The organism is Embleya australiensis (assembly GCF_051903075.1).
In the GTDB taxonomy this organism is placed as follows: Bacteria; Actinomycetota; Actinomycetes; order Streptomycetales; family Streptomycetaceae; genus Embleya.
This window is the reverse complement of record NZ_CP182423.1, coordinates 1,890,922-1,947,355: the sequence shown is the minus strand read 5'-3', so window position 1 is coordinate 1,947,355 and position 56,434 is coordinate 1,890,922. Positions and strand designations below refer to the sequence as shown.

The window sequence follows — 56,434 nt, the reverse complement described above, 5'->3', positions numbered from 1 at the left end:
CAGCCCGAGCAACGTGAGCACCCGCTCCGTGGTCCCCAACTCGCCACCGCTCGCCACATCCATGCAGTCCACGGTGCCAGAGAACAGCGGACCGATCCTGTCCGCAATGCATGCCAGGATCGCCGACGTGGGAGGAGCAGCAAGCGCCCACCGGAAGACACACGCCCCCAAACCTTCACGAAGCCACACCCCCGAACCCCCACGAACGGATCACCCATGAGCCGCCGGATCCAGATCACCTTCGACGCCCACGACCCCAAGGCCCTGTCCACCTTCTGGCGTGATGCCCTCGGCTACGTGCACCCCGCCCCGCCCGGAGTCGACCTGCCCGAGGGCGCCGATCCCCTCGCCGCCTGGGACGACTTCCTCGCCCGGATCGGTGTCCCCGAGGACCGGCGCAACTCGCGATCGGCCATCGAGGACCCGGACGGCCGGGGCCCACGCGTCTTCTTCCAGCAGGTACCGGAGGGCAAGACCGCCAAGAACCGCGTCCACCTCGACGTCCGCGCGGCCCCCGGCCTCCGGGGCGAAGAACGTATGGCAGCCCTCGAAGCCGAATGCACCCGCCTCGAAGCCCTCGGTGCCAAACGCGTCCACCGCCAGGACCCCACCCCACCCCTCGAAGCCGGCCACATCACCATGACCGACCCGGAAAACAACGAATTCTGCCTCGACTGACCCTTGACCCGGGACCGCCTCGACACCGGCCGGCCCGTGCCCCCCGGCCGGCCCTCAGACCAGGTTTGCCTCGTAGGCGGTGATGACCAGGTGGATGCGGTCTCGGGCGGTGAGTTTGGACAGGAGGCGGGCCACGTGGCTTTTTGTGGTGGCCATCGTGATGTACAGCTCGGCGGCTATTTCGGCGTTGGAGAGGCCGCGGGCGATCAGGATCAGGACCTCGCGCTCGCGGTCGGTGATGCCCTCGATCCGGCGTCGGGGGCGGGTGGGTGTGGGGGCTCGGTCGGCGAAGTCGCGGATCAGGCGGCGGGTGACCGCCGGGGCGATCAGCGCGTCGCCGGCGGAGACCACCCGGATCGCGGCGATGATGTCCTCCAGCACCATGTCCTTGACCAGGAACCCGGCGGCGCCCGCGCGCAGCGCCCCGTAGACGTTTTCGTCCTCGTCGAACGTGGTGAGCACGATCACCCGCGAGGCCGGGGACTTCGCGGTGATGATCCGGGTGGCCTCGATCCCGTCCATCACCGGCATCCGGATGTCCATCACCACCACGTCCGGACCGAGTTCGTCGACCAGCCGGACCGCGTCGGCTCCGGTGCCCGCCTCGCCGACCACGTCGATGTCCGCGATGTCGGTGATCAGCATCCGCAGCCCGGCGCGCACCACCGGCTGGTCGTCGACCAAGACGACCCGGATCGTCATATCGGCAACCCCGCGGCCACCCGGAAGCTGCCCTCGGGCCTCGGGCCGGAACTGAACCACCCGTGCAGCAGGGCGACCCGCTCACGCATCCCGGCGATCCCGTAGCCGCTGCCCGCGAGCCCCGCCGCCCGACCTCCGGCTCCGCCACCACCCCCGTCGTCCACGATCTCCAGCGCCAACTCCGCCACCCCGTAGTCCACCGAAACCCGGCAGCGGTCGGCCCCCGCGTGCCGCACCACGTTGGTGACCGATTCCTGGATGATCCGGAACGCCGACAACTCGATCTCGGCCGCCAGCGGCCGAGGTTGCCCCAGCCGGCGGATCTCCACCCGGACCCCCGCCTCCGCCGTGCCCGCCACCAGTCGATCGAGGTCCGCGAGGCCCGCCACCGGCGCGCCCGGCGCCGAGCCCACCGCGCCGGCATCCGCCGCGCCGTCGTCCGCCTCGCGCAGCGCGCCGAGCAGGTGCCGCAGCCCCGTCAGCGTCTCCCGGCTGGTCGCCTCGATCACCCCGAGCGCGTCGCGCGCCCCGGTCGGCTGGGTCTCGATCACCCGCCGCGCCGCGCCCGCCTGGATCGCGATGGCGCCGATGTGGTGCGCGACCAGGTCGTGCAACTCCCGGGCGATCCGCAGCCGTTCGGCCTGCACCGCCTGTACCGCGACCTGCGCCCGCAACTGTTCGGCGTGGTCCTGCCGGAGGCGGATCCAACTGCCCAGGATCCACGCCGCGACGGCGATCACCGCCAGCCCCGAGGTCGGCCCGGTGAGCACGGCGAAGATGCGGTCCGCCGGTACGAAGGCCGAGGCGACCACGGCCCAGCCGGTGAGCACGCCCACCAGACCCACCACCGAGGCCCGGCGTGTACAGGTCGCCGCGAGATGGAAGACGAGTACATCCGCCGCCAGGAACAGCGGCCAGCACCGCGTCCCGAACACCCGGGCCGCGACCGCTTCGACCAGCAGCAGCCCGAGCACCGGCAGCGGCCGGCGCACCGCCCACCCGATCGGCAGCGCCGACACCACGGCCACCGCCACCACCACACCCGGCGACGGAGACAGGAAACGATCCCGAGCCAGGAACACCGGATGCATCGGCTGCGGCAGCGTCCCGTACAGCAGCAGCGCGAACGCGGGGACCGCGCACCAGCCGAGCGTCGTCAACGCGCCCGGCGACAACCGGGTCGGCGGGGCGGAGGTCTTCGAGGGTCGTGGCACGTGCCGACCCTAGCCGGCAGCTGCCCCACCTGAATCAGCCCGTGGACTGCATCCCACGGACGGAGCCGAGCACACCCAAGGACGGAGCCGCCCGCCCCCGTAGACCGAGCCGCCCGCCCCCGAGGCCGGGCCACAGGCCGATGCGACCCGCCCCCGCCCCCCGGCAACCTCGACGGCATGATCGAGATCGAACACCTCACCAAACGCTTCGGCCGCGTCCTGGCCGTCGACGGCCTGACCTTCACCGTGCGACCGGGCCGGGTGACCGGATTCCTCGGCCCGAACGGCGCGGGCAAGACCAGCACCCTGCGCATGCTGCTCGGCCTGAACACGCCCACCAGCGGCCGGGCGACCATCGACGGGCGCTCGTTCCGCGAGTTCGGCACCGGACTGCGCCACGTCGGCGCGCTCCTCGACGCGAACGACGTACACAACGGCCGCACCGCGAACGCCCACCTGGGCGCGCTGGCCCGCAGCAACGGACTCCCGCGCGGCCGGGTGCGCGAGGTCTTGGCCACCGTCGGCCTGGGCGACGCGGGCCGGCGCCGGATCGGCGGCTTCTCGCTCGCCATGCGCCAGCGCCTCGGCATCGCCGCCGCCCTGCTCGGCGACCCGCCCGTACTGCTCTTCGACGAGCCGGTCAACGGCCTCGATCCGGAGGGCATCCGGTGGGCGCGCGGGTTGTTCCGCGAACTGGCGGCGGAGGGCCGCACCGTGCTGGTCTCCAGTCACCTGATGGGCGAGATGGAACACACCGCCGACCACCTGGTCGTGATCGGCGCCGGGCGGTTGATCGCGGACGAATCGCTCGCCGCCTTCGCGGCCCGCGCGAGCACCGGCGGCGTCACCGTGCGAACGCCCGACCCGACCGCGCTGGCCGCCGTGCTGGCCGAGGCCGGCGCCACGGTCAGGGCGCACGGCCCCGACACGCTCGCGGTGACCGGCCCGACCGCCGCCGAGGTGAACGAACTGGCCTTCACCCACCGGGTGATGGTCCACGAGGTCACCGCACACGGCGGCACCCTGGAGGACGCCTTCATGCAGCTGACGGCGGACAGCGTGCGGTATCGCGCGGCGGCGACGGCGACCCGCGCCGAGGGAAGGGCGGGCCGGTGAGCACCACGTGGAGCACCCCGGACGCCCGCCCCCGATGGCGCGACACCTGATCGCCGCCGAGTGGATCAAACTGACCTCGCTGCGCTCCACCCCGATCGTGCTCGGCCTGCTCGTCCCGCTCTACCTCTACTTCGCCCACGACGGCGCCGCGACTACCTACGCCCACTGGCCGGCCCTGGCCGCCGAGCTCAAGCGGCACCCGGATCCGGCGCACGACGCCTTCCCCTTCCCGCAGTTCCTGCTGCTGATGGCCACCGCCGGCACGCTCGGTGCGATGACCGTGGCGGGGGAGCAGGCGAGCGGCCTGATCCGGACCACGTTCATCGCGGTACCGGCGCGCACCCGGATCCTGGCGGCCAAGGCGGCGGTGCTCACCGGCACCCTCGCCGTCGTCGGCCTGGTCATCGGCGTCGGCGTCTGGGGCGTCACGCTCGCCACCTACGGCGACCGGATCCCGGGCTTCTCGTACGGCACCCCCGGCGTGGGCCGCGCCATCGCCGGCACCGCCGTGCTGCTTCCGGTCTGCGGACTGATCGGGATGGCCCTGGCGGCGATCATCCGCAACACCGCCGGAACGGTGTTCGCCGTGCTGGTCTTCTTCCTCGCCGGACCGGTGGCCGGAAAGGGACGCATCCCGCCGCTGGACGCGGACCGGAGCGCGCAAGTCACCAACGCGCTGCCGGGCTACGCGTGGGGACGGCTGACCGTGATGGACCCGGGCCGCACCGTCGAACGGCTCCCGTCCGTGCCGACGGCCTGGATCACGCTCGCCGCCTGGGCGTTCGCCGCACTCGCGGTGCTGCTGCCGCTGCTGCGCCGGCGCGATGTCCGACCCACGCCGTGACCCGCCGCCGGCCCCCACCGCGACAAGGACCCAGGATGCCCACGCCCACCCCCACCACCTCGATCCCCTCCCACCCAGCCCGTTTCCCCGACCTCCTCGCCGCCGAGTGGCTGAAACTCTCCTCCCAACGGCTGCTCCTGCTCCCCCTCCTCCTCGCCCCGCCCTGCACCGCCGCCCTGTCCTGGTTCCTGTGCTCCGGCGTGGACCTCATCGGCACGCGCGGTCGCACCGACTTCGATCGACTCGCCGCCTCCTTCAACCACGGCGTCTGGGGCTTCCTGATGATCGGCGCCGCGGTGATCGGCGCACTGTCCTTCACCGGCGAGTACGCGGGCGGCCTGATCCGCACCACCTTCATCGCCGTTCCGGACCGGCGCCGCGTACTCCTCGCCAAGGCCGTCGTGTCGACCGCCGTCGCGGCCGCGGTCGGCGTGCCCACGGCGATCGCCTCGTTCGGGACGTCCCAGGCGGTGTTGTCCGGCAAGAACCTCGGCCTCGCGCTCGGCGACCCCGGCGTGGCGCGCGGATTCCTGGCGGCGTGCGTACTGCTTCCGGTGGCCGCGCTGATCGGACTGGCCGTCGGCGTGCTGGTCCGGCACCAGGCGGGCGCGGTGTTCGCGGTCTTCGTCACGCTCGGTGTGGTGCCCGAACTGATCCCCGAGGGCGGCCGATTCCTCGCCGAAGCGGCCAACCTCATGCCGCGCAACGCCTGGTCCGCACTGGCGAGTCTGGGCACCGCCGACGAACTCGGCCCGTACCCTCCGTCGGCGACCCACTCCTGGCTCGTCCTGGCCGGTTGGCCGCTCGCCCTCCTGGCCGCAGCCGCGCTCGTCCTGCGCCGTCGCGATCTCTGAGCGGCGCGCAACGTGGGCCGCAACGAGGGCAATCCGCCCACTGCGGAGCGTAATCGAACGGCGACGCCCAGGTAAACGGCGTCGGATCACCGGGAAAACCTTGACACGCTCTATTGGTCTGGACCACTTTGGCCTAGACCAATAAGCGCGCAGGGCGGGCTGTCGCGCACGCAAGTCCCATCGCTACCACCCACATCGCTTCTCCACGCACGGAGGCAGTAGTGGCACGCGTTTCGCACGTTCCGCGAGCGAAGTCCCCTCGCCGCGGGCATCCCACCCTCGCCGCCCTCGCGGCGATCACCCTGGCCGGCGCCGGTCTCACCCTCGTGGGCGCCGGCAGTGCCCGGGCCGCCGACAACCTCGTGAGCAACCCCGGCTTCGAGGACGGACTTTCCGGCTGGACCTGTTCGGCCGGCTCCGGCGCGGCGGCGAGCACCCCGGTGCATGCCGGCACCGGGGCCCTCAAGGCCACCCCGGCGGGCGCGGACAACGCCCGCTGCAGCCAGACCGTCACGGTCCTTCCCAACTCCGACTACACGCTGAGCGCCTGGGTCCAGGGCAGCTACGTCTACCTGGGCGCGACCGGCACCGGCACCACCGACCCGTCCACGTGGACCCCGGGCGCCGGCACCTACCAGCAGCTCAAAACCACGTTCCGGACCGGTCCGTCCACCACGTCCGTCACGGTCTACACCCACGGCTGGTACGGCCAACCCGCCTACTACGCCGACGACATCACCCTGTCCGGACCCGGCGGCGGCACCCAGGTCCCGGCCGCCCCCACCGGTCTGGCCGCCGGTGCCCCCACCGACACGAGCGTCCCCCTCTCGTGGAACGCGGTGCCCGGCGCGACCGGCTACAACGTGTACCGCGACGGCACCAAGGTCCAGTCCGTGAGCGGCACTTCCGCCACCGTCACCGGCCTGACGCCGTCCACCGCGTACAGCTTCCAGGTCACCGCGACCAACTCCGCCGGCGAGTCCCCCAGGTCGGCGACGGTGAGCGCGAGCACCACCGGCGGCGGCACCCAGGTCCCCGCCACCCCGACCGGTCTCGTGGCGGGCGCGCCGACGTCCACGAGCGTTCCCCTCTCGTGGAACGCGGTCCCGGGCGCGACCGGCTACAACCTGTACCAGAACGGCGCCAAGGTGCAGTCCGTGACCGGAACTTCCGCCACCGCCGGCGGCCTGACCCCGGCCACCGCGTACAGCTTCCAGGTCAGCGCCACCAACGCGGCCGGTGAATCGGCCAAGTCCGGCGCGGTGACCGCGACCACCACCAACGGCGGAGGCGGCGGCACGCTGCCCAAGCACGTACTCACCGGCTACTGGCAGAACTTCAACAACGGCGCCACGATCCAGACCATCGCCCAGGTGCCCGCCGAATACGACATCATCGCGGTCTCGTTCGCCGACGCGACCGGCCAACCGGGCGGCGTCTCGTTCACCCTCGACCCGGCGCTGAACTACTCCGAGGCGCAGTTCAAGGCCGACATCGCGGCCAAGAAGGCGGCCGGCAAGAAGGTGATCATCTCGGTCGGCGGGGAGAAGGGCAGCGTCTCGATCAACAGCGCGTCCGCCGCGAGCAACTTCTCCAACACGCTGTACACCCTGTTCCAGAACTACGGGTTCGACGGCGTCGACATCGACCTCGAAAACGGCATCAACTCCACCTACATGTCACAGGCGTTGCGCTCGCTCTCCGGCAAGGTCGGCCCGAGCCTGGTGATCACCATGGCGCCGCAGACCCTCGACATGCAGTCGACCGGCACCGAGTACTTCAAGACCGCGCTGGCGATCAAGGACATCCTCACCGTCGTCAACACCCAGTACTACAACAGCGGTGCGATGCTCGGCTGCGACGGCAAGGTCTACAGCCAGGGCACGGTGGACTTCATGACCGGCCTGGCCTGCATCCAACTCGAAGGCGGCCTGGCGCCCTCGCAGGTCGGCCTCGGCCTGCCCGCCTCGCCGCGCGGCGCCGGTTCGGGCTACGTCTCGCCGACCGTCGTCAACAACGCCCTGGACTGCCTGGCCAAGGGCACGGGTTGCGGCACGTTCAAGCCGAGCAAGACCTACCCGGGTCTGCGTGGCGCGATGACGTGGTCGACCAACTGGGACGCCCTGAACGGCAACCAGTTCTCCAACACCGTCGGCCCGCACCTCGACACGCTGCCGTAGCGCCACCGGGGCCTGTCCGGAACCGCCGAGATCCCGCCGCGATCCTGCCGGGATCCGCCGGACAGGCCCCGCCCGGGCCGGACCACGCGACCGGCCCGGGCTCCCCGCACCGTCCCGTCCCGACCACGCGAGGAATCCCATGTCCGGATCCACCAGCGTCCGTCCCCCCACGCGACCACGCGCCCAGCGGCTGCGCCCCCTCGTCGCCGCGACGAGCACCGCGTTCCTGACCGCCGCCATGCTCACCGTCGCCGGCGGCGGTGCGGCCGACGCCGCGGACACCACCGCCGCCGGTGCCGCCGAACTGGTCCAGAACGGCGGCTTCGAGTCCGCCCTGACCGGCTGGACCTGCAGCGCCGGCAGCGGCGTCGCGGTCACCACCCCGGTACACGCGGGCACCGGAGCCCTCAAGGCCACCCCCGCCGGCAGCGACAACGCGCGCTGTTCGCAGACCGTCACCGTCCAGCCCTCCTCGGACTACGTCATCTCCGGCTGGCTGCGCGGCAGTTACGTCTACCTCGGGGCGACCGGCACCGGCACCACCGACCCGTCCACGTGGACCGGCTCCGCGCCGGACTGGACCCGCCTGACCACGAACTTCCGCACGGGGCCGAGCACCACCTCGGTCACCCTGTACACGCACGGCTGGTACGGCACCGGCGCCTACTACGCCGACGACCTCTCCCTGGTCGGCCCCGGCGGCACCACCCAAATCCCGGCCACCCCCACCGGATTGGCCGCCGGCGCGCCGACCGCGACCAGCGTGCCGCTGTCCTGGACCGCGGTTCCCGGCGCGACGAGCTACAAGGTCTACCGCGACGGGGTGTTGGCGCAGACCGTCACCGGCACGAGCACCACGGTGACCGGCCTGACCCAGGCCACGGCGTACAGCTTCCAGGTCAGCGCGGCGAACTCGGCGGGGGAGTCGGCCAAGTCGGCCCCCGTCAGCGTGACCACCACCGGAGGAGGCACCCAGATTCCCGCCACCCCGACCGGCCTCGCCGCCGGCACACCGACCACGACCTCCGTGCCGCTGTCGTGGACCGCGGTGTCCGGCGCGAGCGGCTACAACGTCTACCGCGACGGGGTGTTGGCGCAGTCCTTGACCGGCACCAGCGCCACGGTGACCGGACTGACCGCCGCCACCGCGTACGGCTTCCAGGTGAGCGCGACCAACGCGGCCGGCGAATCGGCCAAGTCGGCGGTGCTCACCGTCACCACCGCGACCGACGGCGGTGGCGGCCAACTGCCTCCGCACGCCCTGATCGGCTACCTGCACGCGAGCTTCGCCAACGGCTCGGGCTACACCAAGATGGCGGACGTACCCGCGAGTTGGGACGTGATCAACCTGGCCTTCGGCGAGCCGACGTCGGTCACCTCCGGCGACATCCGGTTCAACCGCTGCCCGGTGACCGAATGCCCCGGCGTGGAGAGCGACGCCGACTTCAAGGCCGCCATCCGGGCCAAGCAGGCGGCCGGCAAGAAGGTACTGATCTCGATCGGCGGCCAGAACGGCCAGGTGCAACTGTCCACGACGGCCGCGCGGGACAAGTTCGTCCAGTCCGTCGGTGCGATCATCGACGAATACGGACTCGACGGCCTGGACATCGACTTCGAGGGCCACTCGTTGTCCCTGAACACCGGCGACACCGACTTCAAGAACCCGACCACCCCGGTGATCGTCAACCTGATCTCGGCGGTCAAGACGCTCAAGGCCAAGTACGGCAGCCGGTTCGTGCTCACCATGGCGCCGGAGACGTTCTTCGTGCAACTGGGCTACCAGTACTACGGAGCCGGACAGTGGGGCGGGCAGGACCCGCGCTGCGGCGCCTACTTGCCGGTCATCTACGCCCTGCGTGACGATCTGACCCTGCTGCACGTGCAGGACTACAACTCCGGTTCGATCATGGGCCTGGACAACCAGTACCACAGCATGGGCGGCGCCGACTTCCACATCGCGATGACGGACATGCTGCTCACCGGCTTCCCGGTCGCGGGCAAGACCGAGAACATGTTCCCCGCGCTGCGCCCGGAGCAGGTCGCCATCGGCATGCCGGCCTCGACCCAGGCGGGCAACGGCTGGGTGTCCACCACCGAGGTCAACAAGGCCCTGGACTGCCTGACCAAGGGCACCAATTGCGGGAGTTACCAGACCCACGGTGTCCGTCCGAACCTGCGGGGCCTGATGACCTGGTCGATCAACTGGGACCGGTTCAACAACCTCGAGTTCTCGCGCAACTTCGACACGTACTTCCGCAGGTAGGCCCCACGCGGGAAGCACCCCGAGAAGCACCCCGAGAAGCACCTCGGGAAGCATCCCGGGCAGCCCTCCCCGATACGACCCCCGCCGCCGGCACCCACGCGAGACCGGCGGCGGGCAGGTCCATGTTCGGCGACCCGCCGCCGAATCCCGCTACGCGTGCAGCCAGTTGCCGTCCCGCAGGAGGGTGCGGCCCTTCAGCTCATCGGCCTCGCGCCAGGCCTGGAGGAGCCGTGGACGCAGGTGGAAGTAGTGGTACGGAGCGCCGGTCACACGCGGGTCGAAGCCGCAGGCGGCGGCGAACGCGTCCGCCGTCTCGGCCGCCATGTCGGCGACCGCCACGGGCTCGGCGTCGGCCTCGATCATGATCACGTCACGGGTCGGCCCGATGCCGAGCCGGGCCGTACCGCCCGCCAGCAGGTTGCGCGCGGTCGGGCTCGTGGAGACGGTCGCGATCAGGATCGTCTCCCCGTCCCAGCGAAACGACAGGGGTACCAGATACGGCGTTCCGGTCTTCGCGTCGGCGGTGGCCACCCACGCGTCCACGTCGTGTTCGAGGCGGTGCAGGGTGTCCAGGCGGCGCTGTTCGGCGCTGCGGGCGGGCGGTCGCGGCGTGCTCATGGTGCGGGTGCCTCCGAATTCCGTGCTTGCGTCGTCGACCTAGTCTCGCGGACGTGCCGGCCGCCAGAAACGGGGGCCGATCTCCAGCGCGAGCGCCGGCAGGAGCAGACTGCGCACCAGGAGGGTGTCCAGGAGCACACCCACCGCGACCAGCACGCCCTGTTGCAGCGAGTTGACCGTGGGGATCACGGTGAGCGCGGCGAAGGTGGCCGCGAGCACCAGGCCGGCCGAGGTGATCACGCCGCCGGTGACGGCCAGTCCGGTCAGGATGCCCTCGCGGTGCCCACGTTCGCGGACCTCCTCCTTGGCGCGGGTCATCAGGAAGATCGTGTAGTCCACGCCGAGCGCCACCAGGAACAGGAAGCCGAACAGCAGCAACCCCCGGTCGATCCGCGGATATCCCAGCGCGTGGTACAGCAGCGCCGCCGCGCCCACCGCGGACCCGAACGACAACACCACCGACAGCAGCAGCACGATCGGCGCGACCACCGAGCGCAGCAGCACGATCAGCATCCCCAGGACGACCACCAGGATCAGCGGGATCAGCAGCCTCTCCTCCTCGCCCTGCGCGTCGGAGGTGTCGAGCGTGACCGCGGTCTGACCGGCGACCAGCGCGGACCGGGTCTCGGCCGATTCGTGGCGCAGCGTGTGCCGGATGCGCTCGATGGTCTGCCGGGCGGCGTGCGTGTCGGGACTGTCCCGCAACACCGCGGCGATGTGCGTCCAGCCGCCCGAACTCGCCACCTGGGTCGCGGAGTCGACGCCCGGCACGCCGGGCAACTCGCGCAACGCCACGGCGGCGCCGGCGTCGCGCACGTACACGTCGGCGGGCGCCGAGGAGCCGGCCGCGAAGTGTTCGGCGAGTCGCTCCTGCCCGATCACCGAGTCGACCTTCTTGGTGAACTGCTCGCCCTGGGTCTGCCCGCTGCTCAGGGTGAACGAGCCGCACGCGAGCGCCACGAGGACCACGACGCTGCCGATCCAGATCGGCCGGGGCCGCCGGCCGACGCCGCGCGCGATCCGGTTCCACGTACCATGCTCGCGCTCCGCGCTCGCGCGCGCGTCGTTGCCCGCGTTGTCGCCCGCGTTGTCGATCGTGTGGCGCGGGATCAGCGGCCAGAACACCCACCGGCCGAGGATGACCAGGAACGCGGGCAGCAGCGAGGTCATCGCGCAGAACACGATCAGCACGCCGATCGCCACCACCGGCCCCAGGCCGCGGGTGGAGTTCATGCTGCCGAACACCAGGCACAACGTGGCGATGCCGACGGTGGCGGCGGACGCGGCGATCGCCGGCATCGAGCGCGTCACCGCGAGCGCCATCGCCTCGTGCCGATCCTCGTGTCGATGCAACTCCTCGCGATAGCGCGCGATCAGCAGCAGGGCGTAGTCGGTGCCGACGCCCAGGGCCAGGACCACCAGGACGTACGAACTCTGCCCGTTGACGGTCAGATCGGCGTACTCGGCCAGCAGATAGACCACGCCGGACGCGACCTGACCGGCCAGTGCCACCGAGATCAGCGGGATCAGCCACAACACCGGGCTGCGGTACGTGATCAGCAGCAACAGCGCCACGATCGCCAGCGTGGTGGCCAGAAGCGCGGCGTCCATGCCGGAGTAGACGTCGATGAAGTCGGCGATGTTGCCCGCCTGACCGGCGATGCGCACGTCGAGTCCGGCGACGGCGTGGTCCTCGGTGAGCTTGCGGACACTCTTCACGGCGTCGCCGAGCACCGAGTTATCGCTCTTGTCGCTCTTCAGCGGCACGGTCAGGTACGCGGCGCGGTGGTCGTCCGACACGACGGCCGGGGCGATGTCGGCGGCGGCGATCCGCCGATCGAGCAACTGCCGCCGGTCCTCGCCGACCCGGGCCAGGTCGGTGCCGCTCAGGCCGTCGTCGCGGGTGTAGACGACGACCGCCGTCATGATGTCCTTGGCGGTGAAGTACTTGTTCGCGATGTCGATCGCGTGGGTGGACTGGGAGTCCGCCGGCAGCCAGGTCTGCTGCTCGTTGTTCTGGACCGAACCGAGCTTGGCTGCCAGCGAGCCGCCGAGGCCGATCAGCAGCAGCCAGAACACGAGCACCACCCACTTCGACCGCCGTCCGGCGACGAACGAGGCGTAGCGCCGGAAGAGGGACGGTGGCCGCGGCGGCGTGCCGGCGCCGGCCGGTTCGGTCACGGATGTCTGCGTGGTCATGGGTGCTCACCAAGGGTCGAGTGGGCCGCGCCTGCGTCGGTCGAACTGCTGACCCGACGGGGGCGGCGAATGTGACACTCGACCGGGGGGAAGCGGTGGGCGCGGCCGGCTCGACGCGCGGGGGCGGGTCCGGCCCGGTCCGGTTCGCGGGGCTCGTGGACGCTAGCTGACGCGGTGGCCGAACTCGGCGGCGAGTGTGTCGAGTTCGGGGGTGCCGAACTCGGCCGTCAGGGCCTCGAACGTGACCACCTTGTCGTCGCCGAAGCGGCGGATCTTGGCGGCGAACGTGTCCGGGCACAGGAAGCGGGGCGGGTTCGACTTGCTGTGGAACTTGTCCGCGTACATCACCAGGCGCTCCTCGACCGACTCCGCGACGTAGTCGTCGACCGGGATCGGCAACTGCTGGTTCACCACGTCGGCCCGGGTCACGCCGACGCCGGTGTGACAGGAGCAGAACCGGTGCAGCACCTCGGGCAGGCCCTCCTTGCGAAGGATCTCCGCGCCGAGCAGGCCGTGCCGTACGTAGTTGGCGCCGTCGAGCCGACCGGTCTCGTCGTAGAGGCGGTACACGCCGATGTCGTGCAACAGGCACCCGGCCCGCACCAGGTCGTGGTCCACGCCCGCGCCGGCGGGGCCGGCCAGGAGCTGCTCCGCGATGCGCCAGACGATGGTGCAGTGGGTGTGCACCTTCTCGAAGATCGCTGGGGTGGGTGCGTACGCCTGGTGCAACGCGGTGATCTCGGCGACCGTCGGAAGTTGTGCCATCCGGGGAGCCTAGCCGAGGCGGCGTCGGGTTTGTCCGCACGGGTGACGGCCCCGCGTGGCGGCGACGCGGGGTTCGCTCAGGTTCGGCAGGGGACTCGGCCAAGGGACCGGATCGGGGTCGGGAAGGTCCGGGATCGGGTGGTGTGCGGGGGTGAACGGGCCTGTGTCGTCCGTGAGTTCGATCTCCGGCCGCCCCGACGGGTATCCTCGTGGTCGCCTGATGTTCGCCCGGTCGATCCTGCGGGGGCATCCCGGGATCGGGCACCGTGGAGGGGCGACGGCCGGCGACGTGCGCGCGCACGCTCGGGCGAGTCCGTCCGCGACCGACGGCCATCCCAGCGAACCAGGACACGCGATGACCCCGACCACGCTCGCAGGGCCCGCTCCCGCCGGGCGCACCGAACACCACGCGTTCATCGCGATCGAGGGCCCACCCGGCGCGGGTGCCGCCGCGCTCGCGGACACGCTCGGCGCGGCACTGGGCTGCACCCCGATCGCCGGACGCGCCGAATCGATCCGTCTGGACACCCGTCCCGGCCACGGCCTGGGCCTGGCCGGCCTGCTGCGGGCCGACGCGCTGGTCAAGCGCCACCGGCCGAGCGGGCCGGTGATCGTACACACGTGGGCGGCCGGCGTCGCCGCCGACGGGGCGGCGATCTACCGGGCCGACGGAACGCGGCTCAGCGCCCAGGTCGCGGAGTACCGGGCGGTACTGGAGGAGCCCACCGTCACGGTGCACCTGACGGCGTCCGCCCGCACCCTGCGCGACCGCCTCTCCGGCCAGCGCGTCCTGTCCGCCGACGACCGCGGCTGGCTCACCCGCCGAGGCGCCCTCGAACGCGTAGCCGAGGCCCACCTGACCCTGGCCCACGAGGCCGACCCCCGACACGCGATCGTGATCGACATCGACGGCCATGACGCGGGCGCGGTAGCCGACGTGGTCATCACCACCCTCCAATCCCGCAAATTCACAACCCCTAGCGCGGCATAGCCAGGAGGCCCCAGGGCCGCCGCCCCCGGGCCGCCTTGGTAGCGGTGAAGCGCAGTGGAACGGGGCCCGGATGCCGCGCAGCGGCTGCGCGCCTGGGCCTCACCCCGGGGGCTCCAGTGAACCCGGCCCCAGCCCCGGTCCCGGGCCGCCTTGGTAGCGGTGAAGCGCAGTGGAACCGGACCCAGGCGCCGCGTAGCGGCGGCGCGTCCAGGTCCTCGCTCCGGGGCTCTCACGAGCCTGGCGCCGCTCCGGCCCCGGGCCGCCTCGGTAGCGGTGGAGCGCAGTGGAATCGGATCCAGGCGCCGCGCAGCGGCAGCGCGTCCGGGCCTCACTCCGGGGCCTCTCACGAGCCTGGCCCCGGGCCGCCTCGGTAGCGGTGGAGCGCAGTGGAAACCGGACCCAGGTGGCGCGCGGCGGCAGCGCCCCCGGATCCCACCCGGAGGTTCCCACGAACCTGGCTCCGCTCCGGCCTCCGGGCCGCCCCGGCGGCGGTGGGGCGAAGCGGGCCGCGACCCGCTGTGTCTGGTGAAGCGCGGTGGAACCGGATCCAGGCACCGTGTAGCGGCAGCGCGCCCGAGCCCGCTCCGGGGGCGGTCACGAACCTGGCCCCGCTCTCGGGCTCGGGGCCTCCCCTACGGGGGTGGAGCGAGGCGGGGCCGCAGCCCGCTGTGCCTGGTGAAGTGCGCTGGAACCGGATCCCGGTGCCGCGCAGCGGTAGCGCGTCCGGCGCTCGCTCCGGGGGCAGCCACGAACCGGCCCACTCCTGGGCTTGGGGCCTCCCCGACGGGGTGGAGCGAGGCGGGCCGCAAACCTGCTGTGCTTGGTGAAGTGCGGTGAAACCGGATCCCGGCATCGCGCAGCGGCAGCAGGCCCGCCCCCCACTCCGGGGGCTCTCACGAACCTGGCCCCATCCTCGGCTCCTGGGCCGCCCCGGCGGCGGTGTAGCGCAGCGGAGCCGCAACCCACTGCGTCACCGGTGGAGCGCAGCGGAGCCGGAACCCCTCGGTGCCGCGCAGCGGCAACGCCCCCCGCGCCTCCGCCCCCGACGGAGCGAAGCGGAGGAGAATCACTTCGCCTCCTCCCCGATGGGGGCTTTGCGCGGGCGCGGGTTCTGCCCGGACGCGGGTTCTGCCCCGATGGGGGCTTTGCCCGGGCGCGGGTTCTGCCCCGACGGGGGCTTTGCCCGGGCGCGGGTTCTGCCCGGACGCGGCTCACCTGCCGGCCCTCACGATCATGGCCGAGTCTCGGTGGGGGCCGGGTTCGTGGCTGCCGCGGAGTGGTTTCTCCTCCGCTGCGCTCCGTCGGGGGCGGACGGGGGGCGTTGCCGCTGCGCGGCGCCGGGTTCCGGTTCCGCTGCGCTCCACCGGTGGCGCAGCGGGTTGCGGCTCCGCTGCGCTCCACCGCCGCGCCGTCGCGCTCGGCCGCCGCCTGTTGCGCTTCCTCGCCGCCCTCGCCGCCCCTCGCTGCGCTTGGCCGCCGTCCGTTTCGCTTCGTCACCGCTCCCGCCGTGCTTGGCCGCCGTCCGTTTCGCTTCGTCACCGCTCCCGCCGTGCTTGGCCGCCGTCCGTTTCGCTTCGTCACCGTCCCCGCCCTGCTTGGCCGCCGTCCGCTTTGCTCCGCCGCTGCCCTCGCTGCCTCCGCTGCGCTCGGCCGCCACCGCCACCGCCACCGCCACCGCCACCGCCACCGCCACCGCCACCGCCGCCGCTCCCGCGCCCCCGCTCCACCGCCGCCCCCGCGCTCCGCGACCACCCGCTCCGCCGCCGCCGCCGCGCTCCGCCGCCGCGCTCCGCCGCCGCCGCGCTGCGCCGTTCTGCTGTGTGGGCTGTGGCTCTCTGGTTGGGGGTGTGGTCACGTATTGTGACGGGGACGGGTGGTGGTGTTGTGGGGCTTCGGGAGATGAAGCGGGCTCGGTTGGTGGGGGCTATTTCTGATGCCGCCATCGGGCTGTTTGTGGCTCGGGGGTTCGATGCGGTGTCGGTTGCCGAGGTTGCGGCCGTGGCGGAGGTGTCCAAGCCGACGCTTTTTCGGTATTTCCCGACCAAGGAAGATCTTGTGCTGCATCGGTTCGCCGATCATCAGGACGAGGCCGGGCGGGTCGTGGCCGGGCGGGCGGAGGGTGTTTCTCCGCTGGCCGCGCTGCGCCTGCACTTTGTGGCCGGGCTGGAGCGGTTCGATCCGGTGACCGGGCTTTGTGACGCGCCGGAGGTGTTGGCCTTTCATCGGCTGTTGTACGGGACGCCGAGTCTGGTGGCGCGGCTGCTCGCGTATACCGATCGCGCCGAACACGCGCTGGCCGATGCGTTGGGCGGGCCGGATCCGCTGGAGGCGCTGTTGGCGGCCGGGCAGATCGTTACCGTCCAGCGCATTCTGGCTCGGGAGAACTGGCGTCGGATTGCCGAGGGGGAGCGGGCGGCGGCGTTGCTTCCGGAGGCTCGTGCGGCGGCCAAGGGGGCGTTCGATCGGCTGGCCGGTGGGTTGACCCGGCTGGCAAGCGTTACTGAGTAACGTATTTAACCGGGTTGCATTATCCTGGGTGTATGACGTCCCTCGATGCCGAACTCGTCAGCGAGCGCTCCCACCACGAGACCTGCCGCGCCGTGCTGGCCGCGATGGTCGAGGGCGCGGCCGAACACGTCGTCACCGGCGAGGACGTCTCGGCGTCCGGCGCCGACGCCGAGGCGCTGGGCTACACGTTGCGCAGCCGGGCCCGGGAGATGGCCGAACTCCCGGAGTCGCCGCTGTTCTTCGGCCGACTCGACTTCGCCGAGTCCGGGGCGGCCGGCGAGCACCGGGGCGGGCGGTACCACATCGGGCGGCGCCGGATCGGCATCGATCCGACCGTCCCGCCGCTGGTCGTCGACTGGCGCGCGCCCATCTCGCGGGCCTTCTACCGCGCGAGTGCCCGCGACCCGCAGGGGGTCGCGGTTCGGCGCCGCTTCGGCTGGGCGCCGCGTAGCGTCGGCGCCGCCGAGGACCTGACCAGCTTCGAGGACGAACACCTGGATGCCCGCCCCGACCCGGGTGACGGCGATCCCGCGAGCGCTTCCGGCACGATTTTGGCCGGCGAACTCAACCGGCCCCGCGTCGGGCCGATGCGCGACATCGTCGCCACCATCCAGCCCGAACAGGACGACCTGGTCCGCCGGGCGCTGACCGCGTCCATCTGCGTCCAGGGCGCACCCGGCACCGGCAAGACCGCCGTCGGGTTGCACCGTGCGGCCTTTCTTCTGTACACCCACCCCCGGCGCATCCAACGCGGCGGCCTGCTGATCGTCGGACCCAACCGGGCGTTCCTGCACTACATCTCCGAGGTGTTGCCCGCGCTCGGCGAGACCGGGATCCGCCAGGCCACGATCGACGACGAGGTCGGCCGGCATGCGATCCGGGCCCGGGACGAACCGGCTGCCGAGGTGGTCAAGCACGACGCGCGCATGGCGATCGTGCTGCGCCGCGCGCTGTACGCCCGGGTCAGCGCGCCGACCGCGCCGGTGGTGATTCCGGACGGCTCCTACCGGCGCCGCATCCCGCTGGACGAGCTGGCCCGCATCGTCGAGCGGGTGCGCGCCGAGGACACCCCCTACGAGGTCGGCCGGGAGCGGGTCCGGGCCCGCGCGGTGCGGGTGCTGCAATTGCAGGCCGAGCGCAACTCCGGGCCGCCGACGGGGGAATGGCTGCGCCGGATGGGCCGGGCCAGGGGCCTCGCCGCCTTCGTCGACGGCTCGTGGCCGAAGGCGACACCCGAGGAGGTGTTGGCCGAGGTGCTGACCGACCCGGACGCGCTGGCGCGGGCCGCCGACGGCGTGCTGACCCCCGCCGAGCAGCACGCCATCCGCTGGACCAGGCCGCCGCGCTCGGCCAAGAGCGCCCGCTGGTCGGCCGCCGACCTGGTGCTGCTCGACGAGGTCGCCGGACTGATCGAGCGGCCCGGTACCTACGGCCACGTCGTCGTCGACGAGGCCCAGGACCTGTCTCCGATGCAGTGCCGCGCCCTCGCCCGGCGGATCGGCTCCGGCTCGGTGACCGTACTCGGCGACCTGGCCCAGGGCACCACCCCCTGGGCCGCGCGCACCTGGCCCGACCTGCTCGCCCACCTGGGCCGCCCCGACGCCGAGGTGGCCCCGCTCACCGTCGGCTTCCGCGTCCCGGCGGTGATCGTGGACCTGGCCAACCGACTCCTGGCCGCTCTGGACGTGGACGTACCGGCGGCCCGGTCGTTGCGCCGGGACGGCGAGTTGACCATCCGTGAGGTCGCCGACCCGGAACCCGCCACGGTCGTGGCCGTACGCGCCGCGCTCGCCCGCGAGGGCTCGATCGGGGTGATCGCCGCCGACACCGGGACCGAGGCGCTGCGCGCGGCCCTGACCGCCGCCGGCATCGCCACGACCACCGCCGACGCACCGGACCCGACCGGCGTCGTCCGGGTGACCGTATTGCCCGCCACGCTGGCCAAGGGCCTGGAATACGACCACGTCGTGGTCGTCGAGCCGGCCGCCATCGTGGCCGCCGAGGCACGCGGCGCGGGCCGGCTGTACGTGGTGCTGACCCGGGCCGTGTCGCGACTGGACATCGTGCACGCCCGACCGCTGCCCCGGGTGCTGCGGGCCGCCCTGGAGTGACACACGGTAGCCGCGTGCCCGCCACCCGTTCGCGGTAGCCGGGCGGGCGGCGAGCGGGCGGCCAACCTAGCGTGTGGGAGGGAACCGTCCCCGGACACGGCCGGTGATCGACCCGGGAGGCCACGATGTCGGGCGCGACGCACGAGGTGCCGGTGATGATCGCCGGCGACGCGATCGGACACGTCGGCGGTGGCGCCCGGACCTGGCGATATCGGCTCTGGCGGCATCTGCGCGCCCACGATGTGCGGCTCGACCTGGTCGGCTCCGACGACCCCCTCGACGACATCCGGGCCGAGGTCGCCGAGCATCGGCCGGACTATCTGCTGGTCCTGCTCGGCGTCGACGAACTGCGTCGGCCGGCGATCGACCCGGGCCGCTTCGAGGCCGACCTGCGGGCCTCCATCGCCGACGCCCGCCGCGCCAATCCGAACCTGCGGATCGTGCTCGGCCACGTCCTGCCCACGCACCATGCGGGCCCCGACCCGGAGTTCGCCGCCCGCGCGGCCGGCTACAACACGCGCATCGACGCGATCGCCGCCGACCTGGACACCGCCGACTCGCCGATCGTGGTGGCCGGCACCGACGCCGAGTTCGACGCGGGCGACCACACCGCCGACGGCCTGCACCCCAACCCGGCGGGCGAGGTCCGCATCGCGGCGGCCTTCGCCGATGCCCTCGCCGACCGCTTCCACCTGGGTGCCCACTACCCGCGCCCCTTCCCCCGAGCGGCCGGCGGCGCCACCGGCCCGCGCCCCCACCGGGACCGGGCCGACCACGACCCGGAGTAGCGCGCGACGGGCCGCCCACGACCGCCCGTGCGGCAGGCCCATCCGCCCCGACCGGCCCAGCGCCACTCCGCCGGTCGGGGGATCAATCGCGCGAAAACCGTGTCGCCGCGCCGCCGCGCCGGGTTCGCTGCCCAGCCTTCGCTGGGTGAGCGAGTACACGACCACCGTCGGCCCCCCGCTCCCCGGCCGGGCGCGACACGATCCGCGCCGGCCCGAACGGGGCGCTCCGGCGGGACCGGCCCGGCTCGCGTCCCGCGCGCTGCCCTGGCTGCTCGCGGGATGCGCCTGCGCGCTCTACGCGGCGCACGGGGTGCGGCGCCAGCACCGGCTGGAGACCACCGGATTCGACCTGGGCATCTTCGAGCAGGTGGTGCGGTCCTACGCACACGGCCGCGCCCCCGTGGCCGATCTCAAGGGGGCCGGATACAACGTGTTCGGCGACCACTTCCATCCGATCCTGGCCCTGCTCGCGCCGGTGTACCGGGTGTTCCCCGCCGCCGAGACGCTGCTGGTCGCGCAGGCCCTGCTGGTCGGGCTGTCCGTACTGCCGGTGACCCGGGCCGCGGTGCGGCGTTGCGGGGTTGCCGGTGGCACCGCGCTTGGCGTGGCGTACGCCCTGTCGTGGGGCCTGCAGAGCCTGCTCCGCTTCGACTTCCACGAGGTCGCCTTCGCGGTGCCGCTGCTCGCCTTCGCGCTCGCGGCGCTGGTCGAGGGGCGCCTGCGGGCGGCGGTGGCCTGGTCGGTGCCGCTGGTCCTGGTCAAGGAGGACCTCGGCGTGACGGTCGCGGTGGTCGGCCTGCTGGTCGTCCATCGCGCGGCGCGGGCGCCCGAGCCGGATCGGGCGGTCGTGCGGTACGGGTTCGCCCTGGCCGTGTTCGGACTGGTCGTCGCGGCGCTCGTGGTGGGCGTGGTGTTGCCGGCCGCGAATCCGGATGGCGGTTATCCGTACTGGGATTCGTTCACCGGCGGGCCGGCGGACACCCCGGGGCTGGGCGCCCGGGTCGAGCAGCAACTGCATACGGTATGGCTGCTGTTGCTCGTGACGGGCGGCGCGGCGCTGCGCTCGCCGGTGGCGCTGGTCGCGCTGCCGACGCTGGGTTGGCGGTTCCTGTCCGACGTACCGCTGCACTGGGGTACACACTTCCACTACAGCGCGACGCTGATGCCGGTGCTGTTCCTCGCGCTGATCGACGCCTGGCCGCGGTTGCGCGCCGCGCGCCGGTGGGTCGTCCGGGGCTATGCCCGGGTGTTGCCGGTGGGTTGCCTGCTCGTGGCGGTACTGCTGGTCCGCGACTTCCCGTTCCGCGATCTGCCGCATGCCGCCTTCTGGCGCGGCGATCCGCGTTATGCGGCGGCGCGGCACATGGTCGACCTGGTACCGGAGGGTGTGCCGGTGTCGGCGACCAACCACCTGGTGCCGCAATTGACTTCGCGGAACGTGGTGTCGCTGCTCCCGGATCCGCGGATCCGTCCCCGATGGGTGGTCGCGGACACCTGGGCGGCCGGGTTTCCGGTGTCGGTGGCGGAACAGAACGCCTATCTCGGCCGGTTGCGTTTTGCCGGGTGCGAACAGGTGGGTGCGGAACTGGGCTTCGTGGTGCTGCGTTGCGATCCACCGGGGCCGGCGCCGGCGGTCGGCATCGGGGGCGTGCGCGCCTACAGGGCCGGCACGAGGGTGAAGTAGCGGTCGAGTACGGCCCGGTCGCCGGTCGCGGTCAGGCGGTCCGCCGGGATGCGCTGCCACAGGAACAACATCAGGTCCGAGGCGGTGCCGGCCAGTTCGACGTCGGCGGTGCCGGGGGCGTCGAGGTGGACCACGTCGCCGTCGAAGCGTACGGACCACGCCTCCGGGCCGTCCGTACGCCGGAAGCGCAGGTGTTCCCCGGCTCCCGGCGCGGCCTGCCTCCGCTCCCGTCGGGCCGGCGCCATCACCTCGAAGTTCTGCCGGATCGCGTCGACGGCCGACTCGGCCGCGATCGGCGCGGCGGGGCCGAGGGCGTTCTCGGCGTCCCAGCGGTGCACCGCCGCCTCGATGGTCTGCATGCGCACCCAGAAGTCGACGGTCTGCTCCTCGGACCAGGTCCAGACCGCGGTCTCGCCGGGGGTGTCCGCGAACGCCGCGGCCAACGCGCTCGCGCCGTCGGCGAACCAGTCGACCAGGCCGACCGGCAGCGGCCCGGGGGTGGGTGCCCTGCCGGGAATCGGCCAGCCGTCGCGCTCGTCGGGCAGGTGGTACACCGACGCGTCGGAGTGCTCCGGGATCGCGGTGAGCCGGCCCACCACCACCGCCGTTACGAGGCGATGCACGGCGCCGAGGTGGCCGACCAGATCGGTGACGGTCCACTCCGGACAGGACGGCACGAACGGCGCCTCCCCCGCGCCGAGAACCCGCCGCACGGCAACCTCGAAGGCCCGCACCTCGTGCCGAAAATACGCGAGACGATCCATCGCACCATTATCGGCCGACGGGCACGCGGCCCAGCGCCCACCGCGCCCATCTCCCCGAGCACGTTGCGCCGACCCGTGCTCCCGCCGCCAAGGCGCCCCCGCCCACTGAGGGGTCGCGCCGACTCGCGCCCCCGCAGCCCGAGCCCCTGTCCCCGAGGGATTGCGTCGACCCGCGGGCCCCGCCGCCAAGGCGCCCGCCCCCCGACCGGTTGCGTCGACCCGTGTGCCCCGTCGCCGGGTGCGCCTCGTCCCCGAGCCGCCCCGTCCCTTGAGGGATTGCGTCAACCCGCGGGCCCCGCCGCCAAGGCGCACCCGCCCCCCGAGCGGTTGCGCGCCCCGCCGCCAGGGTGCGCCTCGCCCCGAGTCGCCTCGCCCCCGAGTTGCCTCGCCCCGTCAACCCGTGCGCCCCGCCGCCAGGGCGTGCCTCGGCCCCGAGTTGCCCACTCGCGTGCGCCGTCGCCAGGGCGTGTGTTGGGCTGGATGGGTGTGTGGTCTCGCGGGGGGATGGGTTGTTGGTGACGCTGGGCTTGGGCGTTCGGGCGTCGCCGGAAGAAGTTTGGGGTGACGTGTGTTGGCGCGGTGACGGATCGGGAAACGGCCCGGTTCGGAGCTTCGTCCACCGACCCCGACCCTTCACCTCCGATCACTTCGAGGAGTAGCCATGAAGCAGGACAAGCACCCCGCCTACGGTCCGGTGGTCTTTCGGGACCGCTCCGCCGGATACGCCTTCCTGACCAAGTCCACCGCGGTCAGCGAGCAGACCATCGAGTGGGACGACGGCAACACCTATCCGGTCATCGACGTGGAGATCTCCTCGAAGAGTCATCCCTTCTACACCGGCAATGCCCGCCCGGTGGACCCCGAAGGCGAGATCGCCAAGTTCGAGCGCCGCTACGGTGATCGGCATGCCGGCGGCGACGGTGGCGCCGGCAGCGAGGGCGGCGACGGTGGGAGCGGTACCGGGTGACCCGTCGCGGATGAGAGATGAGATCCGGCCGGGATTCCGCGCCGGTCGAGGGGGGTTCGCGGGTCCCGCATGCCGACTGCCGCTCGCCGCAAGTGAGTTGGTCGGCCGCGTCGGGGCCGCGCGACCCCCGGGTTGGTGCTTGTTCGTGGCAACGAAACGGCAAGATCACCAATAGGCTTACCGCCAACAGGAACCCCGCATTCCTCCCCCGATGGACGGAGCCCCTCATGACAGACGACGCGCAGGCGACCGGCACGCCCTCGGCCGACGGTGCGGACGGCCCCGACGACGGCTGGCGGCCGGTCGGCATCGACGTCTCGACGCCCAGCATCGCCCGGGTCTACGACGCGGTGCTCGGTGGCAAGGACAACTATCCGGTCGACCGCGCGATCGCCGAGGCGTCGCTGGCGATCGTCGCGGAGATCGGGGACGTCGCCCGATACAACCGGGCGATACTCGGGCGCGCGGTGCGGTTCATGGCCGAACAGGGCATACGTCAGTTCCTCGACCTGGGGTCCGGCCTGCCGACCGTGCAGAACACCCACCAGGTGGCCCAGGCGCACTCGCCCGAGGCCCGCGTGGTCTACGTGGACAAGGACCCGATCGTGCTGGCGCACGGCCGGGCCCTGCTCGCCGAGAACGAGTACACCACGGTGGTCACCGCCGACCTGCGCGAGCCGGCCGACATCCTGAACCACCCGGACGTGCTCGCGCTGATCGACTTCGACCAGCCGGTCGGCCTGATGCTGGTCGGCGTGGTGCACCACCTCAACGACGACGAGGGCCCGGAGCGCATCGTCGAGGAGTACAAGGCGGCGCTCCCGGCCGGCAGCTTCCTGTTCCTCACCCACTTCTGCGCCTCCAGCCCGGACGCGCTGGCGTTGGAGAAGGCGCTGCTTACCGACCTGGGTTCGGGCCGGTTCCGCACCCTGGAGGAGATCACCGCCTACTTCGACGGCTTCGAGTCGATCGATCCGGGCGTGGTCTTCCTGCCGCAGTGGCGTCCCGAGGAGCCGGTCCAGGAGCCGCTGACGGTCGGTCAGCGCCTGATGGCCGGCGGCATCGCCCGCAAGCCGACGGCCTGATCCCGCCCCGCCCACGCCGAGGCCGGCCCGAAGCGGGGCGGCCCCGACGGAGCACGTCGCGGCGCGCGTACGTCAGCGTGCCGCGGCGAGTTGTTCCTCGGCGCGGGCGATGATCCCCTGGAGGTACAACCCGCGACGCACATCGCACACGTGTTCGCCGCCGTCGCGGACCAGCGCCGCGAACTCGGCCCGCAACACCGCGAAGGCGGATGCCTCGATCGCCGCGCCGAGGTCGAGCGTGACGGCCTCGGCCGAGCCGAACACCTCCAGGTCGTACCGGTGTCCGCCGCGCGCGGTGCAACACAGCACCAGCTGGGACACCGCGCCGCCGGCGTGCCGCAGCTGCAGGGCGGCCCAACCGGCACCGGGCGACTCGGCGCGTACGTCCACGATCTCGCCGAGTGCCACGCTCGTCAGGTCGAAGGCGTGCGGACCCACGTCGAGAATCGCCCCCCGGGCCTGCCGCCACGGCGAAGCCGCGAACGGGCCGTCGAGGAACGCGCCCGTGACGCACGTGAGTCGAGCGCCCCGCCACGGGGTCTCGACGCTCTCCAGATGGGCCAGGAACTCCCGGACACGCGGCGCGTAGCGGGCGCTCAGCGTGACCATCGAGCCGACCCCCGCCTCGCCGATCACGTCGGCCAGCCGGCGCGCGGTGTCGAGGTCGGCCGCGATCGGCTTCTCCAGGAGGACGGCCTTGCCCGCCCGCGCGGCCCGCTCGGCCAACGCGGGCTGCGCCTCGGGGGCGACCGCGAAGACCACCGCCTCGCACCGGTCCAACAACTCGTCGAACTCCGCGCACGCCGCGGCCCCGTGCGCCCGGGCCAGCGTCTCGGCCGCCTCGGGCCGGCGCGCCCACACCGCGGCGAGCCGGGTCTCCGGACCGGCCGCGAACACCGGCGCGTGGACCGAACTCGCCCACGGCCCGGCCCCGACCAGTCCCACCGCGACCTGCTCGACCATCGTCATCGCCTCCGATACACACCCTGCCCACCCCGCCGGGCGAGCGTACCGGCGCGCACCACGGCCGGCCGGGACCGGCGCGACGAGGGCGGGGGCGACTCCGGCGGGTCCGGCGACCCCGCGCCGCCCGACACCGTGCCGAGATCCGCCGCACGAGGTCTATCCGCGCGGCCAGTCGGGCGAGCGGCCGAGCAGGCGCAGGACCCGGTCCAGGCCGACCCGCGAGGGGTCCGGGTCCTCGATCGCGGGCCGGAAGGCGGCGTCCGGGCCGGTCCGGGCCGCGCCGCCGGGTACCGCCTCAGCGATCGGCAACACCGCGGCCAACAGGTCGGCATCGAACTCGACCGTGACCCCGATGGACACCGCGACGTCCCAGGCATGCACGACGTAGTCGACGAAGTGGAATCCCATCGCCACCCGGCCCGGGAACGACTGCCCGCGCCGTACCTCCGGCAGCCACCACTCCCGCTCCACCGCCCCGTCCTCGGCGAACGCGGCGGCGACGTCGGCGACCGACGCGGCGAACACCTTCCCGGGCTCCGCCTCCACCGGTCGATCGGCCCAGGCAGCGGCGTCGGTTCGTATCCCCCGGGCCGCCGCCGCGAAGCCGTGATTCTGACCGGTCATGTGCGCGAGCAGTCGGGCCAGGTCCCACCCCGCACACGGCGTCGGCGCGGCGAGCCGATCCACGGTGACCTGCCCGACGACCTCCTCGGCGATCCGAAGCGCCCGCAGATCGAACAAACGTATGTCGCTCATTCCGCGACCGTAACCCGCCGCCCCGGCTCCGGCACTCGAATATCCGCCGGCTCCGATCGGCCGGTCAGCCACCCGCCCGGGTCACGCCGAACATGTAGCAGCCGTAGCCGATGTTGCGGCTGTGGATCAGGACCACCTCGGGGTCGGCGAGCATCTCGGCCAGGACCGGCTCCGGCGCGTCGCCCTCGTACACGCGCGTGGCCGGGTGGATCCGGCCGCGCTCGTCGTAGGCGCGGAAGACCTGGGAGCGCGAACGCCACTGGGCCGGATAGCCGGTGTCGGCCGGGCCGGCACAGGGCGCGGCGTGCGCGAAGACCGCGCCGATCTCGCGGTACGGGCTTGTCGGCAGCGGGGGTTCGTAGCCGAACAGGATCAACTCCTCGCCCGGCTCGGCCTCGCGTAGGCAACACCGCAGCGGATGGCCGCTCTTCGCGAGGTGGGTCTCGATGGGATTGCCCGAGACGTCCAGCCCGGTGGCGCGCACGTCGGCGAGGAGGTCGGCGGGAATCGGCTGCACGACGAAGGTCGACGCGGGGTTCGTGGTGGTGGTCATGTCCCCAAGCCTGCGCCGCCGGCATGGGCGATGCCGGCGGCATTCGGACACCGCGTTCGGGCGGGCCGCGGGGTCACGGGCCGCAGGTTCACGAGCGGCGGCGCCGGTCGCGGAAGCGGGCCAGGCCGTTCGCGACACCCTCCGTCGGCACCGTGATCGCGAACCAGGCCGCCTCGACCGCCAGACCCTCGTCGATCGGCAGGCCGATTCCCCGGGTGACCGCCGCCAGGCACGCGTGCACCGCGCTCGCCGAGTGGCGGATGATGCGCTCGGCCAGGGCGTTCGCCTCGTCGAGCAGGTCGGCGGCCGGCACCACCCGGTTGACCAGGCCGAGTTCGGCGGCGCGGGCCGCGTCGATCGCATCGCCGGTGAGGATCATCTCCAGGCCGCGCTTGCGGCCGACGTGTCGCGGCAGCCGCTGCGAACCGCCGAACGGCGGCGGGAAACCGAGGCCGATCTCCGGCTTGGCGAAGGTCGCGTGCGTCGCGGCCAGGGCCAAGGGAGCGGCCTCGGTGACCTCGCAACCTCCGCCGTAGGCAAGGCCGTTGACCGCCGCGATGATCGGCTTGGGGAACTCCTCGATACGCCGGGTCAGTCCCTGGCCCCGGCGGACGATCTCGCGCAGCGCACGATCCACGCCACCGGCGATGCTGCCCGCGAGATCGGTGATGTCGGCGCCGGCGCTGAACGCCCGCTCACCGGCGCCGGTCAGGACGACGGCCCGCTGCGTGTCGTCGGCCTCCACCTTGTCCAGCGCGGCGGTGAGCGCGTCGATGGTGGCGTAGTCGAGCGCGTTGAGCTTGTCCGGGCGGTCGATGGTCAACGTGGTGATCGCGCCGTCGCGGGCCACGCGCAGGGTCGGCTCGATGACAGTGGCGCTCATGGGCGGGGCGCTCCGATCGGGTTGGGTAGGGGGATCACGCCGCGGTCCACCAGGTGCCGGGCCAGCGGCGTGGCCAGTCGGATCGCCTCCTCGACGCCGGCCGCGCCGAGCCGGGTGACCGGGTCGGCGGCCAGGCGGTCGGTGGCGTGTTCGAGGTCGCGGCGCAGCGTGCCGCCGCTTCGGGTGAGTCGGGAGTCGCGGTCGAGCAGGCCCTTGGCGACCAGGCGCCGCCGGGCCGTCTCCCATTGCGTGTCGGTCCAGCCCCGGGTGCTCTGCAACAGCTCGCGCGGGACGTTGCCGGTGGCGGCGTGGGTCAGCCCGGCTTCGAGGCCGGTGAGGCCGGCGTGCGCGACCGCGATCACGTGGCCGTCGCCGCGGTGTTCGCGCAGCACGGTGCTCGCCAGCCACAACCGGCCGAGCAGACCGTCGGGACGCGGTACGCCCGACCACGCGGCGGCCAGCGCCCGGCCTTCGTGGCCGCAGCCCTCGACGGCGGTCTCCAGGAGTTCGGTCAACTGTTCCAGGTGCCGCGCACCCACCGGCGGCAACACCCGGGACAGCGCCGTCTCCACCGCGCCGAGCCGGGTGTCGAGCACCTTCTCGGGCGTGGTGTACGCCCACGCGTCGGGCAGCGCGCGGGCCACGCGGGCGGGCGCGAAGGCGAAGCACAGCGCGCTCGCCTCGGGTGCGCGGACCGGGCCGAGCGGGGCCAGGCGGCCCGCGAAGTAGCCCATCCACCAGCCGATCAGGCCGAGCGCACGGGCCGCCTCGGCCGGTTCGGGTGCGAAGTAGGCGACCGCGTGCACGGGTTCGATCGCCTCCCAGAACCGCCGGGCGAGGGTGGGGGTGGGGGACAACGGCGGAGCCTTTCGTCGGAAGCCGGAAGCCGGAAGCCAGAAGCCGGGAGCGGCGGGACACGGGTCGGGGGCAGGGCTCGGCGGACACGGGTCGGCGGGCCCGGATCGGGCGCCCCACGGGCCGCGCGCTGTGCCGACCAGCGTGCCCGTTGTCGAGTGCCCGAGACAGTGCCAATCTGACCGAATGGACCAGGATCCCGAATGGTGGGTACGGATCGCCCTGGACGACTGGCGCTCCCGTACCGGACCGCGCCACCGGCGGATCACCGAGGCGCTGGCCGAGGCGATCGAGCGCGGCGTCGCCGGGACCGGCACCCGGCTGCCCGCCGAACGCCCGCTCGCGGACGCTCTCGGGGTCGGCCGCGGCACCGTGGTGCGCGCGTACGAGACGCTGGCCGAGGCCGGCCTGGTGTCCCGTCGCCAGGGCGCCGGCACCTTCGTCCAACGCCGGCCCGGATGGAGTCGGCCCGCCGTCGCCGCGCCGGTCCGCCGCCTGGTCGCCGACGACGAGGTGGTGGACCTGTCCCGGTCCGTACCGGCCGGCACCGGCCACCTGCCGCCGGTGGACGACACGATCGCGCTGTCCGGTCGGGACGGCCACGGGCGGCATCCCGGCGGCCTGCCCGAGTTGCGCGAGGCCCTGGCCGCGCACCTGACCGCGCACCTGGACCTGCCGACCACCGCCGAGCAGGTGATCGTGACCGCCGGCGCGCGACACGCGTTGTCCCTGGTGATCGCGGCGCTGGTCGCGCCCGGCCGCCCGGTACTCACCGGCTGCCCGACCTCACCCGGCCTCGCGGCCTCCGTCACCGCCGCCGGGGGCCGCCCGATCGGCATCGGCGTGGACCCCGGCGGCCTGGACGTATCCGCCGTCGACCGGGCCGCCGCCCGCCTGCACGCACCGCTGATCCTGGTCGCCTCCCCAGCCCACGATCCGACCGGCGCCCCGCTGTCCGCCCCCCGCCGCCGAGCGCTGCTCGCGTCGGCCCACACCAGAAACGCGATCCTTCTCGAAAACCTCTCCGAAGCCGCCCTGGACCTCCCCGCACGCCCCGCCGACCACCCCACGCCTCGCGCCGACCTCCCCACACCCCCCGCCGACCGTCTCGCCCCCCTCGCCGCCGCCGATGACGCGGTGATCGCCGTCGGGTCGATGTCGAAGATGTTCTGGGCCGGGTTGGGGGTCGGATGGCTTCGCGTGCCGGACGCGCTGCGCGGTTACCTCACGCAGACCGCCGCGACCGCCGCCGTGGCGCCGAGTGTGCCCGCGCAGGTGGTGGCCGCTCGGCTGCTGCGCGCCGCCGATGCCGGGTGGCAGGAGGGGCTGCGCCGGACCCTGGCCGAGCGCCGTGACCTGCTGCTCGCTCTGGTGGCCGAGCAGTTGCCCGCCTGGCGGGTGACCGCGCCGCGCGCCGGCCTGTCGATGTGGGCCGAGTTGCCGGTCGCGGACAGTACGACCTTCGTCCACCTGGCCGCGCGCTACGGCGTCCTGGTCGCCCCCGGCGCCGCCGCATGTGTGGACGGCCGCCATCGGCACGGCGTACGGCTGTCCTTCGCCGAGTCGGCCGACACCCTGGAAACCGCCGTCGACCGGCTGACCGCAGCCTGGGAGGAACACACCCGCCGACTGGCGGCCGGCCGCTGACCGAAGAGGTGGTTGCCCCCGTCCGCCCCTGGGCAGCGACAAGGCATGACCTCCACCACGACCTCCGCCGCCATGCCCGAAATGCCCTACACGCAGCTCGGGCGCACCGGGCTGACCGTCGGCCGGCTCGCCCTCGGCACGATGAACTTCGGTCCGGCCACCGACGAACACGACAGCGGCCGGATCATGGACGCCGCGCTCGACGCCGGCATCAACCTCTTCGACACTGCCAACGTGTACGGCCGCGACCAGATCGCCGGCACCGGCGCCCGCGGCGCGACCGAGGAGATAGTCGGCCGCTGGTTGGCCCGGGGCGACCACCGCGACCGCGTCGTGCTGGCCACGAAGGTCTACGGCTCGTGGGGCGAGTGGCCCAACTCCGGCGGCCTGAACGCCCGGCACATCCGCCGCGCCTGCGAGGACAGCCTGCGCCGGCTGGGCACCGACCACATCGACCTCTACCAGATGCACCACATCGACCGCCGGGTGCCGTGGGAGGAGTTGTGGCAGGTGATGGACCTGCTGGTCGCCCAGGGCAAGGTGCTCTACGTCGGCTCGTCCAACTTCGCCGGCTGGCACCTCGCGCAGGCCCAGGAGGCCGCCGCCCGGCGGCCCACGCTCGGCCTGGTCAGCGAGCAGTGCCTGTACAACCTGGCCCAGCGCGCCGCCGAGGCCGAGGTGCTGCCGGCCGCGCGGGCGTACGGGATCGGCGTCCTGCCGTGGTCGCCGCTCCAGGGCGGCCTGCTCGGCGGCGTCCTGGCCGCGGAGCACGACGGCGACCGACACCGCCGCGGCGCCGGCCGGGTCACCGCACAGCTGGCCGAGCGACGCGACCAGGTGCAGGCGTACGAGAACCTGTGCGCCGAGATCGGCGTCCCGCCGGGCGACGTCGCCCTGGCCTGGCTGCTCACCCGCCCCGAGGTGACCGCGCCGATCGTCGGCCCCCGTACGCTCGGCCAACTGGAGTCGGCGCTGCGCGCGCTGCGGGTCGAACTGGACGCCGACACCCTGGCCGAACTCGACCGGATCTTCCCCGGCCCCGGGCCTTCCCCGGAGTCCTTTGCCTGGTAGGAGGCCGATGGGGGAGGGATCGTAGGCCCGATCGAGATGGTGTGACGCAGGTTACAGAGCCTCTCGAAATATCCGGGGACTTCCTGTCCGTTTAACCGAGCGGATCGACAATCGGGGAATCACTCCCCGGTTACCCGTCGGGTAGCGGCAGACAAGGGAAGGAGCCGGATCATGGGCAGCACACTCACCGACTGCGTCACCATCATCGACGTCGTCGAGGATCGGGGTCCGAAGCTTCGCGCCGATGCCCGACGCAATCGCGAGCGGATCATCGCCGCGGCCCGCGAGATGTACGTCGAACACGGCGCCGAGGTGCCGTTCGACGAGGTCGCGCGGCGCGCGGGGGTCGGCAACGCGACCCTGTACCGCCACTTCGCCGACCGCGGCGAACTCGCTCACCGGGTGATCCTCTCCGTACTGGAGCGCATCACCGAGCACGGCGAGCGCGCCGCGGCCGAGGAGTCGCGGGCCTTCACGGCCCTGCGACGCTTCGCGCACGCCGCGACGGAGGAGCGGATCGGGGCGCTGTGCACGCTGATGTCCGACACCGTGGACAAGGCGCACCCCGAGCTGATCGCGGCCCGGAACCGCCTGGAGGACCTGGTCGAGTCGTTGATGACACGAGCTCGCGCCGAGGGCCTGCTGCGCACCGACATCGGCTCGGGCGACCTGCTGGTCGCGATCACCCAACTCACCCGACCGCTGCCCGGGATGGGCGGCTGCGTGGCGAACGACGCCTTCGCGCACCGGCACCTCGACGTGCTGCTCGACGGCCTGCGCGCACCGGACCCCACTCCGCTCTCCGGCGCCGTCGTGACGATCCGAGACCTGGACCACCTGAAGAAGGAGGGCGAGGCCCGGCCGACCCGGTCCTGACGTGCCCCAACGACTTCCGCGTGTCCCCGACCGTCTCGTGTCCGCCCCGCGGCCGCGTACCGACGACCTCTGCTTGTGAGCGCGTACCGACAGCGACCGGTCGCGTGACCACGTACCGATAACGAATCTCGCACCTGCCGCTCGCCTCCTCCGCGCGAGCGAGGGCGCGCACCGTCCATTCCGCGATGCCCACCGTCGCGTCACACCCCCCAAGAGTGAGTACTTCCATGTCTCAAACCGCTCCGGCCGTGTCCGCCGCCCCCGACCCCAGGCGCTGGAAAGCGCTCATCTTCATCGCGATCGCCCAGCTGATGGTCGTCCTCGACGGCACGATCGTGAACATCGCGCTGCCGTCCGCCCAGACCGACCTGGGCATCTCCGACGGCAACAAACAATGGGTGATCACCGCGTACGCCCTCGCCTTCGGCGGCCTGCTGCTGTTCGGCGGCCGGATCGCCGACCTGTGGGGTCGGCGCCGTACCTTCATCGTCGGCCTGATCGGCTTCGCCGCGGCCTCCGCGCTGGGCGGCATAGCCCAGAACAGCGGCCTGCTCCTGGGCGCCCGCGCGCTCCAGGGCATCTTCGGCGCGCTGCTCGCCCCGTCCGCACTGTCCCTGCTCGCGGTGATGTTCACCGACGCCAAGGAACGTGCCAAGGCGTTCGGCATCTTCGGCGCGATCGCCGGTGGTGGTGGCGCGGTCGGCCTGATCCTGGGCGGCGTGCTCACCGAGTACATGAACTGGCGCTGGACGTTCTTCGTCAACATCCCGTTCGCCGTGGTCGCCGCGACCGGTGCGGTCATGGTCATCCGCGAACCCGCCGGCGCCCGCAACCGTTCGCCGCTGGACATCCCCGGCGTGCTGCTGTCCTCGCTCGGCCTCGGCACCCTGGTGTACGCCTTCACCCGCGCCGAGAGCCACGGCTGGGGCGCGGGCAGCACGATCGGCCTGTTCATCGCCGCCGCGGTGCTCCTCCTGGCGTTCGTCGCGGTCGAGGCGCGGGTCAAGGCCCCGCTGCTGCCGCTGCGGGTGGTCGCCGAGCGCAACCGGGCCGGCATCTACCTCTCGCTCGGCCTCGCGATCATCGCGATGTTCGGCATGTTCCTGTTCCTCACCTACTACCTCCAGATCGTCAAGGGCTTCTCGCCGGTCAAGACCGGCCTGGCGTTCCTGCCGATGATCGCGGGCATGATCACCGGCTCCACCCAGATCGGCGCGCGGCTGATGACCCGGGTGCCGGCCCGACTGCTGATGGGTCCGGGCTTCCTGACCGCGGGCATCGGCATGCTGATGCTGACCCAGATCGAGGTCGGCAGCTCCTACGCCGGGCTGATCCTGCCCGCGCAGATCCTGCTCGGCCTGGGCATGGGTACCGCGTTCATGCCGGCGATGAGCCTGGCCACCTACGGTGTGCAGCCTCGGGACGCGGGCGTCGCCTCGGCGATGGTCAACACCTCGCAGCAGGTCGGCGGCGCGATCGGTACGGCGCTGCTGAACACCATCGCGGCGAGCGCGACCACGTCCTACGTGGCCTCGCACGCGGTCGGCTCCGGCGGCCTGGAGCAGCTGAAGATGCAGGCCATGGTGCACGGCTTCGCCACCGCGATCTGGTGGGCGGTCGGGATCCTGGCGCTGGCGTCGGCGATCGCGTTCACGTTCATCACCGTCGGGCACGGCGACAGCAAGCCGGTCGCGTCGGGCGGCAAGGACGGGGAGGCGGACGCGGACGCGGACGAGATCGCGGTGCCGGTGCTGGTGCACTGATCGCGCGGTACGTGAACCGCGGTACGTAGTGGAGGGCCCCATCGCCGAATCGGCGGTGGGGCCCTCGTCGTTCGTGCGGGCGAGCCCTATCGGGTCGGGCGTTCGTCGCGCGGCGGCGGCGATGGGCCCGCCGGGCCCACCGGGTGGACCGCGTCGTCGAGCGGGAGCGGCAGGCCCGCGCAGATCGTGGTGGTCGGACGCAGGCCGCGGACGAGATAGTCGGTGATCCGGGCGTCGACGCAGGCGTTGCCGTCGTCGAAGGCGATGTGGTCGCCGGCGTCCCGGACGAAGACCATCGGCTGGTGCGCCGTCGCGGCGGCGGCGAGGGCGCCCTCGGCGGGGGTGGCCGGGTCGAGTTGGTTCTGGACGAGGAGCATCCTCGGAAGTCTGGCCGGGTCCGGGACGGCCGGGTGTGCGGTCGTGAACGGGTAGGCGGCGCAGGGCTGTTCGGTGGCGAGCGAGCCGACGAGCGGGTAGCGCGCGGCGAGGCGGTCGCCCGTGGCCACCCAGTGGGCGGGATCGTCGGCCCAACGGCCGTCGCCGCACCGGATCGCCCAGTGCGCCCCGCTCTCCGGCACGCCGACCGGCACCCTCGGCGGGGCCAGCAGTGCCGGCGCCCGCGCCGGATCGTCCCGCAACTCCCGCAACCGCTCGGCCCATTGCGGCCAACCGCCCGCGTCGTACAGGACGTTCGCCTGCATCGCGTCGAAGGCGGTGCCGCGCTCGTGCTCGGCGACGGCGGCCCGCAACTCGTCGTACGCGGCGCGCGCCGCCTCGATGTCGTCGCCGAATCCGTACCGGTCGTCGTGGCGCGCGAGCCAGGGCAGGAACTGTACGTCGAAGCGCCGTTGCAGGCCGCGCGCCCACGCGTCGACGAAGACCTCCTCGGGGTCGGCCGACCAGTCCATCGTCGAATCCAGCACGAACCGGTCCACGCGGGAGCGGAATCGGTCCGCGTACCACGCGCCCAGCAAAGTGCCGTAGGAGAAGCCGAGATAGTCGATCCGGCGCTCGCCGAGCACGGCCCGGATCAGGTCCAGGTCCCGCGCGGTCTGGTCGGTGGTCACGTACGGTGCGAACACCGCGCCCGCGCAGGCCAGTCCGACCAGGCGCGCGTCGGCGAACTGGCGGGCTGTGTTGGCCGGCGAACGGTCGCGGGTGTCGGCGACGGGCTCGTACCGGGACCAGTCGACGCCGCAGTCCACACTCGTCGAGGGCGCGACGCCGCGGGGCGCGAAGCCGATGATGTCGTGGGTCCGCAGCAGATCCGGCTGTGCCTCGGCGACGCGCGTGGCCAGGGCGGAGCCGTCGGTGCCGGGGCCGCCGGGGTTGACGAGGAGCACGCCGCGCCGGGCGGGGCCACCGGTGGCGGGCACGCGGGTGACCCGGAGGGTGATGGTGCCCTTGGCGCGGTCGTACCAGTCGAGCGGGGCGCGCAGGTCGGCGCAGTAGGTCACGGGGTGTGCGGGTTCGGCGGGGCGATACCAGTCGCAGACCTGCCACCGAGGGCGCTGCGCCCCGAGGGCCCCGTACGGATTCACCGGCTCGGCACCGCCGTCCGCCCGCGCGTTGGTCCCCACGAGCATGCCGGCGACCCCGGCGAGCAACACCGCCCCCGTCACGACGAGGCGCCCACCCGGCAGCGACACCCGGCGACGCCCGAAGCACACCACCGACGGCACGACCGACGAGGGACGGATCGGGGGCATGGGGCTCCAGGTGGGCGGGCGGATGCGGCCAACGGTAGGGCCCCGCCGGGGCGTGGTATATCACCCGACTGTGTGGCCTCGAACCCCCCGAAGCAAGCGGTCACAGGGCCGGTCGGCCACCCCGAAGCGTTTGCGGCTCGTGGCCCTCGTGGCCCTCGTTGCCCTGGTGGTCGGGGCGGGTCGGTGCAGTCCACGACCCTTCGGGGGGTGGGGGCAGGCCCACCCCCGTTCGGCCCGCCTTCCCCATGTTCGGGGGCTTCCGGGCTCCGTAGCGTCGTGGATATCGAATCCGATGTTCATTTCTTTGCGGGAGGCACCATGTTCGGGCGAGGCAAGCGAGGCGACCGGCGGGCGCGGACGGGACCCGTCGTACCTCCCCGCCCGGACCACGACGCGTTCGGCACGCCGCCGCACCCGTCGTACCCGTTGCACACCCCCCGCACCCACGCCTCCGCCGTCCGGCTCGAAGCCGTCGCCAAGGCGTACGGGCGCGGTGCCGAGGCGGTGCACGCACTGCGCGGGGTCGACCTCGACATCCCCCGGGGCACCTTCACGGCCGTCATGGGCCCCTCCGGCTCCGGGAAGAGCACCTTCCTGCACTGCGCCGCCGGGCTCGACAAGCCCGACTCGGGGCGGGTGCTGCTGGGGGACGACGACCTCACCGCGATGAACGAGAACCAGCTCACCCGGCTGCGCCGGACCCGGCTCGGCTTCGTGTTCCAGGCGTTCAACCTGCTGCCGTCGCTGACCGTGGAGAAGAACGTACTGCTCCCGCTGCGGCTCGCGGGACAGCGGCCGGAACGCGGCCGGGCCGCCGAGATGTTGGGCATGGTCGGACTGCACGAGCACGCCGGCCGCCGACCCGCGCAACTGTCCGGCGGCCAGCAGCAGCGCGTCGCCATCGCCCGCGCCCTGGTCACCCGGCCCGACGTGCTGTTCGCCGACGAGCCGACCGGCGCGCTCGACACCACCACCGCCGCCGAGGTGTTGGCGCTGCTGCGCCGGGCCGTGGACGACACCGGTGCCACCGTCGTGATGGTCACCCACGACCCGGTCGCCGCCTCCTACGCGGACCGGGTCGTCTTCCTGGCCGAGGGCAACCTCGCCGGGGAGCTGTACCGGCCGACCCCCGAGGCGATCGCGGCCCGGATGGTCGGCCTGTCCCGGCCCGCCCGTGTCCAGGGGCGGGCCGCCTGATGGGCCGTCCCAACGGGCTCGCCCGCACCTCCGTCCGCTTTCGGCCCGCCTCGTTCGCCGGCTCCTTCGTCGCCCTGCTGTTCGCCGCCATGCTCGTCACGATGTGCGGGATCTTCCTGGAGAGCGGAATCCGCGCCCACGTGCCGGCCGGCCGCTACGCCGACGCCCCCATCGTGGTCGCCGGGCCGACCGGCACCAGCAAGACCTTCGGCAGCGGCGAGGACAAGGAGAACGTGACCGTCGCGCTGCCCGAGCGGGCCCGCGTCGACGCCGCGCTCGCCGCCCGGATCGCGGCCGTACCCGGTGTCGCCGCGGTCCTGCCCGACCTCACCTTCCCCGCCCAGACGCCCACCGCCGTACTCGACGCGCCCCCCTGGTCCGCCGCCCGCCTGGCCGGCACCCCGCACGACGGCGCCGCGCCGCGGCCCGGCGAAGCGGTACTGACCACCGAGGCCGCGCAGCGGATCGGCGCCGGCGCGACCGCCGGCGGCACGGTCCGGGTGACCACGCCCGCCGGCGAGGTCCCGCTGCGCGTGTCGGCCGTACTCCCCGGCACCGGCGTCCGGCTCTACGTCGCCGACACCGAGGCCGCGCGCCTGGCGGGCAACCCCGACAAGGTGACCGCGTTCGGCGTACTGCTCGTCGACCACACCTCGACCGGCAAGGTCGCCGGCGAGTTGCGCAAGGCGCTGAAGGGCACCGGCGCCGAGGTCCGCACCGGCGACGGGCGCGGCGAGGTGGAACACCCCGGCCTGGGCGACACCAAGGAACTGCTCATCGGCGTCGGCGCGTCCTTCGGCGGCATCGTCGCCGCGGTCGCGGTATTCGTGGTGGCCGGCTCCACCTCGCTGTCCGTGGCCCAGCGCCGCCGCGACTTCGCCCTGCTGCGCGCGGTCGGCGCCACCCCCTGGCAGATCCGCCGGATGATCGCCACCGAGACCGTGATGGTCTCCCTGCTCGCGGGCCTGGCCGGCGTGTTCCCCGGGACGCTGCTCGCCCGCTGGTGGTTCGACACCATGGTCGGCCGCGGCATGATCGAGGACGGCGTCACCCTCGCCGTCGGCCCGGTCCCGATGCTGATCGCGGTCGGCGCGGGCGTGCTCTCCGCGCTGCTCGCCGGCCTGATGGCGGCGCGCGCCAGTGCGCGGACCAAGCCGACCGAGGCGCTGGGCGAGGCGGGTGTCGAGCGGGCCCGGGTCGGCTGGGTCCGACTGGTCCTGGGCGTCGCCGCGCTGGCCGGCGGCGGCGTACTCTCCGGCGTCGCCATGAAGGCCACCGGTGACCAGGCCGTCGGTGCGGCGGGCGGCGTGATCATGCTGTTCATGCTCGGCGTCGGACTGCTCGGCCCGCTGATCGCCCACCTGTTCGTGTACGCGACCGGATTCCTCCTGCGCCTGTTCGGCGCCCCCGGTCGGCTCGCCTTCGACAACGCCCGCACCAACTCGCGCCGGCTCGCCTCGGCGATCACCCCGATTACCCTCACCGTCGCCTTCGCGACCACGCTGATGTTCATGTTCGCCGCGCAGGACCACTACAGCGAGAAGCAGTCCAAGGCCGCCTTGACCGCCGACCGGGTGATCGGCGGACCCGGATTCCCGGCCGGCACCACCACCGAGATCGCCCGCGTGCCCGGGGTCGCCGCGGTGACCTCCGTACTGACCACCAACGTGGTCATGGCCGGCTCCGACGACCTGCGGAAGTATGCGACCCAGGGCATCGGCGGCACCGACACCGACCTGGCCCGCGTGCTCGACCTGGGGGTACGTGCCGGCAGCACCGACGCGCTGCGCCCCGGCGCAGCGCAGCCGCCCGGCGGCGCGGTGGCGATGGACCGGCTCACCGCAGACACGGTCAAGGCCCGGCTCGGCAAGCCGATCGAGATCCGGCTCGGCGACGGCACCCGGATCAAGCCGACGCTGGTCGCCACCTACGACCGCGGCCTGGGTACCGCCGCCGTCACCCTCCCGCGCGCCACCGTGGAACACCACGTCGACGCCGCCCTGGACACCCGCCTGCTGGTACGCCTCGCCGACCGGGCCGACCCGGCCGCCGTGGATGCCGCACTCGCCAAGTTCGCGCGGGCCCACCCCGACACCCGGATCTCCGACCGGGCCGGCTACGCTGCGGAACGCGACCAGGACCGCGAGACCAACAAGTGGACCAACCAGGTGATGCTGGTCGTCCTCGCGGGCTTCGCGACCATCGCCGCGGTCAACACGATGATCGTGTCCACCGTCGCCCGGCGCCGCGAACTCGGCCTGATGCGGATGATCGGCAGCACCCGCACCCAGGTCCGCGCGGTCGTCCGCGGCGAGGCCGCCCTGGTCGGGGTGATCGGGCTCGCGCTCGGCCTGACCATCGCGATGATCACCCTCGTCCCGTTCGGCAAGGGCGCGTTCGGCGAGAGCACCCCCTACGTACCGGTCCCGCTGCTCCTGGGAATCAGCGCCGCCGCCCTGCTCCTGGCGCCGCTGTCGGTCGCCCCGATCACCCGGCGGCTCCTGCGCGTCGAACCGATCGACGCGGTGGGCGCGAAGGAGTAGGGGAAACACACACCGGGTGGTCGGGAAAAGCCGGGGAAACACACCGGCTGACGGGGAGCGCCGAGTCCGGCGCTCCCCGTCAGCCGTGTTCAGCATCCGGCCCCGCGTTCACCGTCCGCCCCGCCCCACCGCCCCCACCCGCTTGACCGTGCGGATGACCGGCGCCGTCTCCACCGCGTCGATGCCCGGCAGCGCGCCGATCCGGTCGGCGAGGTAGTCGTACAGCGCCTCGTCGCCGGCGCACAGCACGGTGGCGTACAGGTTGGTGCGGCCCGTGGTCACCGCCGCGTAGGCCACCTCGGGGTGGTCGGCGAGCGCGGCGCCGGTGGCCGCCAGATACGCGGGCCGCACCGACATCCACATCGTGGTCGCCGTCGGATTGCCCAGCGGGCGCTCGTCCACCTCCAGGTCGAAGAACAACGCGCTGGCCCCTCGCAGCTGTGCGATCCGGCGGCGCACCGTGGACTCGTGTCGGCGGACCTCGACGGCGAGCGCGGCGTGCGACGCGCGCCCGTCCCGGCCCAGCGCGGCGACCAGGGCGTGGTCGAACGCGCTCAGCTCCACCGGCGCCGTCCACGTGGTCGGCGGCGGGAACCCGGAGGCGAGCGCGTCCCGCCGAGCCCGGTCCAGGGCCGGTCGGCCGAGTACCCACGCGGGGCCGTCCCAGGAGGAGGGGCCGCCCTTGAACATGCGCAACAACCGATGCGCGTTGATCGAGAGCGCCCGCCGCGCGGCCGGGATCCGGTCCAGCAGCAACGCGCCCCGACCACCGCGATCGACCCGCGCCTGGCGCCGGAGCGGCGGGAGGCGGGGGATCTGTCGATGGGCGTCGTGCTGATCGACGCGTGCAAACCCTTCGCCTGGAAGGACCGGTTTCCGGCGGCGAACCGCTTCGACGAGGCGACCCGCGAGTCGCTGCGTCGGCGCTGGAAGGGAGTCCTGCCCCTGTGACCAGCCCTCCGACTCCTCGGGAGCCCGCCGTGTCGACCGTTGCCCCCGCCCGCCTGGTCGTCGGGATCACCGGCGCCACCGGCGCGCCGATCGCCGTTCGTCTTCTGGAGGTATTGCGTGAGCTGCCGCAGGTGGAGGCCCATCTCAACTCGCCGATGTCACACACCGGTTCGGGGAGTTGGGGGCGACCGTCTCGTCCGGGTCGTATCCGGTGTCGGGCATGGTCGTGGTCCCGTGCAGCATGAAGACGCTCGCGGCGATCCGGCACGGCTTCGCCGACAATCTGATCACCCGCGCGGCGGACGTCACGCTCAAGGAGCGCCGACCGCTGGTCCTGGTGCCCCGGGAGACGCCGTTGAGCGAGATCCATCTGGAGAACATGCTCGCCCTGGCCCGGATGGGTGCGCGGATCGTGCCGCCGATGCCGGCGTTCTACGACAACCCGGGCGGCGTCGCCGACATCGTCGACCACATCGTGATGCGGGTGCTGGACCAACTGGGGTTGCCCCCGTGGGGAGACGGATCCCGCCGAGCGGTGGCCGGGGCTGGGCGACGTGCGCGGTCGGGACTGACCCGGGGGGCGGCGAGGTACGGGCACTCCTCGCCGCCCCCCGGGCGGTCAGCGGAAGACGCCGGTGTGGCCGAGCGAGTAGCGGCCCGGCTGCGGGTAGACGCACAGGCCGTGCGGGCCCACGCCGACCGGGATCCGGGCGAGCAGTTTCCCGTCCGTGGTGTCGATCGCGTACACCTCCGCGTTGTAGCGCCCGCTGAGCCACAACACCTTGCCGTCGGCGGACACCCCGCCCATGTCCGGGCTGCCGCCGCCGGGGAGTTGCCACTTGGCGGTGAGCGCGCCGGTGGCGAAGTCGAGCACCGAGATCGAGCCCTCGCCCCGGTTGGAGATGTACAGGCTCTTCGAGTCGCGGCTGGGGTACAGGCCGTGCGCGCCCTTGCCGGTGCGCAGCCGGGTCGGGGTGTTGAAGGTGTCGCCGTCGAGCACCCACACGCCGTCGGCCATCATGTCGGCGATGTACCAGGTCTTGCCGTCGGGGGAGATCTTGACGTCCTGCGGCATCGAGCCCGACAGCGGGATCTTTTGCTTGGCCACCACCTTCATCTCGGCGGTGTCGACCTTGAGCAGTTCGCCGGAGAACTCGCAGGAGACGATGAAGTACTTGCCGTCGGGGGAGAAGTCCGCGTGGTTGACGCCCGCGCACTGGCTCGGCTCCGCCTTGACCACGGCCATCGTGTGCGCGTCGCGGAAGACCAACTGGCGGTCCATCGACGCCATCACGACCGCGTACTTGCCGTCCGGGGTGAAGTAGAGGTTGTACGGGTCGTCCACCGGCACCGGCGTGCCGGCCTTGCCGGTGGCCGGGTCGAGCGGGGTGAGCGTGTCGCCGAGGTCGTTGTTGACCCACAACGTCTTCAAGTCCCAGGAGGGCACCACGTGTTGCGGTTGGTGCCCGACCTTGATCGTCTCGATCACCTTGTAGGTGGCCGGGTCGATCACGCTCACCGTGTTCGACTCGGTGTTGGGTACGTACACCCGCGACGGGAAACCCTTGACCGCGTCGGCGAGCATGCCGGGGCGGTCGGCGGCGTACAGGTCGTGCGGGTCCAGCGGCGGCGGCATGCCGGGCAGCAGGTTGGCCGGTTCGGGGGCCGGCTGCGCGGGGACCGGGGCGGCCTCCACCGGCGCGGCGGAGGTCTTGATCGGGGCGGGCTTCGCCGGGGTGTCCGTCGACGACCCGCACGCGGCGGAGGCGACCAGACAGCAGCCGGCCAGGAACAGCGCGATGCGGCCGGGGCGGCGGCGGGTGGGGGAGAGGTGAGTGGTCATCAGGTGACGAGCTCCGACATCGTGACCGCCCGCAGTCCGCGGGTGCGTAGGCCGTCGAGGATGGCGGGCATCGCGGCTACGGTGCCCGGGTGTCCGAAGTGCAGGCTGACCACCGAGCCGGGTCGCACCCCGTCGAGCACGGCGCGGGTGACGGCGGTGGGGCCGGGGTCGGTGAAATCCAGTGAGTCCAGGTCGTAGCCCAGGCAGTGGGCGTATCCGGCGCGCCGGGCCTGGGCGGCGACGACGGGCGTACAGTCCTCGGCCCGGGAGGGCCGGAACCAGCGTCCGATCGAGCCGGTGAGCCGCCTGAGCCGGTCGGCGCAGTCGGTGATCTCGGCGTAGGTGCGTTCGGCGGACATCGCGGAGATGTCGCCGTGGTTCATCGTGTGGTTACCCAGTTCGTGCCCACCGGCCAACACCCGCCCGGCCATGTGCGGTTGTTCGTCCAGCCACGACCCCACGGCCAGGACCGTCCCGCGCGCGCCGGCCGCCTCCAGGAGGCCGAGCAGCGCCTCGGCGCTCTCCGCACTGCCCTGACCGTGGAAGGTCAGCGCCACATTGGGCCGATCGGCGGGGCCGGAGGCGACGTGGAACGGCAGGTCGGCGGGCAGCGGCGGCGGTTCGGGAGCGGCGCCGGTGCCGGCGATGGGGCCGGAAGGCGCGCTCGGGGCCGAGGTGTTGCCGCCGGATGCGGCGGCGGGGGAGCGGGCCGCCGAGGGGTGGGAGTCGTCGCCGCAGCCGCTCACGGCCGCGCCGAGCGCGGCCGCTCCGGCGAGACGTCGAAGCACGCTTCGGCGATCCAGAGGCATCACCCTCGCGACCTTACGGGCCGAAACCGGGAACGAACGGTATGTACGCGTTCGATTACCATACGTGTCGCGAGGTGGGGGTGCGGCAGGTGGATGGGGCATGGGGCGGGGGCGTGGGGCGGCGCCCGGCCGGAGCGTTCCGTGCGTTGCCGCCGGCCGGGTCGCGTACCGGACCCTGGCCCGAGGTGGACGGCCTCGGGGTGGGTGGGGTCCGGCGGACGATCAGTCGTGCAGCTTGTGCAGCCAGAGGCCGACGCCCACGCCATTGCCGGTCAACACGCACACGTGGTTGTCGAACTTGCCGCGGTCGGCGTTCACCGCCGCGGTGCCCGCCTTGTTGCAGTTGTCGTAGGTCCAGTACCAGGTCTGGTATTCCCAGCAGGGTGTGTGGTTGCTGTTGTTCGAACAGTTCGGTGCCGGCTCGGTGTCGGCCGGGCGGCTCGGTGCCGCGGGGGCGTTGCGTTCGGCGGCGTGGGCCGTGGTCACCACGGCCCCGAACCCGCCGAGCGCGGCCGTTGTGGCGAGCACGGCGACCGCCGTGCGCGCAGGCATCTTCATCGCTGGGTCCTCTTCCCTCGGTGCGGGCCGCACACCCCACGCGGCGGCGCCGCTGTCGTTCGCGGAGGGCGGGCAGGCCCTCCGGGGCCGGGCCTACCCAGGTGAACGCCCGGGACGACCTCGGAGCGGGAATGCCACTCCGATGGCGTAAGGGGCTCGTCGGGCGGTCCGGAACGCGGGTTCGAGCGGGTGGGTGGGACGGAGGTGGGAGCGTGCGGTTGGGCGCGCCCTAGGTGTGAGGCGGGAGGCGGCGTCGGGTCGACGCCGCCTCCCGCTTCGGGTGCGCGCCGCGATCCGGGCCTGGCTACGCCTCGCCCGGGAGTGTCCCGTCGTACGCGCGCAGCACGTTCAGTGCGTCGATGGTGATCGCCGGGCGGGCCTCGGCGCGGACCGTGGGCGACCACTCCGCCCAGCGCAGCGGCCAACCGCCGTCCTCCTCCTGCGCGGCGGCCAGTGCGCGCAGGCCCCGGCGCAGTTCGGCGTCGGTGAACCACTCGCGCGCCAGGCTCTCTGGGTGCGGCGCGAAGTCGTGCGGCAGGTGGTACTCGCCGACGGCGTAGCCCGGGGCGAGCCGGGTCTGCTCCGGATGGGCCGGGTCGAGCAGCACCAGCCGCTGCTCGCGCACCAGTTCGCCCAATCGGCGTGCCTGCGTCCGGGCCCACCGCCGGTCCGGGACGCCGTCGAGGAAGGTCACCGCGGCCTCGACCTCGTACGGGTGGGTGGTCCGCAACTCCTCGATGGTGGTGCGGCAGAACTCGGTCGCGGCCGGCAGCCACGGGTGTTCGACGCCGGCGCGCAGCAGCGGGCCGACGATCCAGCCGGTCGGGATCAGCCCAGGGACCGGCGGGTCCGGCACGATCAGCCACGGGGGGTGCGGGTAGTCGCGCAGCCCGGGCAGGGCCGGCGGCACGCCGCCCGCGTCGCCGGCCACGCCCGCCAGCCAGTCGCACAGGCGGGCCGTGTCCGGGCCGTGCAGCGCGTCCGCCTCGGCCAGGATCGGCATCGTGGTGCGCAGCGTGGCCGGTTGCGACTCGGGCCCGCGCACGTCGGGTTCCAGGCCGTACGCGTAGGCACCGTCGGGGGTGCGATATCCGGCCAGGGCGGCGAGCAGTCCGGCCCGATCGGGCTCGGCCCGAGCCGTGCGTTCGCCGTCGGCCCCCGGCTCGGCCGGCTTGCCGGTGCCGAACAGGTAGGCGAATCGGCGCTGTTCCAGTACGCGGCCCGAGGCCCACAGGAAACGTTCGGCCCGGTCGATCATGTCGTTCGTGATCCACTCCATGGTTCGACGCTAGGCGTGCGGATGCGTCGGGTATTGAACGAATCGGACATCGGCGTGCCGTCGGCCCGCTGCGTGGCCGGGGCGTGTCGGGACGTGGGCCCGGTGATGACGGTTGGTGGAATTTGCCCGTGCGGGGGTTGGCCCGCGCCCCGTACGCCGGCCACGGTGGGCAGGTCGGACTCACCCATCTCGTTCGGGGGATTGCTCGTGTTCGCTCGATCTCGTACCCATCGTCTGCGTCGATTCGTGCTGACCGGGGCGGTGCTCGCCGTCGCGGCGGGACTGGCCGGCCCGGCCTCGGCGGCGCGGGCGGCCGAGGCCGCCGGGTCCGCCGACTCGGCCGCGGCGACCACGGGAGCGCACGGCACCTTCTCGGTGCACCGCGACGGGCGCCCCGTGGTGGTCCCGTTCCGGACCGGGCGCGACGGCGAGGCGCTGGTGACGCTGACCGTGGCGGCGCCGGGCGTGGACTGGGGCAAGGCGGGTGCGGAGTCGGCGGTGGTGCAGCTGTTCGTGGACGGCCGGCCCGCCGGTGACGTGGTGGTCTTCGGCGCCACGCCCACCGAGCGCGGCTTCGCGCTGGGCGCGCTGCGCAAGGGCCGGCACGAGCTGAGCATCCGCTTCGCGGCCGACCGGTCGTCGCCGGCCGGGTCGGTGGTGCACGTCTCCCGGCTGCGGACGCGGACGATCGCGACCGGGGACCGGGAGCACGCGGTCGCCGCGAACGCGCCGGTCCTGTACGGCCGGAACATCCCGGGCGCGCCGGGCGGCGCGACCGGTCCGTTCCAGAACGCGGTCACCGACACCCCGGTGCTGGCCTGGTACCAGGAGGCCCCGGCGGCGACCGCCGGGCACCGGGTGTTGACCTACACGATCGTGTGGAGCAACGAGGACGGCGGCACCTCGACGCCGGCGCTGATGGCCCGCTGGGGTCGGACCACCGACATCGAGTGGGCGTACCGGGTCGAGGTGGACCGGGGCGGCCGGGCGGTGCCGGGCACGGCGTTCTTCCAGTCGCCGAACCACGGCACGACGCCGTTCGCCGGGCGCTACGAGGACGGCCATCCGCTGTTGCAGACCTGCACGTTGAACAACAACCTGTGCGACGTGGTGGACGACCCGATGCGGTTCGCGCCAGCGGCGGTGGAACGGTTGGCGGACCCGACCCGGACCGCGCGCGAGGAGATGGTGGACCGGCATCCGTGGGTGTATCCGGTGATGGTCCGGGAGATGCGGCGCGAGGGCCGGGTGGTGGCCGACCCGCCGGCCGACACGACCACGCTGATCGCCGACCCGACGGACTACCTGTACGCGGTGATCCGCAAGACCACGTCGGAGCCGCCGGCGGGCGCGGCCGGGTGGAACGGTGTCGCGCTGGGTGTGCGGGTCAAGGGCGACCCGACGCTGTACCGCTCGGATCGCGGGCGGGTGGACTGGTCGTTGCAGCGCGACGATCCGGCGGCGACGACGGTACGGCTGCCGCACGGGACGCAGGCGTCGGACATCGTCGAGGTGGTGGCGATCCGTACCGTCGCGGGCGTCGACCCGGGCAGCACGATCACGGTGAACGGGATCAACCGGGCGTTCCTGCTCGGTCGGGACGACCGGCCCGGGCGGGCGGTGCCGGTCCACCCGAAGGCGGTGACGCTGACCGCGGCGGCGCCGGAGGCGGTGTTGTACCGCCGGTGATCCCGATCCCGGGCCGGATCGGCCGGCGGCGCCGGATCGCCGGATCGCCGGGTCCCGGGAACACCGGGTTCCGGCCGGGCTTGATGAGGTGTTCTCAAGCCGCGGCCGGACGCCGGTGCCGCGCTCCGCGACGGGCGCGGCACCGGGAACCTCCGGGCGCCGGACGGGATTCGATCCCGTCCGGCGCCCGGCGCGTACCTGTCGTGGGTGCGTTCTGCTCGGCGGACCGGGTGCGAAGTGGTGGTTGAGGGTGCGCCGTTGCGGTTCCGGTGGCGCGATTCGCCGCTTCTTCGCTTCTTCTTCGTCTGGGCGCCACGAGTCGCCTCCCCGCGCATCATGTGGTGCGGGACAGGGTGTGGGCGTCGACGATCGAGGGTCGTCGAACGGAGCGAGAAGGAGACGTCCATGTCCGGATGGAAGACCGTCACGGCCGCGATCCTGGCCGGGGCGGCGGTCGTTGCCGCGCCGGGAGTGGCCGCCGCGGCGGACCGCCACGGAAATCACCACAGGACCTTCGACCTACAGGCGCACCGCGGCGGTCTGGGCCTGACCGTGGAGAGCACCATCGCGTCCTTCGCCAAGGGCCTGGACCTGGGGGTCTCCACCCTCGAACTGGACGTCCAGATCACCGAGGACGGCCGGGCCGTGGTCACCCACGACCGCAAGGTCGACGGCCGCAAGTGTGCCGACACCGGACCCGTGCGGGCCGGTGACCCGGAGTTCCCCTACGTCGGGAAGTACGTCAACACGCTCACCCTCGACCAGGTCCGTACCCTCGACTGCGGGTCACGGCAGTTCCCGGGCTTCCCCGGCCAGACCACCTCGCCCGGCGCCCGAATGCCGCTGCTCACCGAGGTGTTCGACCTGGTCAACCGGCGGCACGCACGCGGCGTGAAGCTCAACGTGGAGACCAAGGTCGAGGCGGGCGCGCCGAACGAGACGGCGCCGCGCGAGCAGTTCGTGCAGACGGTGGCGCGCGAGGTGCGCCGGGCCGGGCTGTTGCGCCAGGTCACCATCCAAAGCTTCGACTGGGGCTCGCTGATGAGGATGCGTCAGGTCGAACCCCGGCTGCCGCTGGTCGCGTTGACCAACTACGACTTCCTCCAAGTCGGCAAGCCCGGCGCCTCGCCCTGGCTGGGCGGTCTGGACATCGACGACTTCGGCGGCGACCCGCTGCGGGCGATCGAGTCGTTCGGCGCGACCTCGTTCTCCCCGGTGCACGGCTTCCCGCAGGACGGCAAGGTGGGCGATCCGAACTACCGTCCCTACGTGACGCGGGCGATGGTCGACGAGGCACACCGACTGGGCATCAAGGTGGTGCCGTGGACGATCGACGACCCGGCCACCATGGCGAAGCTGATGGACGACGGCGTGGACGGGCTGATCACCGATTATCCGGACCGGTTGCGGGAGTTGATGGCGGCGCGGGGGCTGCCGCTGCCGAAGCGCTACCCCGCGCGGGGCTGACGCCGGGGAAGCGCCGCTCGCTCGGTGCGTGGCGGATACGGCCGCTTCGGCGGACGGTGCCCATCCGGCCGGCACCGTCCGCGCGGCGGGCATGGAACAGGGCCGGGCCCGTCGACGCGTGGTCGACGGGCCCGGCCCTGGAACTTCCCGGTTGTGCTCGGATCAGAGGTTGACGCCGTGCGCGCGCAGGTAGGTGACGGGGTTGATGCCGCTGCCGTAGTTCGGGGTGGTGCGGATCTCGAAGTGCAGGTGCGGGCCGGTCACGTTGCCGGTCGCGCCCGAGAGGCCGATCTGCTGACCGGTGCTCACCGTCTGGCCGGCGCGGACGCCGATGCTGGACAGGTGGGCGTACTGCGAGTACTTGCCGTCCGCGTGCTTGATGACGACCTCGTTGCCGTAGGCACCACCGTTGCCGGCGCTGACCACGGTGCCCGAGGTGATGGCCTTGACCGAGGTGCCGGTGCCGACCACGAAGTCCTGGCCGGTGTGGCTGCCGCTGGACCACATGGAGCCACCGGTGCCGAACGCGGTTCCCAGCGCGCCGTTCACCGGAGCGACGTAGCCGGAGGAGTTGACGGCGGTGCTGCCGGCCTTGGCCGAGGAGTCCTTGGCCACAACGGGGGCCTTCTCCTTGGTCACGGGCTTCGGCGCGACCTTGACCGACACGGAGGGCTTGGCCTCGGTCTTGGTCTCGACCTGGGCCTCGGTCTTGGTCTCGACCTTGGCCTCGGTCTTCGTGGCGGCCGCGGCCTTGCCGGAGAGCGAGAGCTTCTGGCCGACCAGGATCAGGTTCGGGTTGCCGCCGATGACGGACTTGTTGTCGGCGTACAGCTTGTGCCAGCCGCCCTCGACGTCCTTGGCCGCGGCGATCTTGGACAGGGTGTCGCCCTTGACCACGGAGTAGGTGGTGGTCGTGGCCGTGGTCTCGGCGGCCGGGACGACCTCGATCTTCGGGGCCTTCGGGGCCGGCGCGGACTCGACCGGCTTCTCGGCGACCTTCGGGGCGACCTTGACGGTGGCCTTGGTCGAGCCCGACTTGGCGTTGGGGGAGACGGCCGGAGCGGCGCCGCCACGGGTCAGGCCCGCGGGGCCCGAGGTGTTCGGCCACGCGCCGGGGCCCTGTACGGCGAGGACCTTCTCCGCGATGGCGATCTGCTGGTCCTTGGTGGCCAGGTCCGCACGCGGGGCGTACTGCTGACCGCCGAACTCGTTCCAGGTGCTCTGCGTGAACTGCAGGCCACCGTAGAAACCGTTGCCGGTGTTGATGTGCCAGTTGCCCGAGCTCTCGCCCATGGCGACCTTGTCCCAGACGGAGACCGGGGCGGCGGTGGCGGAGGTGGCGAAGCCGGTGATCAGCGGGGCGGCGACGATGGCGCCGGCCATGCCGAGGGTGAGCGCGAGGCGCGCGTTCTTGGGCTTGCGGGCAGGGGTGATGAACGACTGCACGAAGATTTTTCCTTCTCCCACGCCTACGAAGTGAGCTGTCGGATTCGGGCTGGAGAGTCTCGCCCGGCCGGCGTCGACTCCTCGGGTATCGAGGAGGCGGGCACGGCTTCACCCCAAGCCGTCGTTATCGAACGTCCGCGACATGCGGACGCCCGGGACGGCATTCCACTTGGTTCCCCCGCTCCTGCCTTTCGGGTTTCGTACCGTGGCCTCTCCGGCGGCAGGATTCGGCGAACCGGGAGACACATTCCGCCGAACACCGGACCGGTGCGGCGAAGCACCAAGCTACGCATACACCCGACTCGGATCCAAACATCACGTTTCGCCGAAACCGAAGATTCGGGTCGGAAGGGTGGAATTCCGGGACCGAAAGTCCCGAAGCGTCCACGCATTGTGCCCGGGACCTTGAGCGGAGAGTGATGCGGGAATTGCAGGGAGTCAGAATCGTGGAAACTCGGTTCACGGTGCGTGCGAGTTTCTGACAATCGGTACGCGGGATGTGACGTGCGCCACGGGGTTTGTCGAAAACGACAGTCTCGGGACGGTGGAAAACGGGTCGAAATGGGGCTCGACCTGCCCGTTTATGGGAGGCGGCGAGGGCGAAGGGCGTGCGTGTTGTGGTGTGGGCACTCGGCGGGATGGCTCCGTTCGAACCGGGTGGCGCGGTGGAGCGCTTCGGTCTGACCCGCCCCGAATGGGGTGATTTGCCCGTACATGAACTGCGGGTGATCGTGTCGGGCGGCGCCCGCCGGGGTCCTCATCCACTGAGCGTCAGCCGAACCGACTCGGGCAGCGGCTGTCCCGCACCGGCAGCCCGATTCGCGGGCGCGGGTATCGCACCGGGACCGGGCAGGCTTGGCGCCTGGTCCGACCATCCCGATGCCGACCGGATGGGTCCGGCCGCGGCCGGGACGGTGGCGGTACCGGTCGCGCGAGAATCGCGTCTCACGGGCTGACGAGCCCCTGAAGCACCTGGAACGCGACGGCGACCACCAGCGCGTTGTAGAAGTAGGCGATGACGGTGTGAACGAGCACGATCCGCCGCATCCGCACACCGACGACTTCGACATCGCTGGTCGCGAACGACGTGGCGAGCGTGAACGAGAAGTACGCGAAACTCAGGAACGACGGCGTCGTGCCCTCGGGGAACCGAAGGTCGCCGTGCCCGCCGGTGACGTCGATGACGAGGTAGATCTGCGCGAAGCCGACCTGCATCAGCGCCCACGACAGGATCACTCCGAGCGAAGCGGCGACCGTCAGTCCGAGATCACGATGACCGCCGACGACCTGGTCCTTCGCAAGCAGAGCCGTCACCGCCGACACGGCGCCGGTCGTCCCCGCGAGCAGCGGCGCGATCCACGACCACCGGGCCAGAGCGCGCAGCTCCGTGACCGCGCCGGCCTCGACGGGTTGTCCCCGCCAAACGGCCGCGAACCCGCCGGCGATGTAGAGCGACCCGACGACGACCCACACGATCAGCGCCCACCGGGCGGTGCTGCTCAGGAACGCGACACTGGACAGGAAGATCAGTGTCTCTGCGGCCGACCCCGTCCAGCGAAGTCGTGCCCGCGCACGCGGTCCGGCCATGTGCCGATTCTGTCAGTCGGTCGAAGCAGCCGGTGTCAGCGAAACACGGCGCGTCTCGGCGAGGTCGTGGGCCCGTGGTCCTGGCGCCATTCACTCCGAGTTGCTTGTCACTTCGCCGGAGCCTCGGCAGGGCAGGGCAGGGCAGGGCAGGGCAGAGCCGAGCCGGGTGAGTGTGGGTGTCTCGGGTCGGGTACGGCGTATGCGGCTCCCCCCGTGTGGAGTCGCATACGCCGAACTCGGCCCGAGACGCCGGTGTCGGGCCCGTGATGGTCAGGGCGTCCGGGCGCCGCCGTTGGGTGTGGTGAGGAATTCGGCGAGGTGTACCGCGCGTACGCGCGACTTGCGGCGTCGCAGCCCGGTGCGGAGTTGGCGCAGGCAGCCGGGGTTGACCGCGACCACGACGTCGGCGCCACTGGCCTCGATCGCGTCCAGCTTGCGGTCGAGGATGCGGCGGGATTCGATCGGGCGCAGGAGGGAGTAGGTGCCGGCCGCGCCGCAGCAGTCGCCCGCGCCCGGGGTTTCCACGAAGTCGGCCACCGCGGAGAGGACTTCGCGCGGTTCGCGCCATACGCCGAGGCCGTTGCGCAGGTGGCAGGAGTCCTGGAGGGTGACCCTGACCCGGCGGCCGGCCACTCGGCGTTCGGGCAGTGCCGAGGCGTCGACCACCTCGGACAGTTCGGCGACCCGGTCGCGGCCGATGACGTCGGCGAGGTGCGCGGCGCATCCGCCGGAGGTGGTGACGATCCGGCCGGGGAGGCATTCGCCGAGGCGGCGGGCGAGGGCGCGGCCCTTGGTCGATTCGCCGTTGTGCGCGTGCAGTGCTCCGCAGCAGCCCTGGTTGTCCGGCACCTTCAGTCCGGGCAGGAGGGTGCGGGCCGCGCGGGAGACCCTGGGGAACATGGCGCGTTCGAAGCAGCCGAGCATGAGGGAGGCACCGGTGCCGGCGGGTGGCGTGGGTGGCGTGGGTGGTGCGGAGGGTGCGGGTTGTGTGGGTGGCCTCGGTGTCCGGGGTGTGGCCGGACGGGTTGCCTTGTCGGGGCTGCTGCGCCCGGCCGGCAGGACGAAGCGGCCCCAGCCCATCGCGCGGACCACCGGTGGCAGGCTCGCCACGATCGTCAACAGCCGGGCCAGTGGCGGTCGGTGTTTGCCCCGCCACTGGTGTTCGCGCCACTGTTCCAACAAGGAGCCGTACGGGACGCCCGCCGGGCAGACCGGTTCGCAGGCGCGGCAGCCCAGGCACGCGGAGGACTGTTCCAGCAGCGTCGGGTCGTCGGCGTCCAGGCGGCCGGTCTCCAGCGCGCGCATCAGGTTGATCCGGCCGCGCGGCGAGGATGCCTCGTCGCCGGTGGCGGCGTAGGTCGGACACGCGGGCAGGCAGAAGCCGCAGGAGATGCAGCGGGAGAGTTCCTCGGGGTCGAACACACCGGTCATGAGCCGAGCTTTCCGGGATTGAGGATGCGGGCGGGATCGAACGCGGTTTTGATGCGGCTCAGCAATTGCAGCTGGTCGTCGCCGAGTTGGGCGCGCAGGTGCGGCAACTTGGCGGCGCCTACGCCATGTTCGCCGGTGATCGTGCCGCCGAGTTCGATCGCGGTGCGGAAGATGTCGTCGAAGGCGGCGTGCGCGCGCTCGATCGATTCGGTGTCGTTCGGGTCGGCCACCACGCAGGTGGGGTGGAGGTTGCCGTCGCCGGCGTGGCCGAAGGTGGCGATGGTGACGGTGTGCGTGGCCGCGATGGCGTCGATCCGGTCGACCATCTCGGCGATCCTGGGGCGCGGCACGGTGGCGTCCTCGAGGATGGTCAGCGCGCCGAGTCGCGACAGCGCGGGCAGCGAACACCGGCGAGCGGTCAGCAGTGCCTCGGCGCCGGCCACGTCCTCGGCGAGGGTCCATTCCGTGGCGCCGGCCGCGTCGCACAACTCGGCCATGCGGTTCAGGTCGCGGCGGACCGCGTCGGACGTACCGTCGTCGCCGAACAGGAGCAGCGCTCCGGCGTCCCGGCGCAGGCCGAGGTCGGCGTAGTCCTCGACCGCGTTGATGCAGCTCCGGTCCAGGAATTCCAGGGTGGCCGGGACGATGCCGGCGGAGAGGATGTCGGCGACCGCGCGGCCGGCGTGGGCCAGGTCGGGGAAGTAGGCGATCCCGGTGCCCGTGTCGGCGGGGGCGGGCAGCAGGGCCATGGTGATCTCGGTGATCACGGCGAGGGTGCCCTCGGAGCCGGTGAGCAGGCGGGTCAGGTCGTAGCCGGCCACGTCCTTCCAGAGCCGGCCGCCGGTGCGGATCACCTCGCCGGTGGGCAGTACCGCTTCCAGGCCGAGCACGTAGTTGCGGGTGACGCCGTACTTGAGGCCGCGCAGTCCGCCGGCGCACGTGGCCACGTTGCCGCCGACGGTGGAGACCGTGCGGCTGCCGGGGTCGGGTGGGAAGAGCAGGCCGTGTGCGGTCGCGGCGTCGGCCAGGGCGGCGGTGGTCACGCCGGGTTCGACCACGGCGAGCAGTTCGTCGGGGCTGATCTCGCGGATGCGGTTCATGCGTGTGGTGACCAGGACGATGCCGCCGTTCAAGGCCACGGTGGCCGCGCACAGGTTGGAGCCGGCGCCCCGGGGGACGACCGGGACGCGATGCTCGGTCGCCAGGCGCAGTACGGCGGCGACCTCGGCGGTGTCGGCCGGGAAGACCACGGCGTCCGGGAGCCGGTCGAACAGGGGGGTGGCGTCGCGGGCGTACGGCACGAGGTCGCCGGTGGTGTGGCGGACGTGTTCGGCGCCGACGATCGCGCTCAGGCGGTCGATCAGGTCCGTGGACAGGGGCATGTTCCGTGGATCTCCCTCGGGTCGGATGGCCGTCGCGATGGGGCGGGCTCGCCGGCGGCGTCGGCAGCGTGGTCCGGCGGGACGGCCTGCGGCCGGCGTTGTCCTCGAACGCCGGACGGGCTGAGATGTGCTGCGGACCTGGCTGAGATGGCGGCGGACCGGATTGGGGCTGGGGGCCGGGCTCGGGTGAACTGCGGTTCGGGCTGGGGTGGTTGCGATTCCGACACGGCTGGGTTGCGGGCCGAGTGGAGGTGGGTGGGGGCCTGGTCGGTGCTACATGACTGCCAATTGGCCGCCGTCTATGACCAGTTCGGTGCCGTGGATGAAGGCTGCGTCTTCCGAGGCCAGGAACGCGTAGGCGGCGGCTACGTCTTCGGGGCGGCCGGCGCGGGAGAGGGGGATTCGGGTGGTGACGTACGTGGATTCGAAGTCGGGGTCTGTCATTGCGCCTGCGATCGAGGCGTTGAGTGGTGTACGGATGTATCCGGGGCACAGGGTGTTCACCCGGATCCCGTACCGGCCCAGTTCCACCGCCATCGTCTTGCCGAGCAGGAGGACACCTCCCTTGGAGGCGTTGTAGTGCGCGTAGTCCTCCTCGCCCGCGATCCCGTTCGTGGACGACATGTTGACGATCACCCCGCCGCCGCCGCTTTCGACCATGTGCCGGCCGACCGCCTGGCCGACCAGGAACATGCCGCGCAGGTTGACCGCGAGCATGCGGTCGAAGTGCTCGGGGGTGATCTCCAGGAAGGGTTCGCGCCAGGCGATGCCGGCGTTGTTCGCGAGTACGTCGATGCCGCCGAGTTCGCGGACGGCGGCCTCGACGAGCGCGGTCGCGTCCGGCTCGTGGCTGACGTCGACGGCGAGGCCGGTGACCTCGCCGAGGGGGCGCAGTTCCGCGACGGCCTCGTCCACCTCGGCCGGATCCAGGCCGCCCACCAGGACGCGGCACCCTTCCTCGAGGAAGCGCCGGGCGGCCGCGAGGCCGATGCCGCTGCTGCCGCCGCTGACGAGTACCCGCTTGCCGATGAGCCCGCGCATCGCTTCTCCTCCGTGACCGGTCGACGAGCCGGGACGTTATCAGCGATGCGCGGTACGGTCTATCATTCCATCAGACGGAATGCCATCCCATTTATGCTTCGTTCCCTAGGGGGGCCCTTGACCGGCAACAGCGATTCGCCCGTGATCAGCGTGGATCGAGCACTGCGGATCCTGATGCGTATGGGCGAAATGCCCCGAGGCATCGCCTTGGAGGAGCTTGCGAGTGATCTGGACATCCCGAAGAGCACCCTCCACCGGCTGCTCGGGGCGCTCAAGCACCGCGGATTCGCCGCCCAGCCCGAGGTGAACGGCCCCTACTTCATCGGGAGCCAGCTGCTCGCCACCGCGTTCCGCTTCCACGACGACATCGACCTGCGCTCGATGGTGCATCCGCTGCTCGCCGACCTGCGCCGGGTGACCGACGAGACCGTGCACGTGGCGATCCTGGACGCGGGCGAGGTGGTCTATCTGGACAAGGTCGAGGCGTCCGGCGCGATCAAGCTCTCGTCCGTGATCGGCGGGCGAAATCCCGCGCACAGCACGGGAGTCGGCAAGGCCCTGCTGGCCTGGACGTATCCCACCGACGAGGCGCTGCGGGCCTGGGCGACGCCTCGGCTGCCGCTGCGGCCGGCGACCCGCCACACGCTCACCTCGGTGCCGAAGCTGGCCGCCGAGCTGGACGAGGTGCGGCGTCGTGGCTGGGCCACGGACCTGGAGGAGAACGAGCTGGGGCTGCGGTGTGTGGCGGTGCCACTGTTCCTGGGGCGGTCGGCGCCGGCGGCCGCGATCAGCGTGACCGGCCTGAAGTCGCGGATGACATCGGCGCGAATGGCGGAACTGGCCGAGGCACTTCGCTCACGCGTCGCCGAATGGGCAGGCGCCGCAACCTAGCCTGCACCCCGAGGTAGCCCCGGCCCGCCCCCACCCCCCGGCCGGGCCGCGATCAGCCCCGGCCCGGTCCCCGGCCCCGGGCGCGCCTGCGCCGACGCGCGGGCGCCGCGACGCGTCCTCAAACGCCGGACGGGCTGGGATTGGCCGGGTCCGGGGTCCCGAGTGCGCCTGCGTATGCGCGGACGCATGGCGTCCTCAAACGCCGGACGGGCTGGAGTTGCCGGGGTTCCGGATGTAGCGGCGGATGTGCGGGTGCGGTGTGTCCTCGAGCGCCGGGGCGTGGGATGCGCCGGTCCCGGGTGGGCCTGGGCGGGGGGCAACTTTCCTGTTTGGTGGGGGGATTGGGTTTGGGGATGGGGGGACTGGGGGCTCTTGACAGGTTTGGTGGGGCGTTGTTTTACTCGCTTCGCTACTTGGAATTGCGTTCCGCTAGACGGAATCCCGAACTACGGGGAGCGGCATGAGGTTGGCGACAGTTGACTGTGAGGGCCGGGCGGTGGCCGTGGTCGAGCGGGACGGGGGGTTGTACCGGCTCGACGGGCCCGGGGGCGGGACGCTCGGGGCGCTGGTCGCGGCTGGGCCCGAGGTGGTGCGGGCGGTGGCCGATGCCGCCGTCGAGCCGGTTCGGGCGACTCGGTACCTGGCGCCGTTGCGGCCGGGGAAGATCGTTGCGATCGGACTGAACTACCTGGACCACATCCGCGAGGCCGGTGTGGAGCCGCCGAGCAGCCCGCTGGTGTTCGCCAAGTTCCCGTCCAGCGTGATCGGCAGCCGCGATGCCATCGTCGTCGACGCCGAGCTGACCAAGGACGTGGACTGGGAGGTCGAACTCGGCGTGGTGCTCGGCCGGCCGCTGCGCAACGCGGACAAGGACGAGGCGATGGCCGCGATCGCCGGTTACACCGTCGCC

At 72.6% G+C, this 56,434-nt stretch carries 47 protein-coding genes, 1 pseudogene and 1 riboswitch (2 of these 49 running past the window's edge); of the genes and pseudogenes, 25 read left to right on the top strand and 23 right to left on the bottom strand.

Features of this window, described 5'->3' with window-relative positions:
* Positions 1-63, bottom strand: the start of a protein-coding gene (locus tag ACMXN5_RS38760) for a helix-turn-helix transcriptional regulator (protein WP_439679584.1). The gene continues 945 nt to the left of window position 1, outside the view; the window shows 63 of its 1,008 coding nt (coding positions 1-63); it begins with the start codon at positions 61-63; its stop codon lies off the left edge, out of view.
* A 153-nt stretch (positions 64-216) separates the two neighbouring features.
* On the opposite strand from ACMXN5_RS38760, the gene ACMXN5_RS38755 reads away from it, so the two are divergent.
* Positions 217-678 carry a VOC family protein gene (locus ACMXN5_RS38755; protein WP_439679583.1) on the top strand — a complete coding sequence of 154 codons (462 nt, stop codon included), beginning with the start codon at positions 217-219 and terminating at the stop codon, positions 676-678.
* A gap of 54 nt (positions 679-732) precedes the next feature.
* Here the strand turns inward: ACMXN5_RS38755 and ACMXN5_RS38750 are convergent, their stop codons facing one another.
* On the bottom strand, positions 733-1,380 hold the full coding sequence (locus ACMXN5_RS38750; RefSeq protein ID WP_439679582.1) for a response regulator: 648 nt from the start codon (positions 1,378-1,380) through the stop codon (positions 733-735).
* Positions 1,377-2,594 carry a sensor histidine kinase gene (locus ACMXN5_RS38745; protein WP_439679581.1) on the bottom strand — a complete coding sequence of 406 codons (1,218 nt, stop codon included), beginning with the start codon at positions 2,592-2,594 and terminating at the stop codon, positions 1,377-1,379. The genes ACMXN5_RS38750 and ACMXN5_RS38745 overlap by 4 nt, the downstream gene beginning before the upstream one ends.
* 177 nt (positions 2,595-2,771) lie before the next feature.
* Here ACMXN5_RS38745 and ACMXN5_RS38740 point away from each other — a divergent pair, with 177 nt between their 5' ends.
* From ACMXN5_RS38740 to ACMXN5_RS38720, 5 genes are all read left to right on the top strand, one after another.
* Positions 2,772-3,710, top strand: a complete 939-nt coding sequence (locus ACMXN5_RS38740) for an ABC transporter ATP-binding protein (RefSeq protein ID WP_439679580.1) — start codon at positions 2,772-2,774, stop codon at positions 3,708-3,710.
* A 7-nt stretch (positions 3,711-3,717) separates the two neighbouring features.
* A complete protein-coding gene (locus tag ACMXN5_RS38735; protein ID WP_439679579.1) occupies positions 3,718-4,554 on the top strand; it encodes an ABC transporter permease in 837 nt (278 codons plus the stop codon).
* A gap of 35 nt (positions 4,555-4,589) precedes the next feature.
* A complete protein-coding gene (locus ACMXN5_RS38730) occupies positions 4,590-5,408 on the top strand; it encodes an ABC transporter permease (RefSeq protein WP_439679578.1) in 819 nt (272 codons plus the stop codon).
* 221 nt (positions 5,409-5,629) lie between these two features.
* Complete coding sequence (locus ACMXN5_RS38725; protein ID WP_439679577.1) at positions 5,630-7,588, top strand: fibronectin type III domain-containing protein; 1,959 nt, start codon at positions 5,630-5,632, stop codon at positions 7,586-7,588.
* A 139-nt stretch (positions 7,589-7,727) separates the two neighbouring features.
* A complete protein-coding gene (locus ACMXN5_RS38720; protein WP_439679576.1) occupies positions 7,728-9,851 on the top strand; it encodes a fibronectin type III domain-containing protein in 2,124 nt (707 codons plus the stop codon).
* 150 nt (positions 9,852-10,001) lie between these two features.
* On the opposite strand, the gene ACMXN5_RS38715 is transcribed toward ACMXN5_RS38720, so the two are convergent.
* From ACMXN5_RS38715 to ACMXN5_RS38705, 3 genes are all read right to left on the bottom strand, one after another.
* Positions 10,002-10,469, bottom strand: coding sequence for a pyridoxamine 5'-phosphate oxidase family protein (locus ACMXN5_RS38715; RefSeq protein ID WP_439679575.1), 468 nt, complete (start codon positions 10,467-10,469; stop codon positions 10,002-10,004).
* Positions 10,470-10,508: 39 nt separating this feature from the next.
* Positions 10,509-12,668 carry an MMPL family transporter gene (locus ACMXN5_RS38710; protein WP_439679574.1) on the bottom strand — a complete coding sequence of 720 codons (2,160 nt, stop codon included), beginning with the start codon at positions 12,666-12,668 and terminating at the stop codon, positions 10,509-10,511.
* Between the two features lie 162 nt (positions 12,669-12,830).
* The gene (locus ACMXN5_RS38705) at positions 12,831-13,433 is read right to left on the bottom strand and encodes an HDIG domain-containing metalloprotein (protein WP_439679573.1); all 603 of its coding nucleotides are present in this window, start codon (positions 13,431-13,433) and stop codon (positions 12,831-12,833) included.
* Between the two features lie 355 nt (positions 13,434-13,788).
* Between ACMXN5_RS38705 and ACMXN5_RS38700 the strand changes: the two genes are divergently transcribed.
* The 5 genes from ACMXN5_RS38700 to ACMXN5_RS38680 all read left to right on the top strand — a co-directional run bounded on the left by ACMXN5_RS38700 (position 13,789) and on the right by ACMXN5_RS38680 (position 21,515).
* Positions 13,789-14,424 carry a hypothetical protein gene (locus ACMXN5_RS38700; RefSeq protein ID WP_395793608.1) on the top strand — a complete coding sequence of 212 codons (636 nt, stop codon included), beginning with the start codon at positions 13,789-13,791 and terminating at the stop codon, positions 14,422-14,424.
* A gap of 1,899 nt (positions 14,425-16,323) precedes the next feature.
* Positions 16,324-16,932 carry a TetR family transcriptional regulator gene (locus ACMXN5_RS38695; RefSeq protein ID WP_439681373.1) on the top strand — a complete coding sequence of 203 codons (609 nt, stop codon included), beginning with the start codon at positions 16,324-16,326 and terminating at the stop codon, positions 16,930-16,932.
* A 32-nt stretch (positions 16,933-16,964) separates the two neighbouring features.
* Positions 16,965-19,043, top strand: coding sequence for a HelD family protein (locus ACMXN5_RS38690; RefSeq protein ID WP_439679572.1), 2,079 nt, complete (start codon positions 16,965-16,967; stop codon positions 19,041-19,043).
* 125 nt (positions 19,044-19,168) lie between these two features.
* On the top strand, positions 19,169-19,831 hold the full coding sequence (locus ACMXN5_RS38685) for an SGNH/GDSL hydrolase family protein (RefSeq protein WP_395793614.1): 663 nt from the start codon (positions 19,169-19,171) through the stop codon (positions 19,829-19,831).
* A gap of 145 nt (positions 19,832-19,976) precedes the next feature.
* Complete coding sequence (locus tag ACMXN5_RS38680) at positions 19,977-21,515, top strand: DUF2079 domain-containing protein (RefSeq protein WP_439679571.1); 1,539 nt, start codon at positions 19,977-19,979, stop codon at positions 21,513-21,515.
* Here ACMXN5_RS38680 and ACMXN5_RS38675 read toward each other — a convergent pair.
* Complete coding sequence (locus ACMXN5_RS38675; protein WP_439679570.1) at positions 21,488-22,279, bottom strand: maleylpyruvate isomerase family mycothiol-dependent enzyme; 792 nt, start codon at positions 22,277-22,279, stop codon at positions 21,488-21,490. The genes ACMXN5_RS38680 and ACMXN5_RS38675 overlap by 28 nt on opposite strands.
* A gap of 661 nt (positions 22,280-22,940) precedes the next feature.
* On the opposite strand from ACMXN5_RS38675, the gene ACMXN5_RS38670 reads away from it, so the two are divergent.
* Complete coding sequence (locus ACMXN5_RS38670; RefSeq protein WP_439679569.1) at positions 22,941-23,246, top strand: type B 50S ribosomal protein L31; 306 nt, start codon at positions 22,941-22,943, stop codon at positions 23,244-23,246.
* A gap of 227 nt (positions 23,247-23,473) precedes the next feature.
* Positions 23,474-24,331, top strand: coding sequence for an SAM-dependent methyltransferase (locus ACMXN5_RS38665; RefSeq protein ID WP_439679568.1), 858 nt, complete (start codon positions 23,474-23,476; stop codon positions 24,329-24,331).
* Between the two features lie 72 nt (positions 24,332-24,403).
* On the opposite strand, the gene ACMXN5_RS38660 is transcribed toward ACMXN5_RS38665, so the two are convergent.
* The 5 genes from ACMXN5_RS38660 to ACMXN5_RS38640 all read right to left on the bottom strand — a co-directional run bounded on the left by ACMXN5_RS38660 (position 24,404) and on the right by ACMXN5_RS38640 (position 28,346).
* Positions 24,404-25,294, bottom strand: coding sequence for a Gfo/Idh/MocA family protein (locus ACMXN5_RS38660; RefSeq protein ID WP_439679567.1), 891 nt, complete (start codon positions 25,292-25,294; stop codon positions 24,404-24,406).
* Positions 25,295-25,453: 159 nt separating this feature from the next.
* Positions 25,454-26,053 (bottom strand): TIGR03086 family metal-binding protein, encoded by a 600-nt coding sequence (locus tag ACMXN5_RS38655; protein ID WP_439679566.1) that lies wholly within the window; start codon positions 26,051-26,053, stop codon positions 25,454-25,456.
* A 64-nt stretch (positions 26,054-26,117) separates the two neighbouring features.
* Positions 26,118-26,606, bottom strand: coding sequence for a DUF1203 domain-containing protein (locus ACMXN5_RS38650; RefSeq protein WP_439679565.1), 489 nt, complete (start codon positions 26,604-26,606; stop codon positions 26,118-26,120).
* An 88-nt stretch (positions 26,607-26,694) separates the two neighbouring features.
* Positions 26,695-27,489 (bottom strand): crotonase/enoyl-CoA hydratase family protein, encoded by a 795-nt coding sequence (locus ACMXN5_RS38645; RefSeq protein WP_439679564.1) that lies wholly within the window; start codon positions 27,487-27,489, stop codon positions 26,695-26,697.
* Positions 27,486-28,346 carry an SCO6745 family protein gene (locus ACMXN5_RS38640; RefSeq protein ID WP_439679563.1) on the bottom strand — a complete coding sequence of 287 codons (861 nt, stop codon included), beginning with the start codon at positions 28,344-28,346 and terminating at the stop codon, positions 27,486-27,488. Before ACMXN5_RS38640 ends, ACMXN5_RS38645 begins: the two co-directional genes overlap by 4 nt.
* A gap of 184 nt (positions 28,347-28,530) precedes the next feature.
* Here ACMXN5_RS38640 and ACMXN5_RS38635 point away from each other — a divergent pair, with 184 nt between their 5' ends.
* The 4 genes from ACMXN5_RS38635 (at position 28,531) to ACMXN5_RS38620 (ending at position 33,701) form a co-directional block, all read left to right on the top strand.
* Positions 28,531-29,991 (top strand): PLP-dependent aminotransferase family protein, encoded by a 1,461-nt coding sequence (locus ACMXN5_RS38635; RefSeq protein ID WP_439679562.1) that lies wholly within the window; start codon positions 28,531-28,533, stop codon positions 29,989-29,991.
* Between the two features lie 81 nt (positions 29,992-30,072).
* Complete coding sequence (locus ACMXN5_RS38630; RefSeq protein WP_439681372.1) at positions 30,073-31,062, top strand: aldo/keto reductase; 990 nt, start codon at positions 30,073-30,075, stop codon at positions 31,060-31,062.
* 171 nt (positions 31,063-31,233) lie between these two features.
* Positions 31,234-31,938, top strand: coding sequence for a TetR/AcrR family transcriptional regulator (locus ACMXN5_RS38625; protein WP_439679561.1), 705 nt, complete (start codon positions 31,234-31,236; stop codon positions 31,936-31,938).
* A 227-nt stretch (positions 31,939-32,165) separates the two neighbouring features.
* Positions 32,166-33,701, top strand: coding sequence for an MFS transporter (locus ACMXN5_RS38620; protein ID WP_439679560.1), 1,536 nt, complete (start codon positions 32,166-32,168; stop codon positions 33,699-33,701).
* 86 nt (positions 33,702-33,787) lie between these two features.
* On the opposite strand, the gene ACMXN5_RS38615 is transcribed toward ACMXN5_RS38620, so the two are convergent.
* Positions 33,788-35,410: an alpha/beta fold hydrolase gene (locus ACMXN5_RS38615; protein ID WP_439679559.1), complete on the bottom strand. Its 1,623-nt coding sequence runs from the start codon at positions 35,408-35,410 to the stop codon at positions 33,788-33,790.
* A 318-nt stretch (positions 35,411-35,728) separates the two neighbouring features.
* On the opposite strand from ACMXN5_RS38615, the gene ACMXN5_RS38610 reads away from it, so the two are divergent.
* Together ACMXN5_RS38610 and ACMXN5_RS38605 are read left to right on the top strand one after the other, a co-directional pair.
* On the top strand, positions 35,729-36,607 hold the full coding sequence (locus tag ACMXN5_RS38610) for an ABC transporter ATP-binding protein (RefSeq protein WP_439679558.1): 879 nt from the start codon (positions 35,729-35,731) through the stop codon (positions 36,605-36,607).
* A complete protein-coding gene (locus ACMXN5_RS38605; protein ID WP_439679557.1) occupies positions 36,607-39,150 on the top strand; it encodes an FtsX-like permease family protein in 2,544 nt (847 codons plus the stop codon). The genes ACMXN5_RS38610 and ACMXN5_RS38605 overlap by 1 nt, the downstream gene beginning before the upstream one ends.
* Before the next feature lie 108 nt (positions 39,151-39,258).
* Here ACMXN5_RS38605 and ACMXN5_RS38600 read toward each other — a convergent pair whose 3' ends face one another.
* Positions 39,259-39,840 (bottom strand): Lrp/AsnC family transcriptional regulator, encoded by a 582-nt coding sequence (locus ACMXN5_RS38600; RefSeq protein WP_439679556.1) that lies wholly within the window; start codon positions 39,838-39,840, stop codon positions 39,259-39,261.
* 12 nt (positions 39,841-39,852) lie between these two features.
* Between ACMXN5_RS38600 and ACMXN5_RS38595 the strand changes: the two genes are divergently transcribed.
* A complete protein-coding gene (locus tag ACMXN5_RS38595) occupies positions 39,853-40,101 on the top strand; it encodes a hypothetical protein (RefSeq protein ID WP_439679555.1) in 249 nt (82 codons plus the stop codon).
* Between the two features lie 29 nt (positions 40,102-40,130).
* Positions 40,131-40,609, top strand: a pseudogene (locus ACMXN5_RS38590) (UbiX family flavin prenyltransferase); the annotation flags it as partial.
* Between the two features lie 111 nt (positions 40,610-40,720).
* On the opposite strand, the gene ACMXN5_RS38585 reads toward ACMXN5_RS38590, so the two are convergent.
* The 4 genes from ACMXN5_RS38585 to ACMXN5_RS38570 form a co-directional block, all read right to left on the bottom strand.
* Positions 40,721-41,944: a beta-propeller fold lactonase family protein gene (locus ACMXN5_RS38585; RefSeq protein ID WP_439679554.1), complete on the bottom strand. Its 1,224-nt coding sequence runs from the start codon at positions 41,942-41,944 to the stop codon at positions 40,721-40,723.
* Positions 41,944-42,753, bottom strand: coding sequence for a polysaccharide deacetylase family protein (locus tag ACMXN5_RS38580; protein ID WP_439681371.1), 810 nt, complete (start codon positions 42,751-42,753; stop codon positions 41,944-41,946). Before ACMXN5_RS38580 ends, ACMXN5_RS38585 begins: the two co-directional genes overlap by 1 nt.
* A 222-nt stretch (positions 42,754-42,975) precedes the next feature.
* Positions 42,976-43,311, bottom strand: coding sequence for a hypothetical protein (locus ACMXN5_RS38575; protein ID WP_439679553.1), 336 nt, complete (start codon positions 43,309-43,311; stop codon positions 42,976-42,978).
* A gap of 304 nt (positions 43,312-43,615) precedes the next feature.
* Positions 43,616-44,590: a hypothetical protein gene (locus ACMXN5_RS38570; protein WP_439679552.1), complete on the bottom strand. Its 975-nt coding sequence runs from the start codon at positions 44,588-44,590 to the stop codon at positions 43,616-43,618.
* A gap of 207 nt (positions 44,591-44,797) precedes the next feature.
* Between ACMXN5_RS38570 and ACMXN5_RS38565 the strand changes: the two genes are divergently transcribed.
* On the top strand, positions 44,798-46,279 hold the full coding sequence (locus ACMXN5_RS38565; protein WP_439679551.1) for a hypothetical protein: 1,482 nt from the start codon (positions 44,798-44,800) through the stop codon (positions 46,277-46,279).
* 405 nt (positions 46,280-46,684) lie between these two features.
* Positions 46,685-47,746 carry a glycerophosphodiester phosphodiesterase family protein gene (locus ACMXN5_RS38560; RefSeq protein WP_395793653.1) on the top strand — a complete coding sequence of 354 codons (1,062 nt, stop codon included), beginning with the start codon at positions 46,685-46,687 and terminating at the stop codon, positions 47,744-47,746.
* Between the two features lie 162 nt (positions 47,747-47,908).
* On the opposite strand, the gene ACMXN5_RS38555 is transcribed toward ACMXN5_RS38560, so the two are convergent.
* The 5 genes from ACMXN5_RS38555 to ACMXN5_RS38535 form a co-directional block, all read right to left on the bottom strand.
* Entirely contained in the window at positions 47,909-49,129 is a 1,221-nt protein-coding gene (locus ACMXN5_RS38555) for a transglycosylase family protein (protein WP_439681370.1), read from the bottom strand.
* A gap of 68 nt (positions 49,130-49,197) precedes the next feature.
* Positions 49,198-49,399: riboswitch (cyclic di-AMP (ydaO/yuaA leader) on the bottom strand.
* A 738-nt stretch (positions 49,400-50,137) separates the two neighbouring features.
* Entirely contained in the window at positions 50,138-50,779 is a 642-nt protein-coding gene (locus tag ACMXN5_RS38550) for a DUF1345 domain-containing protein (RefSeq protein WP_439679550.1), read from the bottom strand.
* A 270-nt stretch (positions 50,780-51,049) separates the two neighbouring features.
* Positions 51,050-52,210 (bottom strand): (Fe-S)-binding protein, encoded by a 1,161-nt coding sequence (locus ACMXN5_RS38545; protein ID WP_439679549.1) that lies wholly within the window; start codon positions 52,208-52,210, stop codon positions 51,050-51,052.
* Positions 52,207-53,592, bottom strand: coding sequence for an FAD-binding oxidoreductase (locus ACMXN5_RS38540; protein ID WP_439679548.1), 1,386 nt, complete (start codon positions 53,590-53,592; stop codon positions 52,207-52,209). The genes ACMXN5_RS38545 and ACMXN5_RS38540 overlap by 4 nt, the downstream gene beginning before the upstream one ends.
* Positions 53,593-53,865: 273 nt before the next feature.
* The gene (locus ACMXN5_RS38535; RefSeq protein WP_439679547.1) at positions 53,866-54,633 is read right to left on the bottom strand and encodes an SDR family NAD(P)-dependent oxidoreductase; all 768 of its coding nucleotides are present in this window, start codon (positions 54,631-54,633) and stop codon (positions 53,866-53,868) included.
* Positions 54,634-54,750: 117 nt separating this feature from the next.
* Between ACMXN5_RS38535 and ACMXN5_RS38530 the strand changes: the two genes are divergently transcribed.
* Together ACMXN5_RS38530 and ACMXN5_RS38525 are read left to right on the top strand one after the other, a co-directional pair.
* Complete coding sequence (locus ACMXN5_RS38530; protein WP_439679546.1) at positions 54,751-55,524, top strand: IclR family transcriptional regulator; 774 nt, start codon at positions 54,751-54,753, stop codon at positions 55,522-55,524.
* Positions 55,525-55,984: 460 nt separating this feature from the next.
* Positions 55,985-56,434, top strand: partial view of a fumarylacetoacetate hydrolase family protein gene (locus ACMXN5_RS38525; protein WP_439679545.1) — the 5' portion only. It continues 402 nt past the right edge of the window; only the first 450 of its 852 coding nucleotides appear in the window; its start codon is at positions 55,985-55,987; its stop codon lies off the right edge, out of view.

Excerpts from the sequence above, each read along its gene's own strand:
- ACMXN5_RS38595 (WP_439679555.1), top strand. The coding sequence starts at position 39,853 with ATGCGCGTTGATCGAGAGCGCCCGCCGCGCGGCCGGGATCCGGTCCAG.
- ACMXN5_RS38615 (WP_439679559.1), bottom strand. The coding sequence starts at position 35,410 with ATGCCCCCGATCCGTCCCTCGTCGGTCGTGCCGTCGGTGGTGTGCTTC.
- ACMXN5_RS38650 (WP_439679565.1), bottom strand. The coding sequence starts at position 26,606 with ATGACCACCACCACGAACCCCGCGTCGACCTTCGTCGTGCAGCCGATT.
- ACMXN5_RS38715 (WP_439679575.1), bottom strand. The coding sequence starts at position 10,469 with ATGAGCACGCCGCGACCGCCCGCCCGCAGCGCCGAACAGCGCCGCCTG.
- ACMXN5_RS38670 (WP_439679569.1), top strand. The coding sequence starts at position 22,941 with ATGAAGCAGGACAAGCACCCCGCCTACGGTCCGGTGGTCTTTCGGGAC.
- ACMXN5_RS38585 (WP_439679554.1), bottom strand. The coding sequence starts at position 41,944 with ATGACCACTCACCTCTCCCCCACCCGCCGCCGCCCCGGCCGCATCGCG.
- ACMXN5_RS38575 (WP_439679553.1), bottom strand. The coding sequence starts at position 43,311 with ATGAAGATGCCTGCGCGCACGGCGGTCGCCGTGCTCGCCACAACGGCC.
- ACMXN5_RS38705 (WP_439679573.1), bottom strand. The coding sequence starts at position 13,433 with ATGGCACAACTTCCGACGGTCGCCGAGATCACCGCGTTGCACCAGGCG.
- ACMXN5_RS38560 (WP_395793653.1), top strand. The coding sequence starts at position 46,685 with ATGTCCGGATGGAAGACCGTCACGGCCGCGATCCTGGCCGGGGCGGCG.
- ACMXN5_RS38610 (WP_439679558.1), top strand. The coding sequence starts at position 35,729 with ATGTTCGGGCGAGGCAAGCGAGGCGACCGGCGGGCGCGGACGGGACCC.
- ACMXN5_RS38750 (WP_439679582.1), bottom strand. The coding sequence starts at position 1,380 with ATGACGATCCGGGTCGTCTTGGTCGACGACCAGCCGGTGGTGCGCGCC.
- ACMXN5_RS38600 (WP_439679556.1), bottom strand. The coding sequence starts at position 39,840 with ATGTTCAAGGGCGGCCCCTCCTCCTGGGACGGCCCCGCGTGGGTACTC.
- ACMXN5_RS38710 (WP_439679574.1), bottom strand. The coding sequence starts at position 12,668 with ATGACCACGCAGACATCCGTGACCGAACCGGCCGGCGCCGGCACGCCG.
- ACMXN5_RS38675 (WP_439679570.1), bottom strand. The coding sequence starts at position 22,279 with ATGGATCGTCTCGCGTATTTTCGGCACGAGGTGCGGGCCTTCGAGGTT.
- ACMXN5_RS38740 (WP_439679580.1), top strand. The coding sequence starts at position 2,772 with ATGATCGAGATCGAACACCTCACCAAACGCTTCGGCCGCGTCCTGGCC.
- ACMXN5_RS38630 (WP_439681372.1), top strand. The coding sequence starts at position 30,073 with ATGCCCTACACGCAGCTCGGGCGCACCGGGCTGACCGTCGGCCGGCTC.
- ACMXN5_RS38645 (WP_439679564.1), bottom strand. The coding sequence starts at position 27,489 with ATGAGCGCCACTGTCATCGAGCCGACCCTGCGCGTGGCCCGCGACGGC.
- ACMXN5_RS38685 (WP_395793614.1), top strand. The coding sequence starts at position 19,169 with ATGTCGGGCGCGACGCACGAGGTGCCGGTGATGATCGCCGGCGACGCG.
- ACMXN5_RS38730 (WP_439679578.1), top strand. The coding sequence starts at position 4,590 with ATGCCCACGCCCACCCCCACCACCTCGATCCCCTCCCACCCAGCCCGT.
- ACMXN5_RS38620 (WP_439679560.1), top strand. The coding sequence starts at position 32,166 with ATGTCTCAAACCGCTCCGGCCGTGTCCGCCGCCCCCGACCCCAGGCGC.
- ACMXN5_RS38555 (WP_439681370.1), bottom strand. The coding sequence starts at position 49,129 with ATGGCCGGCGCCATCGTCGCCGCCCCGCTGATCACCGGCTTCGCCACC.
- ACMXN5_RS38690 (WP_439679572.1), top strand. The coding sequence starts at position 16,965 with ATGACGTCCCTCGATGCCGAACTCGTCAGCGAGCGCTCCCACCACGAG.
- ACMXN5_RS38535 (WP_439679547.1), bottom strand. The coding sequence starts at position 54,633 with ATGCGCGGGCTCATCGGCAAGCGGGTACTCGTCAGCGGCGGCAGCAGC.
- ACMXN5_RS38700 (WP_395793608.1), top strand. The coding sequence starts at position 13,789 with ATGACCCCGACCACGCTCGCAGGGCCCGCTCCCGCCGGGCGCACCGAA.
- ACMXN5_RS38655 (WP_439679566.1), bottom strand. The coding sequence starts at position 26,053 with ATGAGCGACATACGTTTGTTCGATCTGCGGGCGCTTCGGATCGCCGAG.
- ACMXN5_RS38635 (WP_439679562.1), top strand. The coding sequence starts at position 28,531 with ATGGACCAGGATCCCGAATGGTGGGTACGGATCGCCCTGGACGACTGG.
- ACMXN5_RS38580 (WP_439681371.1), bottom strand. The coding sequence starts at position 42,753 with ATGCCTCTGGATCGCCGAAGCGTGCTTCGACGTCTCGCCGGAGCGGCC.
- ACMXN5_RS38755 (WP_439679583.1), top strand. The coding sequence starts at position 217 with ATGAGCCGCCGGATCCAGATCACCTTCGACGCCCACGACCCCAAGGCC.
- ACMXN5_RS38550 (WP_439679550.1), bottom strand. The coding sequence starts at position 50,779 with ATGGCCGGACCGCGTGCGCGGGCACGACTTCGCTGGACGGGGTCGGCC.
- ACMXN5_RS38625 (WP_439679561.1), top strand. The coding sequence starts at position 31,234 with ATGGGCAGCACACTCACCGACTGCGTCACCATCATCGACGTCGTCGAG.
- ACMXN5_RS38665 (WP_439679568.1), top strand. The coding sequence starts at position 23,474 with ATGACAGACGACGCGCAGGCGACCGGCACGCCCTCGGCCGACGGTGCG.
- ACMXN5_RS38545 (WP_439679549.1), bottom strand. The coding sequence starts at position 52,210 with ATGACCGGTGTGTTCGACCCCGAGGAACTCTCCCGCTGCATCTCCTGC.
- ACMXN5_RS38695 (WP_439681373.1), top strand. The coding sequence starts at position 16,324 with ATGAAGCGGGCTCGGTTGGTGGGGGCTATTTCTGATGCCGCCATCGGG.
- ACMXN5_RS38720 (WP_439679576.1), top strand. The coding sequence starts at position 7,728 with ATGTCCGGATCCACCAGCGTCCGTCCCCCCACGCGACCACGCGCCCAG.
- ACMXN5_RS38540 (WP_439679548.1), bottom strand. The coding sequence starts at position 53,592 with ATGCCCCTGTCCACGGACCTGATCGACCGCCTGAGCGCGATCGTCGGC.
- ACMXN5_RS38570 (WP_439679552.1), bottom strand. The coding sequence starts at position 44,590 with ATGGAGTGGATCACGAACGACATGATCGACCGGGCCGAACGTTTCCTG.
- ACMXN5_RS38660 (WP_439679567.1), bottom strand. The coding sequence starts at position 25,294 with ATGGTCGAGCAGGTCGCGGTGGGACTGGTCGGGGCCGGGCCGTGGGCG.
- ACMXN5_RS38605 (WP_439679557.1), top strand. The coding sequence starts at position 36,607 with ATGGGCCGTCCCAACGGGCTCGCCCGCACCTCCGTCCGCTTTCGGCCC.